Annotated in this window: 46 protein-coding genes; 21 read left to right on the top strand and 25 right to left on the bottom strand. The window is 63.1% G+C overall.

Translation table 11 applies throughout. The features are described 5' to 3' along the window. Positions 1 to 314 precede the first annotated feature (314 nt). Both aceF and aceE read right to left on the bottom strand, forming a co-directional pair. Complete coding sequence (aceF, locus tag PM2_RS18200) at positions 315 to 1,955, bottom strand: dihydrolipoyllysine-residue acetyltransferase (RefSeq protein ID WP_028699073.1); 1,641 nt, start codon at positions 1,953 to 1,955, stop codon at positions 315 to 317. 13 nt (positions 1,956 to 1,968) lie between these two features. Further along, positions 1,969 to 4,614 carry a pyruvate dehydrogenase (acetyl-transferring), homodimeric type gene (gene aceE, locus PM2_RS18195; protein ID WP_016714539.1) on the bottom strand — a complete coding sequence of 882 codons (2,646 nt, stop codon included), beginning with the start codon at positions 4,612 to 4,614 and terminating at the stop codon, positions 1,969 to 1,971. A 383-nt stretch (positions 4,615 to 4,997) separates the two neighbouring features. Between aceE and glnE the strand changes: the two genes are divergently transcribed. The 8 genes from glnE to PM2_RS18155 all read left to right on the top strand — a co-directional run bounded on the left by glnE (position 4,998) and on the right by PM2_RS18155 (position 15,033). After that, a complete protein-coding gene (glnE, locus tag PM2_RS18190; RefSeq protein WP_016714540.1) occupies positions 4,998 to 7,931 on the top strand; it encodes a bifunctional [glutamate--ammonia ligase]-adenylyl-L-tyrosine phosphorylase/[glutamate--ammonia-ligase] adenylyltransferase in 2,934 nt (977 codons plus the stop codon). A 141-nt stretch (positions 7,932 to 8,072) separates the two neighbouring features. Next, positions 8,073 to 9,122: a lipopolysaccharide heptosyltransferase II gene (gene waaF, locus PM2_RS18185; RefSeq protein WP_016714541.1), complete on the top strand. Its 1,050-nt coding sequence runs from the start codon at positions 8,073 to 8,075 to the stop codon at positions 9,120 to 9,122. After that, the gene (gene waaC / locus PM2_RS18180; RefSeq protein WP_016714542.1) at positions 9,123 to 10,181 is read left to right on the top strand and encodes a lipopolysaccharide heptosyltransferase I; all 1,059 of its coding nucleotides are present in this window, start codon (positions 9,123 to 9,125) and stop codon (positions 10,179 to 10,181) included. Further along, positions 10,181 to 11,305, top strand: coding sequence for a glycosyltransferase family 4 protein (locus tag PM2_RS18175; RefSeq protein ID WP_016714543.1), 1,125 nt, complete (start codon positions 10,181 to 10,183; stop codon positions 11,303 to 11,305). The genes waaC and PM2_RS18175 overlap by 1 nt, the downstream gene beginning before the upstream one ends. Beyond that, entirely contained in the window at positions 11,302 to 12,108 is an 807-nt protein-coding gene (gene rfaP, locus PM2_RS18170) for a lipopolysaccharide core heptose(I) kinase RfaP (RefSeq protein ID WP_016714544.1), read from the top strand. The genes PM2_RS18175 and rfaP overlap by 4 nt, the downstream gene beginning before the upstream one ends. Beyond that, entirely contained in the window at positions 12,108 to 12,842 is a 735-nt protein-coding gene (locus PM2_RS18165) for a lipopolysaccharide kinase InaA family protein (protein WP_016714545.1), read from the top strand. Before rfaP ends, PM2_RS18165 begins: the two co-directional genes overlap by 1 nt. Then, entirely contained in the window at positions 12,839 to 13,591 is a 753-nt protein-coding gene (locus PM2_RS18160) for a lipopolysaccharide kinase InaA family protein (protein WP_016714546.1), read from the top strand. The genes PM2_RS18165 and PM2_RS18160 overlap by 4 nt, the downstream gene beginning before the upstream one ends. After that, a complete protein-coding gene (locus PM2_RS18155; RefSeq protein WP_028699072.1) occupies positions 13,591 to 15,033 on the top strand; it encodes a lipopolysaccharide kinase InaA family protein in 1,443 nt (480 codons plus the stop codon). The genes PM2_RS18160 and PM2_RS18155 overlap by 1 nt, the downstream gene beginning before the upstream one ends. On the opposite strand, the gene PM2_RS18150 is transcribed toward PM2_RS18155, so the two are convergent. The 8 genes from PM2_RS18150 to PM2_RS18120 form a co-directional block, all read right to left on the bottom strand. After that, complete coding sequence (locus PM2_RS18150; RefSeq protein WP_028699071.1) at positions 14,994 to 18,023, bottom strand: dermonecrotic toxin domain-containing protein; 3,030 nt, start codon at positions 18,021 to 18,023, stop codon at positions 14,994 to 14,996. The two genes, PM2_RS18155 and PM2_RS18150, sit on opposite strands and share 40 nt — an antisense overlap. Before the next feature lie 71 nt (positions 18,024 to 18,094). Beyond that, positions 18,095 to 18,271, bottom strand: a complete 177-nt coding sequence (locus tag PM2_RS31205; protein ID WP_016714549.1) for a hypothetical protein — start codon at positions 18,269 to 18,271, stop codon at positions 18,095 to 18,097. Next, positions 18,268 to 19,380 (bottom strand): PepSY-associated TM helix domain-containing protein, encoded by a 1,113-nt coding sequence (locus PM2_RS18145; protein WP_028699070.1) that lies wholly within the window; start codon positions 19,378 to 19,380, stop codon positions 18,268 to 18,270. The genes PM2_RS31205 and PM2_RS18145 overlap by 4 nt, the downstream gene beginning before the upstream one ends. Positions 19,381 to 19,435: 55 nt before the next feature. Then, positions 19,436 to 21,871 carry a TonB-dependent siderophore receptor gene (locus PM2_RS18140; RefSeq protein WP_028699069.1) on the bottom strand — a complete coding sequence of 812 codons (2,436 nt, stop codon included), beginning with the start codon at positions 21,869 to 21,871 and terminating at the stop codon, positions 19,436 to 19,438. Between the two features lie 108 nt (positions 21,872 to 21,979). Next, a complete protein-coding gene (locus PM2_RS18135; RefSeq protein ID WP_016714552.1) occupies positions 21,980 to 22,936 on the bottom strand; it encodes a FecR domain-containing protein in 957 nt (318 codons plus the stop codon). Continuing rightward, a complete protein-coding gene (locus PM2_RS18130) occupies positions 22,933 to 23,451 on the bottom strand; it encodes an RNA polymerase sigma factor (RefSeq protein WP_016714553.1) in 519 nt (172 codons plus the stop codon). The genes PM2_RS18135 and PM2_RS18130 overlap by 4 nt, the downstream gene beginning before the upstream one ends. A gap of 202 nt (positions 23,452 to 23,653) precedes the next feature. Continuing rightward, complete coding sequence (locus PM2_RS18125) at positions 23,654 to 24,364, bottom strand: 3'-5' exonuclease (RefSeq protein ID WP_016714554.1); 711 nt, start codon at positions 24,362 to 24,364, stop codon at positions 23,654 to 23,656. After that, positions 24,361 to 26,298 (bottom strand): DUF294 nucleotidyltransferase-like domain-containing protein, encoded by a 1,938-nt coding sequence (locus PM2_RS18120; protein ID WP_028699068.1) that lies wholly within the window; start codon positions 26,296 to 26,298, stop codon positions 24,361 to 24,363. The genes PM2_RS18125 and PM2_RS18120 overlap by 4 nt, the downstream gene beginning before the upstream one ends. Before the next feature lie 116 nt (positions 26,299 to 26,414). On the opposite strand from PM2_RS18120, the gene PM2_RS18115 reads away from it, so the two are divergent. After that, entirely contained in the window at positions 26,415 to 26,954 is a 540-nt protein-coding gene (locus PM2_RS18115; RefSeq protein ID WP_016714556.1) for a response regulator, read from the top strand. 34 nt (positions 26,955 to 26,988) lie between these two features. Here the strand turns inward: PM2_RS18115 and PM2_RS18110 are convergent, their stop codons facing one another. Then, positions 26,989 to 29,166, bottom strand: a complete 2,178-nt coding sequence (locus PM2_RS18110; protein ID WP_016714557.1) for a malate synthase G — start codon at positions 29,164 to 29,166, stop codon at positions 26,989 to 26,991. 449 nt (positions 29,167 to 29,615) lie between these two features. On the opposite strand from PM2_RS18110, the gene PM2_RS18105 reads away from it, so the two are divergent. Then, positions 29,616 to 30,134, top strand: coding sequence for a glycine cleavage system transcriptional repressor (locus PM2_RS18105; protein WP_016714558.1), 519 nt, complete (start codon positions 29,616 to 29,618; stop codon positions 30,132 to 30,134). Positions 30,135 to 30,366: 232 nt separating this feature from the next. On the opposite strand, the gene rarD is transcribed toward PM2_RS18105, so the two are convergent. The 4 genes from rarD to PM2_RS18085 form a co-directional block, all read right to left on the bottom strand. Beyond that, positions 30,367 to 31,254, bottom strand: a complete 888-nt coding sequence (gene rarD, locus PM2_RS18100) for an EamA family transporter RarD (RefSeq protein WP_016714559.1) — start codon at positions 31,252 to 31,254, stop codon at positions 30,367 to 30,369. A gap of 64 nt (positions 31,255 to 31,318) precedes the next feature. Beyond that, entirely contained in the window at positions 31,319 to 32,293 is a 975-nt protein-coding gene (locus PM2_RS18095) for a serine/threonine protein kinase (protein WP_016714560.1), read from the bottom strand. A gap of 102 nt (positions 32,294 to 32,395) precedes the next feature. Then, positions 32,396 to 33,160 carry a TOBE domain-containing protein gene (locus PM2_RS18090; protein ID WP_016714561.1) on the bottom strand — a complete coding sequence of 255 codons (765 nt, stop codon included), beginning with the start codon at positions 33,158 to 33,160 and terminating at the stop codon, positions 32,396 to 32,398. Between the two features lie 59 nt (positions 33,161 to 33,219). Further along, entirely contained in the window at positions 33,220 to 33,951 is a 732-nt protein-coding gene (locus PM2_RS18085; RefSeq protein ID WP_028699067.1) for a ComFC family protein, read from the bottom strand. An 89-nt stretch (positions 33,952 to 34,040) separates the two neighbouring features. Here PM2_RS18085 and bioB point away from each other — a divergent pair, with 89 nt between their 5' ends. The 9 genes from bioB (at position 34,041) to PM2_RS18040 (ending at position 44,381) form a co-directional block, all read left to right on the top strand. After that, positions 34,041 to 35,099, top strand: a complete 1,059-nt coding sequence (bioB, locus tag PM2_RS18080; protein WP_016714563.1) for a biotin synthase BioB — start codon at positions 34,041 to 34,043, stop codon at positions 35,097 to 35,099. Position 35,100: 1 nt separating this feature from the next. Then, positions 35,101 to 36,273 (top strand): 8-amino-7-oxononanoate synthase, encoded by a 1,173-nt coding sequence (gene bioF, locus PM2_RS18075; RefSeq protein ID WP_016714564.1) that lies wholly within the window; start codon positions 35,101 to 35,103, stop codon positions 36,271 to 36,273. Next, on the top strand, positions 36,266 to 36,997 hold the full coding sequence (locus PM2_RS18070) for an alpha/beta fold hydrolase (protein ID WP_016714565.1): 732 nt from the start codon (positions 36,266 to 36,268) through the stop codon (positions 36,995 to 36,997). The genes bioF and PM2_RS18070 overlap by 8 nt, the downstream gene beginning before the upstream one ends. Continuing rightward, a complete protein-coding gene (gene bioC / locus PM2_RS18065; RefSeq protein ID WP_016714566.1) occupies positions 36,990 to 37,808 on the top strand; it encodes a malonyl-ACP O-methyltransferase BioC in 819 nt (272 codons plus the stop codon). Before PM2_RS18070 ends, bioC begins: the two co-directional genes overlap by 8 nt. 10 nt (positions 37,809 to 37,818) lie before the next feature. Then, complete coding sequence (gene bioD / locus PM2_RS18060; protein WP_016714567.1) at positions 37,819 to 38,499, top strand: dethiobiotin synthase; 681 nt, start codon at positions 37,819 to 37,821, stop codon at positions 38,497 to 38,499. Positions 38,500 to 38,645: 146 nt separating this feature from the next. Next, positions 38,646 to 38,942: a hypothetical protein gene (locus tag PM2_RS18055; protein ID WP_016714568.1), complete on the top strand. Its 297-nt coding sequence runs from the start codon at positions 38,646 to 38,648 to the stop codon at positions 38,940 to 38,942. Positions 38,943 to 39,231: 289 nt separating this feature from the next. Then, positions 39,232 to 41,037, top strand: coding sequence for a phenylacyl-CoA dehydrogenase (locus tag PM2_RS18050; RefSeq protein ID WP_016714569.1), 1,806 nt, complete (start codon positions 39,232 to 39,234; stop codon positions 41,035 to 41,037). Between the two features lie 157 nt (positions 41,038 to 41,194). Then, complete coding sequence (locus PM2_RS18045; protein WP_016714570.1) at positions 41,195 to 42,478, top strand: GGDEF domain-containing protein; 1,284 nt, start codon at positions 41,195 to 41,197, stop codon at positions 42,476 to 42,478. A gap of 124 nt (positions 42,479 to 42,602) precedes the next feature. Next, positions 42,603 to 44,381 (top strand): acyl-CoA dehydrogenase C-terminal domain-containing protein, encoded by a 1,779-nt coding sequence (locus PM2_RS18040; protein WP_028699066.1) that lies wholly within the window; start codon positions 42,603 to 42,605, stop codon positions 44,379 to 44,381. Positions 44,382 to 44,661: 280 nt separating this feature from the next. Here PM2_RS18040 and PM2_RS18035 read toward each other — a convergent pair whose 3' ends face one another. Beyond that, entirely contained in the window at positions 44,662 to 45,585 is a 924-nt protein-coding gene (locus PM2_RS18035) for a LysR family transcriptional regulator (RefSeq protein ID WP_028699065.1), read from the bottom strand. Between the two features lie 210 nt (positions 45,586 to 45,795). On the opposite strand from PM2_RS18035, the gene PM2_RS18030 reads away from it, so the two are divergent. Continuing rightward, a complete protein-coding gene (locus PM2_RS18030) occupies positions 45,796 to 47,076 on the top strand; it encodes an aspartate aminotransferase family protein (RefSeq protein ID WP_016714572.1) in 1,281 nt (426 codons plus the stop codon). A 153-nt stretch (positions 47,077 to 47,229) separates the two neighbouring features. Further along, positions 47,230 to 47,388 carry a YqaE/Pmp3 family membrane protein gene (locus PM2_RS30200; RefSeq protein ID WP_009681539.1) on the top strand — a complete coding sequence of 53 codons (159 nt, stop codon included), beginning with the start codon at positions 47,230 to 47,232 and terminating at the stop codon, positions 47,386 to 47,388. Between the two features lie 33 nt (positions 47,389 to 47,421). Here PM2_RS30200 and PM2_RS18020 read toward each other — a convergent pair whose 3' ends face one another. The 9 genes from PM2_RS18020 to PM2_RS17985 form a co-directional block, all read right to left on the bottom strand. Continuing rightward, a complete protein-coding gene (locus PM2_RS18020) occupies positions 47,422 to 49,245 on the bottom strand; it encodes a S9 family peptidase (protein ID WP_028699064.1) in 1,824 nt (607 codons plus the stop codon). Then, positions 49,211 to 50,371 (bottom strand): pyrroloquinoline quinone biosynthesis protein PqqE, encoded by a 1,161-nt coding sequence (gene pqqE / locus PM2_RS18015; RefSeq protein WP_019097152.1) that lies wholly within the window; start codon positions 50,369 to 50,371, stop codon positions 49,211 to 49,213. Before pqqE ends, PM2_RS18020 begins: the two co-directional genes overlap by 35 nt. Beyond that, positions 50,343 to 50,618, bottom strand: a complete 276-nt coding sequence (pqqD, locus tag PM2_RS18010) for a pyrroloquinoline quinone biosynthesis peptide chaperone PqqD (RefSeq protein WP_003255595.1) — start codon at positions 50,616 to 50,618, stop codon at positions 50,343 to 50,345. Before pqqD ends, pqqE begins: the two co-directional genes overlap by 29 nt. Beyond that, positions 50,615 to 51,370, bottom strand: a complete 756-nt coding sequence (gene pqqC / locus PM2_RS18005; protein ID WP_003255592.1) for a pyrroloquinoline-quinone synthase PqqC — start codon at positions 51,368 to 51,370, stop codon at positions 50,615 to 50,617. Before pqqC ends, pqqD begins: the two co-directional genes overlap by 4 nt. A 9-nt stretch (positions 51,371 to 51,379) precedes the next feature. Beyond that, positions 51,380 to 52,291 (bottom strand): pyrroloquinoline quinone biosynthesis protein PqqB, encoded by a 912-nt coding sequence (pqqB, locus tag PM2_RS18000; protein ID WP_028699063.1) that lies wholly within the window; start codon positions 52,289 to 52,291, stop codon positions 51,380 to 51,382. 79 nt (positions 52,292 to 52,370) lie between these two features. Continuing rightward, positions 52,371 to 52,442: a pyrroloquinoline quinone precursor peptide PqqA gene (gene pqqA, locus PM2_RS30195; RefSeq protein WP_003243383.1), complete on the bottom strand. Its 72-nt coding sequence runs from the start codon at positions 52,440 to 52,442 to the stop codon at positions 52,371 to 52,373. A 171-nt stretch (positions 52,443 to 52,613) separates the two neighbouring features. Continuing rightward, on the bottom strand, positions 52,614 to 54,902 hold the full coding sequence (pqqF, locus tag PM2_RS17995; RefSeq protein WP_028699062.1) for a pyrroloquinoline quinone biosynthesis protein PqqF: 2,289 nt from the start codon (positions 54,900 to 54,902) through the stop codon (positions 52,614 to 52,616). Between the two features lie 82 nt (positions 54,903 to 54,984). Continuing rightward, a complete protein-coding gene (locus tag PM2_RS17990; RefSeq protein ID WP_016714577.1) occupies positions 54,985 to 55,779 on the bottom strand; it encodes a carbon-nitrogen hydrolase family protein in 795 nt (264 codons plus the stop codon). A gap of 14 nt (positions 55,780 to 55,793) precedes the next feature. Next, a complete protein-coding gene (locus PM2_RS17985) occupies positions 55,794 to 57,476 on the bottom strand; it encodes a flavin monoamine oxidase family protein (protein WP_016714578.1) in 1,683 nt (560 codons plus the stop codon). Positions 57,477 to 57,671 lie beyond the last annotated feature (195 nt).

Genomic DNA, 57,671 nt, shown 5'->3' with positions numbered 1-57,671 from the left:
GAAGACTCGCTTGAAGAGGGAACGCGGCCTTGCGGCGGCGGCAGATTCGGCAAGGTTGCATCATGTCCCGAGGGCTGGCAAGCGGCCATGCGTGATGCTGTGTACGGGTTATCGGCTGTTGGGCCGGAAATGTTAGTTCGCCTTGAGAATTTTGGCGCCTGGGAAACCGAGCGCCGCGCGGGCGGCGCTCGATCTCCCCGGCGCCACAACCCTATCGGCGGACAAAAAAAGCCCCGCCAATCGACGGGGTTGAGGTACGAGCGTGGCAGCTCGAAAAGGGTACTGCCCCTCGCAAGGAGGGGCAGCGGGCTGCCTTACAGCAGCATGGTGCGGATATCGCCCAGCACGTCGCCCAGGCGCTTGGTGAAGCGCGCGGCGGCTGCGCCGTTGATCACACGGTGATCGTAGGACAGCGACAGTGGCAGCATCAGCTTAGGCTGGAAGGCCTTGCCATCCCACACAGGCTGCATGGTCGCCTTGGAGACGCCCAGGATAGCCACTTCCGGCGCGTTGACGATCGGCGTGAAGCCGGTGCCGCCAATGTGGCCGAGGCTGGAGATGGTGAAGCAGGCGCCTTGCATCTCGTCGGCCGACAGCTTCTTGGTGCGGGCTTTTTCGGCCAGCGCAGCCGCTTCGGCAGCCAGTTGCAGCAGGCTCTTCTGGTCGACGTTCTTGATCACAGGGACCAACAGGCCGTCCGGAGTGTCCACGGCGAAGCCGATGTGCACGTACTTCTTGCGGATGATGGCCTTGCCGCTTGGTGCCAGCGAGCTGTTGAAGTCTGGCAGTTCCTTGAGCAGGAAAGCACAGGCCTTGAGCAGCAGTGGCAGCACGGTCAGCTTCACCCCAGCCTTCTCGGCCACGGCCTTCTGCGCAACGCGGAAGGCTTCCAGCTCGGTGATGTCGGCGGAGTCGAACTGGGTCACGTGCGGCACGTTCAGCCAGCTGCGGTGCAGGTTAGCGGCACCGACCTGCATCAGGCGAGTCAGGGCCACTTCTTCCACTTCACCGAACTTGCTGAAGTCCACGGCAGGGATCGGCGGGATGCCGGCGCCGCCGGTTGCACCGGCAGCGGCCGGAGCTTCCTTGGCCTTCTGCATCATCGCTTTGACGTAAACCTGCACGTCTTCTTTCAGAATGCGGCCGTGCGGACCGGTGGCGGCAACAGCGCCCAGGTCGACACCGAATTCACGGGCCAGCTGACGAACGGCTGGGCCTGCGTGAACCTTGGCGTTGCTGCCAGCGGCCGGTGCGGTAGCAGCCGGTGCTGGGGCAGCAGCCGGGGCGGCAGCGGCGGGTGCGGCTGCCGGAGCAGCCTCAGCCTTGGCTGGCGCCGGGGCAGCAGCAGCGGCCGGAGCGGCAGCCGGGGCTGCGCCAGCGACCTTCAGCTTGAAGATCAGGTCGCCAGTGCCGACTTCGTCTTCCAGCTTGCACAGCACTTCTTCGACCACGCCAGCAGCTGGCGACGGGATTTCCATGGAGGCCTTGTCGGACTCCAGGGTAATCAGCGACTGGTCGGCTTCGACAGTGTCGCCGACCTTGACCAGCACTTCGATGATCTTGGCCTTGCCCGACGAACCAATGTCCGGCACGTGGATGTCCTGCACGCTGGCGGCAGCCGGGGCTGCGGCTGGCGCAGGGGCGGCTTCGGCAGCAGGTGCTGGGGCAGCAGCCGGGGCAGGAGCAGCAGCGGCCGGAGCCTCAGGGGCCGCAGCAGCGGCGCCCTCGGCTTCCAGAACCAGCAGTTCGTCGCCTTCTTTCAGGCGGTCGCCCAGCTTGACCTTCAGTTCCTTGATGACGCCGGCCTTGGGGGCCGGGATTTCCATGGAGGCCTTGTCGGACTCCAGGGTCAGCAGGCTCTGGTCAGCCTCGATACGGTCACCGACCTTGACGAACAGCTCGATGATTTCACCTTCACCGCTGCCGATGTCAGGTACGCGAATGAGTTCGCTCACTTAAAAATACTCCTCAGCAGTCCAGTGGGTTGCGCTTGTCCGGGTCGATACCGAACTTGACGATAGCGTCTGCAACAACCTTGGGTTCGATCTCGCCACGGTCAGCCAGGGCTTCCAGGGCAGCCAGCACCACGAAGTGGCGGTCGACTTCGAAGAAGTGACGCAGCTTCTTGCGGCTGTCGCTGCGACCGTAACCGTCGGTACCCAGGACCTTGAACTCTTTGCTCGGAACCCACTGGCGAATCTGCTCGGCGAACAGTTTCATGTAGTCGGTAGAGGCGATGACCGGGCCTTTGCGACCGTTCAGGCACTGCTCGACATAGGTCTGCTGTGGCTTCTGGCCAGGCTTCAGGCGGTTGGCGCGTTCTACGGCCAGGCCGTCGCGGCGCAGTTCGTTGAAGCTGGTGACGCTCCATACGTCGGCACCGACGTTGAACTCTTCACGCAGGATTTTCGCCGCTTCGCGGACTTCGCGCAGGATGGTGCCGGAGCCCATCAGCTGTACGTGGTGCGCGGCTTCGCGGGTGTCTTCTTCCAGCAGGTACATGCCCTTGATGATGCCTTCCTCGACACCGGCCGGCATGGCTGGCTGCTGGTAGGATTCGTTCATCACGGTGATGTAGTAGAAGATGTCCTGTTGCTCTTCGGTCATCTTCTTCATGCCGTCCTGGATGATCACCGCCAGCTCGTAGCCGTAGGTTGGATCGTAGGTGCGGCAGTTCGGGATGGTGCCCGCCATCATGTGGCTGTGACCGTCTTCGTGCTGCAGGCCTTCACCGTTCAGGGTGGTACGGCCGGCGGTACCGCCGATCAGGAAGCCACGGGTGCGGCTGTCGCCAGCGGCCCAGGCCAGGTCGCCAATGCGCTGGAAGCCGAACATCGAGTAGAAGATGTAGAACGGCAGCATCGGCTGGTTGTGGCAGCTGTACGAGGTACCGGCAGCGATGAACGACGACATGGCGCCGGCTTCGTTGATGCCTTCTTCGAGGATCTGGCCCTTCTTGTCCTCGCGGTAGAACATCACCTGGTCTTTATCGACTGGCTCGTAGAGCTGGCCGACCGACGAGTAGATGCCCAGCTGGCGGAACATGCCTTCCATACCGAAGGTACGGGCTTCGTCCGGGATGATCGGGACGATGCGCTGGCCGATTTCCTTGTCCTTGACCAGCTGCGCCAGAATGCGCACGAAGGCCATGGTGGTGGAGATTTCGCGGTCGCCCGAGCCGTCCAGGATCGCTTTCAGCGTTTCCAGTGGCGGGGTCGGTATGCTGAAGCTCTTGGCACGGCGCTGTGGCACGAAACCGCCCAGGGCAGCACGGCGCTCGGCCAGGTATTTGGCTTCGGCAGAACCTTCTTCCGGCTTGAAGAACGGCAGGTTTTCGAGGTCGGCATCCTTGACCGGGATGTCGAAGCGGTCACGGAAGTGACGCAGGCTGTCGACGTCGACCTTCTTGGTGTTGTGCGCTGTGTTCTTGGCTTCGCCGGCACCGGTACCGTAACCCTTGATGGTCTTGGCGAGGATGACGGTAGGCTGGTCCTTGTGGTTGACCGCCTGATGGTACGCTGCGTAGACCTTGTACGGGTCGTGGCCGCCACGGTTGAGCTTCCAGATCTCTTCGTCGGACAGGTCTTCGACCATGGCCTTGAGCTCTGGGGTGTTGAAGAAGTTCTCACGAACATACGCGCCGTCTTTGGCTTTGTAGTTCTGGTACTCGCCGTCGATGACTTCGTCCATGCGGCGCTGCAGGGCACCGTTGGTGTCCTTGGCGAACAATGGGTCCCAGAAACGGCCCCAGACAACCTTGTTGACGTTCCAGCCACCGCCACGGAACACGCCTTCGAGTTCCTGGATGATCTTGCCGTTGCCGCGAACCGGGCCGTCGAGGCGCTGCAGGTTGCAGTTGATGACGAAAATCAGGTTGTCCAGCTTCTCGCGGCCGGCCAGGGCGATTGCGCCCAGGGATTCCGGCTCGTCGCACTCGCCGTCGCCCATGAAGCACCAGACCTTCTGCTTGCCGGCCGGGATGTAGCCACGGGCTTCCAGGTACTTCATGAAGCGTGCCTGGTAGATGGCCTGGATCGGGCCCAAACCCATCGATACGGTCGGGAACTGCCAGAAGTCAGGCATCAGCCATGGGTGCGGGTACGAAGACAGGCCGTTGCCGTCCACTTCCTGACGGAAGTTGTTCATCTGGTCTTCGCTGATACGGCCTTCCATGAAGGCACGGGCGTAGACGCCTGGGGAGGCGTGGCCCTGGAAGAAGATCAGGTCGCCGCCGTGTTCTTCGGTCGGGGCCTGGAAGAAGTAGTTGAAGCCGATGTCGTACAGGGTGGCACTGGAGGCGAAGCTGGAGATGTGTCCGCCCAGGTCCGAGTCTTTCAGGTTGGTGCGCATGACCATGGCCAGGGCGTTCCAACGCACCATCGAGCGAATGCGGCGTTCCATGAACAGGTCGCCAGGCATGCGTGCTTCGTGGGTGACAGGGATGGTGTTGCGGTATGGCGTGGTGATCGCATACGGCAGCTGGGAGCCACTACGGGTGGCCAGCTCGCCCATACGGGTCATCAGGTAATGAGCGCGGTCTTCGCCTTCTTTGTCGAGGACCGACTCCAGGGCATCCAGCCATTCCTGGGTTTCGATTGGATCGAGGTCTTGCATGGCTTGCTCCAGGGCGGAAAGGCAACCAGAATCGATTGCCTGAAGTTGCGACTGGCCTTATGGGCAGACGTCGTGAATTCTTGGATTACCGGGGTGTCTTCCGGCGCGTTGTAGTTTTACTACATTTGCTTTCGCATTTCATGCTTTTACACGACGCGAGTAGTAGTAAAACTACATTTGTGCGACGTTTGGTCGCACCTTGGCTTGTGAGGAAAAACGTTCATGTTGGTTGGCATTGTGTCGCGAACGGGTGGTTCTTGATGTTTGTTGCCAAGTTTTCGTTTTTTTCAGCTATTTCCAACTTTTGTACGACAGTCCAACCGTGGTCCGGCTTCCCCTTGGCCGCTTTTTCCCCTCTATTTCACGCCGATCAAGGATAGACCATGCGCCTGCCTTTGCCGTCCGATCTGCCCGCCATCCTCCAGCCACTGGTCGCTCGCAACCAGCAATTCCTCAGCGATGCGCTAGCCGCTCACCCTGAGCTCGACCTGAATGCCTGGAGCCCGCTGCACCGGCAGCAATTCGACCAGGTGGCCGCAGCCAGCGATTTTGTCCTGGGCCTGGCCCAGCGCGAGCCGGCCATGCTGTTCGGCCTGCTGACCAGTGGCGAGCTGGAGCGCCGTTATGCACCGGGTGAGCTGCGCGGGCACATCGCGGCGGCCGCCCAGGCGGCGCAAAGCGACGATGAGCTGGCGCGCAACCTGCGCCGTGAGCGCAACCGCCAGCAGCTGCGCATCATCTGGCGAGACATCACCCGCCAGGCGGAACTGGGTGAAACCTGCCGCGACCTGTCGGACCTGGCCGATGCAGCCATCGACGAAGCCTACCAATGGCTGTATCCGCGCCATTGCCAGCAATTCGGCACGCCCATCGGCAACCGCAGCGGCCAGCCGCAGCACATGGTGGTGCTAGGCATGGGCAAACTGGGGGCGGTGGAGCTGAACCTGTCGTCGGACATCGACCTGATCTTCGGCTTCCCCGAAGGCGGCGAAACCGAAGGGGTGAAGCGCTCGCTGGAAAACCAGGAGTTCTTCACCCGCTTGGGCCAGCGGCTGATCAAGGCGTTGGACCCGGTTACCGTCGACGGTTTCGTGTTCCGCGTCGACATGCGCCTGCGCCCCTATGGTTCGGCCGGCGCACTGGTGCTCAGCTTCAATGCCCTGGAGCAGTACTACCAGGACCAGGGGCGCGACTGGGAGCGCTACGCGATGATCAAGGCGCGGGTGGTGGCGGGTGACCAGGCTGCCGGCGCACAACTGCAGGAGATGCTGCGCCCGTTCGTGTACCGCCGTTACCTGGACTTTTCCGCGATCGAAGCGCTGCGCACCATGAAGCAGCTGATTCAGCAGGAAGTGCGGCGCAAGGGCATGGCCGACAACATCAAGCTGGGTGCCGGTGGTATCCGCGAGGTTGAGTTCATCGCCCAGGCTTTCCAGCTGATCCACGGCGGGCGCGACCTGAGCTTGCAGCAACGGCCGTTGCTCAAGGTGCTGGCCACCCTCGAAGGCCAGGGTTACCTGCCGCCGGCGGTGGTCGCCGAGCTGCGCGAAGGTTATGAGTTCTTGCGTTATACCGAGCATGCCATCCAGGCCATCGCCGACCGCCAGACGCAAATGTTGCCAGAGGGCGAGACCGACCAGGCGCGGGTGGCCTACATGCTCGGTTTTGCCGACTGGCAGAGCTTCCACGACCAGTTGACCTATTGGCGTGGCCGTATCGACTGGCACTTCCGCCAGGTGATCGCCGACCCGGATGATGAAGACGGTGAAGGCGAACTGGTGGTGGGTGGCGAATGGTCGCCGCTGTGGGAACAGGCGCAGGATGAAGAAGCCGCTGGCCGGCAGCTGGAAGAGGCTGGCTTCAAAGAGCCTGTCGAAGCCTTGCGGCGTTTGGCGGGGCTGCGCTCAAGCCCGCAGTTGCGGTCGATGCAGCGCATTGGCCGTGAGCGGCTGGATGCCTTTATTCCGCGCCTGCTGGCCCAGGCGGTCGAGCACGATAATCCCGACTTGGTGCTGGAGCGTGTGCTGCCACTGGTCGAAGCCGTGGCGCGGCGTTCGGCTTACCTGGTGCTGCTGACCGAAAACCCGGGTGCCCTGCGCCGTCTGCTGACCTTGTGCGCCGCCAGCCCGTGGATTGCCGAGCAGATTGCGCTGTACCCGTTGCTGCTCGACGAACTGCTTAACGAAGGCCGCCTGTTCAGCCCGCCCCTGGCTCCCGAGCTGGCCAGCGAGTTGCGCGAACGCCTCACGCGCATCCCCGAGGATGACCTGGAGCAGCAGATGGAGGCACTGCGCCACTTCAAGCTGGCCCACAGCCTGCGTGTGGCCGCGTCGGAAATCAGTGGCAACCTGCCGTTGATGAAAGTCAGCGACTACCTGACCTGGCTGGCCGAAGCCATCCTCGACCAGGTACTGGCCCTGGCCTGGCGCCAGACCGTGGCCCGCCATGGCCAGCCCAAGCGCAGCGACGGCAGTCTCTGCGATCCGGGATTCATCATCATTGGTTATGGCAAGGTCGGCGGCCTGGAGCTGGGGCACGGCTCTGACCTGGACCTGGTGTTCATCCACGACGGCGACCCGCAAGAGGAAACCGACGGTGCCAAGCCCATCGACAGTGCGCAGTTCTTCACCCGGCTGGGCCAGCGCATCATCCACCTGCTGACCACCCAGACCAACTCGGGCCAGCTGTATGACGTGGACATGCGCCTGCGTCCGTCCGGCGCCTCCGGCCTGCTGGTGAGTTCGCTGGGCGCCTTCGAGCGCTACCAGCAGAACGAAGCCTGGACCTGGGAGCATCAGGCCTTGGTGCGGGCCCGCGTGCTGGTGGGCTGCAAGCAGGTTGGCGCGGCGTTCGAAGGCGTGCGTGCCAAGGTGCTGGGCCAGGCCCGCGACTTGGAAAAACTGCGCACCGAAGTGAGTGAAATGCGCGCCAAGATGCGTGACAACCTGGGGACCAAGGCCACGGCTGCGGGTACTGCGGCTAACGCGTTCGAGGCCGGTGTGCCCTTCGATATCAAGCAGGATGCCGGCGGTATCGTCGATATCGAATTTATGGTGCAATACGCGGCTTTGGCCTGGTCCCATGACCACCCGGCCATACTCCGATGGACCGATAACATCCGCATTCTGGAAGAACTGGAGCAGGCGAGTTTGATGCCGGCCAGTGACGCGGTGCTGTTGCGTGAAGTGTACAAGGCGTTCCGCTCAGCCTCGCACCGCCAGGCCCTGCAGAAGCAGGCCGGGGTGATCGACGCGGCGCAGTTTGCTGATGAACGCCGTCAAGTGCGGCGGATCTGGGGGGAACTGGGTTTGACCTGACGGCCCACCGTCCCCACAGGGGCTGTGATCAGCCATGGACTTGCCTGAGTGGTACACTGTCCGCCACATAGCCTGAATATAAAGAGGGGAGGCCAGGCTGTACCGCAGTCTGTAGCCTCCCCGAGCGTTTCTGGACTAAGCATGAGAATACTGATCATTGGCCCCAGCTGGGTCGGCGACATGGTGATGGCGCAGACCCTGTTCCAGTGCCTGAAACAGCAGCACCCCGACTGCGTGATCGACGTGTTGGCCCCCGAGTGGAGCCGGCCGATCCTGGAGCGCATGCCCGAGGTGCGCCAGGCCTTGAGCTTCCCGCTCGGTCACGGCGCGCTGGAGCTGGCCACGCGCCGGCGCATCGGCAAGTCCCTGGCCGGCCAGTACGACCAGGCCATCCTGCTGCCCAACTCGCTGAAGTCGGCACTGGTTCCGTTCTTCGCCGGCATCCCCAAACGCACCGGCTGGCGGGGCGAAATGCGCTTTGGCCTGCTGAACGATGTGCGCAAGCTGGACAAGGCCCGCTACCCGCTGATGATCGAGCGCTTCATGGCTTTGGCCTACGCGCCTGGTGCCGAGCTGCCGCAGCCGTACCCGCGCCCCAGCCTGCAGATCGAAGCGCAAAGCCGCGACGCCGCGCTGGCCAAGTTCGGCCTGGAGCTGGACCGCCCGGTACTGGCGCTGTGCCCTGGTGCCGAGTTTGGTGAGGCCAAGCGCTGGCCGTCCGAGCATTACGCTGCCGTGGCCGACGCGATGATCCGTCAGGGCTGGCAGGTGTGGCTGTTCGGCTCGAAGAAAGACCACCCGGTCGGTGAGCAGATCCGTGACCGGTTGATCCCGGGTTTCCGTGAAGAGTCGTCCAACCTGGCAGGCGAAACCTCGCTGGCCGAGGCCATCGACCTGATGTCTTGCGCCCATGCCGTGGTGTCCAACGACTCTGGCCTGATGCACGTGGCCGCCGCGCTGAACCGCCCACTGGTGGCCGTATACGGCTCGACGTCGCCCGGATTCACCCCGCCGCTGGCCGACCAGGTGGAAGTGGTGCGCACCGGCATCGAGTGCAGCCCGTGTTTCGACCGTACCTGCCGCTTCGGTCACTACAACTGCCTGCGTCTGCTGGAGCCGGGCAAAGTCATTGCCGCCCTGCACAGCCTGAGCGGGCCGGACCTGATCGATACCGTGGCCGAGGTCGACTAAGTGCGGGTACTGATCATCAAGACCTCGTCGCTGGGTGATGTGATCCACACCTTGCCGGCGCTTACCGATGCCGCCCATGCCATCCCGGGCATCCGTTTCGACTGGGTGGTGGAAGAAGGCTTTGCCGAAATCCCCAGCTGGCACCCGGCGGTCGACCAGGTTATCCCGGTGGCCATCCGCCGCTGGCGCAAGAACCTCTGGCAAACCCTCAAGAGTGGCGAGTGGAAGGCGTTCAAGCAGCGTGTGCGCGAACGCCAATACGACCTGGTGATCGACGCCCAGGGCCTGGTGAAGTCGGCCTGGCTGACCCGCTACGTGAAGGCCCCCGTCGCCGGCCTGGACCGCTACTCGGCCCGCGAAGGCTGGGCCAGCCGCTTCTATGACCGGCGTCTGTCGGTTGCCACCGGCCAGCATGCGGTGGAGCGGGTGCGCCAGTTGTTCGCCATGGCCCTGGCCTACGACTTGCCGGAAGGCATCGGCAACTACGGCCTGGACCTGGACCGCCTGCAGCTGCCCCCGGCTGCGCCCTATGTAGTGTTCCTGCATGGCACCACCTGGGCAACCAAGCATTGGCCTGAAGCTTATTGGCGCGAACTGGCCGAGCGCATGGGCCGGCGCAAGCTGGAAGTGCGTCTTCCTTGGGGCAACCCGGCCGAGAAGGCGCGCGCCGAGCGCATCGCCCAAGGCTTGAACAACTGCCAGGTGCTCCCCAAATTGAACCTTGCCGGCGTTGCCCGCGTGCTGGCAGCGGCAAAAGCCTGCGTGGCGGTCGATACCGGCCTTGGCCACCTGGCCGCAGCACTCGATGTACCCACCATTTCGCTGTTCGGCCCGACCAACCCAGGCCTGACTGGCGCCTACGGACGGACCCAGATTCACCAGGCCAGTGACTGGCCTTGCGCTCCCTGCCTGCAGAAGAAGTGCACCTACAAACCGAGCGCCGATGACCTGCGCCGGTTCGATCTGAAACGCGAGTGGCCGCTGTGCTTCACTCGCCTGAATCCCGAGCATGTGGCGGGCCGCTTGAGCGCGTTGCTGCTGGCTGAGGATGTCCGTTGATGCAACTGGCTTTCGTGCTTTACAAATATTTCCCCTTCGGCGGGCTGCAGCGCGACTTCATGCGCATTGCCCTGGAATGCCAGAAGCGGGGCCACCAGATCCGTGTATACACGCTGATCTGGGAAGGTGACATTCCGCCGGGCTTTGAAGTGCTGGTGGCGCCGGTGAAGGCGATTTTCAACCACCGCCGTAACGAGAAGCTAAGCGCCTGGATGGCCGCCGACCTAGCCAAGCGCCCGGTCGACCGCCTGATCGGCTTCAACAAGATGCCGGGGTTGGACGTGTACTACGCCGCCGACGGTTGCTTCGAAGACAAGGCGCAGACCCTGCGTGGCGGCCTGTACCGCCGCTGGGGCCGTTACCGGCACTTTGCCGAGTACGAGCGTGCGGTATTCGCCAAGGACGCGCACACCGATGTGCTGATGATTTCCGAAGTGCAGCAGCCGCTGTTCATCAAGCACTACGGCACCCCGGTGGAACGCTTCCATCTGCTGCCGCCGGGCATTTCCCAAGACCGCCGTGCGCCGGCCAATGCCGCTGAAATTCGCGCCGAGTTCCGCAAGGAATTCAACCTGGGCGATGACGACCTGCTGCTGGTGCAGATTGGCTCGGGCTTCAAGACCAAGGGTGTGGACCGCAGCCTCAAAGCGCTGGCCGCGCTGCCTTCGGCCCTGCGCAAACGCACCAGGCTGATGGTGATCGGCCAGGACGACCCCAAGGTGTTCCAGCTGCAAAGCGCCACCCTGGGCCTGGGCGACCAGGTGCAGTTCCTCAAGGGCCGCAGCGACATCCCGCGCTTCCTGCTGGGTGCCGATTTGCTGATTCACCCGGCCTACAACGAGAACACCGGTACGGTGCTGCTCGAAGCGCTGGTGGCCGGCCTGCCGGTGCTGGTGTCCAAGGTGTGCGGTTACGCCCACTACATTGCCGAGGCCGACTGCGGGCTGGTGCTGGACGAGCCGTTCGAACAGGACCAGCTCAATGGCTACCTGCAACGCATGCTCGAAGACTCGCAGGCCCGCGCCAGTTGGTCGCGCAACGGCCTGGCGTTCGCTGAAACCGCTGATCTGTACAGCATGCCGCAGCATGCTGCCGACGTGATCCTGGGGCAGAAAACCGCATGAAGCTGATAGTGGCCGAGCCCTTCAAACGCCTGTGGGCCGGGCGGGATGCCTTCGACGCCGTCGAGGCGCTGCAAGGCGAGGTCTATCGCGAACTGGAAGGGCGCCGCACGCTGCGTACCGAGGTGGAGGGCGAAGGGTTCTTCGTCAAGATCCACCGCGGCATCGGCTGGGGCGAGATCTTCAAGAACCTGTTCACCGCCAAGCTGCCGGTGCTCGGTGCCGGCCAGGAATGGCAGGCCATCCAGCGCCTGCACGAGGTGGGCGTGCCGACCATGACCGCAGTCGCCTATGGCGAGCGCGGCAGCAACCCGGCTACGCAGCACTCGTTCATCATCACCGAGGAACTGGCGCCGACTATCAGCCTGGAAGATTTCAGCATCGATTGGGTCAAGCAGCCGCCCGCGCCACGCCTGAAGCGCGCGCTGATCGCCGAAGTGGCGAAGATGACCGGTGGTATGCACCGCGCTGGGGTCAACCACCGCGACTGCTACATCTGCCACTTCCTGCTGCACACCGACCGCCCGGTGACGGCGGATGACTTCAAACTGTCGGTTATCGACCTGCACCGTGCCCAGACCCGAGCGAAAATCAGCCGCCGCTGGCGCGACAAGGACCTGGCCGCGCTGTACTTCTCGGCGCTGGACATCGGCCTGACCCAGCGCGACAAACTGCGCTTTTTGCGGGGTTACTTCCAGCGCCCGCTGCGGCAAATCCTGAAGGACGAAGCCCGTTTGCTCGCCTGGTTGGACCGCAAGGCGCAGAAACTCTATGACCGCAAGCAACGCTATGGGGATGCACTCTGATGGCGGGTTGGACACTGGCGCCAGGCTATGAACACCTGGCGGCGGACTTCGGCAGCCTCGATGCGGTATTTGCCCTCCAGGGCGAGCGCCTGACCCGCGACCCGCTCAGCGAGGTGGTGCGCATCGAGCGTGACGGGGTCAACTACTACGTCAAACGCTACACTGGGGCCGGCAAGCACATGCGCCGCTACTTGGGCCGGCCACGCATCAAGGCCGAATGGCAGAACCTCAAGCAGTTCGCCAAGTGGGGTATCCCCACTGCCGAAGTGGTGGCGTGGGGGCTTGAGCGCAATGGCCTGGCTTTTGGCCGTGGGGCGATGATCACCCGCGAGCTGCCGCGCACCGAAGACCTGTCGGCGCTGGCTGAACGCAACGATGCACGCTTGGCCGACCGGGCCTGGGTCGATCACCTCAGCCGCCAGCTGGCGCGCCATACCCGGGTGATGCACGAGCACCGCTTTGCCCATAACGACCTGAAGTGGCGCAACCTGCTGGTCGATGACCAAGGCACGCTATTCTTCATCGACTGCCCTACCGGCGACTTCTGGCGCGGCTTCATGTGGCGGCACCGGATGATCAAGGACCTGGCCTGCCTGGACAAAGTGGCCAAATACCACCTGTCGGCCACCCAGCGCCTGCGCTTCTACCTGCAATACCGTGGCCGCGACCGGCTGAATGTGCGTGACAAGAAGCGCATTCGCCAGGTGCTGGGCTTTTTCGAGGGAAGGGAATGACCGATTACCTGGCCAGCGCGGACCTCGCGCTGCTCAAACGCCATGGCCTGGACGACTTCGAGGCGCTGTGGGCGCTGCAACTGGATGCCGTGGACGAACCCAACACGGGCCGTGGCGGCTGGAGCAGCGTGTTCCGCCTGGAACTCGAAGGCAAGGGCTACTACCTCAAGCGCCAGAGCGACTACCTGACCCGCACCCTGCACCGACCGTTCGGCGAGCCGACCTTCGCGCGAGAGTTCCGCAACATCAGCCGCTACCAGAAACTGCACATTCCGGCCTTGCAGGCGGTGTTCTATGGCGAGCGCAAGCAAGGCGGCAAGCACCGGGCCATCCTGATGACCCGTGCCCTGGACGAGTGGGCCGACCTCGACAGCCTGCTGGCCCAATGGCCGCAGCTAGGCGATGGCGAACGCACCGGCATCCTGCAGGCGTGTGGCCAGCTGGCGCGCACCCTGCACAGCGCCGGCCAAGTGCACGGCTGCTTCTACCCCAAGCACATCTTCCTGCGCCAACGCCGCGATGGCTGGGACGCGCAACTGATCGACCTGGAAAAGACCCGGCCTTTGTTGTTCGGCATGCGCGACCGCCTCAAGGACCTGGAGCCGCTGCTGCGCCGCGCCCGGGCCTGGAGCGAGGCCGATGTGCGCACTATGCTGGCGACCTACCTGGCGCAGCCTGCTGACAGCACACTGGTCGACACCTGGCTGCAACGCCTGACGCAACGCCGTCGTGAAAAAGAGGCCCGCTGATGCGTTTGTCTGAACTGAAGGACGCCGGGCGAAGCCCGTCGTTACCCCTGAGTATCACCCTGGCCGACGCAGCCGGCAGCGCCGACCTGCAACTGCTCAGCCTGTTGCGCGTGCTGCCGGGCCAGCGCTATGTGGGCGCTGGCGTCTGGCGCGGTACCCCGGTGCTGGCCAAGTTGCTGGTAGGCGGTAGCGCCGCTCGGCATTTCCAGCGTGAGCTGCAAGGCGTGAAGCTGCTGGCCGAACAGGGGCTGACCACGCCGAAGCTGCTGGCTGACGGCCTCAAGGAAGGCGAGGGTGGCTGGCTGCTGTTCGAATTCCTCGACGGCGCCGAAAGCCTCGCCGATGCCTGGGCTGCGGTGGAAAACCTGCCGGTGCTATCTGACGAGCAACACCTGGTGCTGGGCGAAGCGCTAACGGCTGTCGCGCAGATGCACGCTAAGGGCCTGTGGCAGGAAGACCTGCACCTGGACAACTTGCTGCGCCACGGCGGCAAGCTGTACCTGATCGATGGCGCTGGCATCAAGGCCGAAACGCCTGGCCAGCAGCTGTCGCGCCCACGCGTGCTGGAAAACCTCGGCGTGTTCTTCGCCCAGCTGCCCAAGCGCCTGGAGCCGTTCATCGAAGAACTGCTGGTGCATTACCTGCTGGCCAATGCCGAACATGCACTGCCGATGGAGGCCTTGCAGAAGCAGGTGGACAAGGTGCGCAACTGGCGCCAGAAGGATTACCTGGAAAAGGCCGGCCGCGAGTGCAGCCTGTTCAGCGTCGAGCGCACCCTGTCGGGCTTGCAGGCGATTCGCCGCAGCGAGGTCGATGCCATGCAACCTGTGCTGGCGCAGGCTGATGCGTTGATCGACCAGGGCCACCTGTACAAGACCGGAGGTGCTGCCAGCGTGGCGCGGATCGAGGTCAATGGCCGCCAACTGGTGCTCAAGCGCTACAACATCAAGAACACGGCGCACTGGTTCAAGCGCTTCTGGCGCCCGAGCCGTGCCTGGCATTCGTGGATCGAAGGCCACCGCCTGGAATTTCTCGACATCGCCACACCCAAGCCGCTGGCGGTGCTGGAACAGCGGGTGATGGGCCTGCGCAGCCGCGCCTACCTGGTCACCGAGTATGTCGATGGCCCGGACCTGACGGCCTGCTTCGCACCCTACGTGGAGAGCGGTGAGGCCCCCGAGGAACAGGTGGATGCCCTGGTGCATGTGATGCAGCAGCTGATTCGCGAACGCATCAGCCATGGCGACTTCAAGGGCCATAACCTGTTCTGGCACAACGGCCAGTGGTCATTGATCGACCTGGATGCCATGTGCCAGCACGCCACCCAGCTCAGCTTCGCCCCGGCCTACGCCCGGGACCGGGCGCGGCTGTTACGCAACTGGCCGAGTGGCAGCGCTTTGCATCAGCGGCTGGACCGGCTGCTGCCCAAGCTGGCCGAATAGCCCGAGGGTAACGCCAGCCAGTCGCTGCCGCGGCCGGTCTGGCGAACCCGGATGCGCCATTCACCCTCCTGGTGGCGCAGCACCGCCCAGGCAGGCACGACACCAGACAAGCCAGCGGGCAACACCAGGTGATAGTGGCCAGGCAGCAGGTGGCGGCGTACTGGCAACTGATGGTTATGCAGTTGCAGGTACTGTGTGCTGTCGTGGTTGAACAGGTGTTCGTCCTCACTATCTGCGGTGCCTTGAAGCGGTATTGCCAGTCGGCACTGTTTGAGCAGTTGCGTGATGTCTGGCAAACCGTCATGCCAGCGTACGGGAGAGTCCACTACCCAGTTGCCATCCTGACTGCGCTTGATCGGCAGTTTCAGGTACGCATAAGGCTGGTCGGGATCGGTAGCTCGCCAACGGGTGCCGTCAAAACTGACATTGAAGTAGCGGCCCAGGTTATCCCGCACGAAGTACTGGGTCAGCCCGGGGCTGGCGGACAGTTGTTCATAGACGGCCTCACCCTGTACCGAGTCGATCCGGTAGCGCAACCTGGCACGGTCCGGCGCGGTTTCGTAGTGTTTAGGCAGGGGTATCGGCGGTGGTTTGGGCAGCCCCCGCAAAGCACGGCGCATCAAGCTGGAACCTGCCATATCGTTCAACCCGGCGGTGGCATGGCCGAGAGCAGCCACGGCATGGTGCAAGGCGCCCGCATGGTCGTCGTGGTCGAACGCTTCGAAGCCATCCCATATGGAAATCGCCATACGGCCAAATGCCAAGGCGACCAAAGTCCGTTGCGGCAGTACGAAGGTGACAATGTCCAGCACCAGCCGCAGCACATTGACCGAGAACTCTCCTAGCAGCTCCTGATTGCTGCGGGTGACGGAATCGGTGTGCGCGATCAGGTTTCTGACCTCGGCCCGGTAGAGTGCCTGATACAGATCGCCAGTGATGGTTTGCCGTGTAATGGATGCACCACCTACCCGCCCCTTGAGCAACCGCGCCTTGAGCTTTTTGCTGCTGGCCTGCGGCAGGCGCTGGACCAGGTAGTCCTGCAACCTCAGGTCACCGCGAATAGCCCGGATCAACGCTTTGATGTCGCGGTACTCACGCCAATAGCGCCTGTCCGGGACGTCAGGGCAATGAACGACGATTCGATTCGAGTTCTCTGGCGAGACGAGCAGCAAAACCCCCATCAATGTATCGCCGTGTACGAGCAGTTGCTGAACGATCACCTGTTGCTCGTTGTAATGTGGGCGTGCATGGCTGTCGGGGTTGCGGATGACCGTGCTGGCCCAGCCATACCCCTGCGCGAAAGTGTCGGCGAGAAAATGGCCTACATAGCGCGCTTTTACCGCTTCGGCATTCAGGCGGGCGCGGTAGACCTGTGTGTATGCCGCCTGGCGCCATCGGCCCTCTGGCGAGTCGAGCAATTGCGTGTGCAGGTAAGCCTTGTAACCGCTGCCGGCATTCAGGCGCCGTACGATCTGTTTTACCCGCAATGGCGTGAGCGCGGGCAAGGGTTGATCACCGTGAAGATAGACCCGGGCAGTCAGCCAGTAGTCCACATCGAACCAACTGATGTTCAGCAGCGCCAGTTCGTCGAGGCGGTAGGTGTGATTCACCAGTTCGACGGTACCGCCCACCTGTTGTCGGCTGACCACCGGAATGTAGCCCACTGTGCTGCCCAGCGGGAGAGGGTTCACGATCGGCCCTACCTGGCGGGCAAGGGTGACGCTGATGGTGATATCACGCGGATCGCAGTCCAGGCCCGGGTCACGTTGCAGGTACTCGCGCAGGCGCACGTTTACCCACTGCAGCAGCGAATGCTGCTGGCTGAACTGTTCCAAAGTCAGAATGCCAGGCGCACTGGCCGCTTCGATGGCCATCACCTGTTCTTGCATGGCCTGCATGATGTGAGCGACACCTTGCTGCGATGCGGTGCGCAGCCAATTGGGCATGTGCTTCTCCAGCAGCAGGCCGTAGCGGTTGGCCAGTGGGCCACGGCTACCGACGGCTCTGCGTATGTCGAGTGCTGGGGCAAGCGCGTTGTCCAGCTGCTCGATATCACGCTGCTTGCCTTGCTTCCATGCAAGTTGCCAGGCATGGCTCAAGTGCCTTGATTGGGCGTCACGCAAGGTAGAGGCCAGGTAGTCGGCCACGTCCTCGGTATACCAGTCATAACGTAAACGCGCCGCGCAACGCGCGCTTTGCTGGTCAGCAGGGGTAATCATGAGCTTGAGCAGGTGCTCGCTCTGCTGCGGATCTTCCAGGCGCTCGCATACCTCCTTGTGGAGATCGTTCAGGTTGTCGAAGGCTTCGATGCCGTGAGCGATACTGCACAATAGTGCTCGGCCAACCGGTTCAGGGTGCTCAAGCGTACGTCCTTCAGCCCCCTGCTCGGTAATCACCAGAAAACCCGGCACATGGCTGCGCCAGTTGGGGTCAGTGCTGGTTAGCAACAGGCGGTAGACCTGAGGGCGTGCGGTGACGGGCAAGTGCCGCCGCTGCCAAGGTTGTGGCAGTTCCAGGCATGTCCTGAGCAGTTGGGCATGCGCTGCAGACAGGGTCTGATCGGTAGTGCGCAAGCGAATTTCCGCATCCAGCTGGTCGCGGAACAACACTGCCAGGCTGACAGCGCGCGTCAGCCCTTTGCTGTTGCGCTCCAGCCAGTACGCTGCCTGGCTCGCGTGCAGTTGCTGACGAATGGTTTGGCAGAAGCTGCCGATACGGCTGCTGAAATCGGGAGGTAGGCTAAGTGCCGGGTAGTCGACATGCCTGATGCGGCTACCCGCAGGCAGACGAAAAGTGCCACCGTCGAACAGATGGAATCCCACCAGTTGCAATAGGTGATGCGTACCGAAAAACAGCGTGCGCGCACTGATGGAGAGGCCCGGGAACAGTTGGGCAAGCGTCAGATCAAGGCTGTGCTCGACGCCATGAATGGGGGGTAGCAGTGCATCAAGCTGGTTATCCAGCGTGTGAAAATGCGGCTGGGTGGTCATGGTCCGGCTCCTGTTGCGAAGGCGGACCATGCTGCGCCCGGGCGCCAGGACGGAGGTGTTAGCCGGCTACCTCAGCGGCGCCACAGGCCGTGTATCGAGAACCATGCTGGTAGGCCGAGCCCGAGCCAGGACAGCCCATCCCACCAACCATCACCCAGCAAGGCGGCGAACAGCCCCAGGGCTCCCAGCAAGGCGATCAGTGCCGGCCAGGCAAAAATGCGCGAGGCGGGTTGCGACTTATGGCTCATGCGCGTGCCTCCTTGGGTTTGCGTTGCTTGCCCCACCACAGGTACAGGCCGCTGCCGAGCACGATGATGGTCAGCACATCGAGCACCGCCCAGAGGAGTTGCATCGGGCGCCCGCCGTAATCGCCGAAATGCAGGGGTTGCGACAGGCCCATGGCGTCCATGTACCAGGGGCGCTCGCCGACCGCTGTAACTGCCAAGGTGCGGGCGTCGATCAGTACCGGCGTGAACAGGTGTGAACTCAGGAGTGTGGCACCGTTCATGAACACCGCATAGTGGTGTTCGCTGGAAAAGCGTGTGCCGGGGAAGGCGATGAAGTCCGGGCGCATGCCGGGGGCAGCCTGTTCGGCAATCTCCAGCAGGCGTGTGGCTGGCGCGCGCTGGGTGAGCGGCGGGGCGTCGCGGTAAGGCGCGATCATGGCAGCCAGGCTGTCGTTGCGCCAGGCGGCGATGACAAGGTCGGACAGGGCGCTGATTACGCCGGTCACGCCTACCGTGAGTGCCCAGGCCAGGGTTACCACGCCGATCAGGTTATGCAGGTCGAGCCAGCGCAGGCGACGGGATTTTTCGTGGCGTACCGTGCCGAAGTCCAGGCGGCGCATGAACGGCGCATAGAGCACGGTGCCGGAGACGATTGCGAGGATGAACAGTACGCCCATGAAAGCCAGCAGCAGCTTGCCGGGCAGGCCGGCGAACATGTCCACATGCAGGCGCAGCATCACCATCATGAAACCGCCATTGGCGGCCGGCATGGCCACGGCTTCGCCGGTGCGGGCGTCGAGCATGAAGGTGTGCGACAAGTTGGGGTCGGTGCCAGCAGTGGCGGCGGTGATGGCGACCACGCCATTGGGTTCGTCTTTGTCGTAGCCGAAGTATTGCATGACCTCGCCGGGGCGGTGCTGCTCCGCTTTCAGTACCAGCTGCTGCAGGTCGAGGTGTGGGGTACCTGCGGGCATTTCACGCAATTGCGGGGCGTCGCCAAGCAGATGTTCGAGTTCGTGGTGGAAAATCAGCGGCAGACCGGTGACTGCCAGCAACAGCAGGAACAGGGTGCAGACCAGGCTGCTCCAGGTGTGGATCACGGACCAGCGGCGGATGGTTGGGCTTTTCATCACGGTACCGTTTGTTGTCTGTTGGAACGGGGGCCGCAAAGCGGCCCCCATTCACTCAGAACTTGTAATTGACGCTGGCGACCACGTTGCGTTCGTCGCCGTAGTAGCAGTAGTACCCGTCGCACGTCGACAGGTAGTCCTTGTTGAACAGGTTTTTCGCATCTACGGCCACGGTGACACCTTTGAGTGTGCTGTTCAGGCGGCCCAGGTCGTAATGTACGGAGGCGTCGTACACAGTGTACGAGCCCACATGGCCCCAGTCGGTATTCGTGGTGTTGCCGTAGGTGTCGCCCACATAGCGCACGCCAATGCCTACGCCAAAGCCGTCCAGCGCCCCGCTGTTCCAGGTGTAGTCGGCCCAGGCAGTGGCCTGGTTACGCGGAACCTGCGCCATGCGCTTGCCTTTCTCTTCACGGGTGCCTTTGGTGATTTCGCTGTCGTTGTAGGTGTAGGAGCCCACCAGCTTGAGGTTTTCGCTCACATCCGAAGTAGCCTCAAGCTCAAGGCCTTTCACGCGCACTTCGCCAACCTGGCGGGTGACGCCACCCTCGGTCACCGACATGTTCTGCTGCGTCAGGTCGAATACAGCTGCGGTGAACAGGCTTTTGCTGCCTGGCGGTTGGTATTTGATACCCAGCTCGTACTGCTTGCCTTCGGTCGGCTTGAATGCATCGGTGCTATTGACGGTTGACCCGGTAGCGGCCTGGAACGACTCGGCATAGGAGATGTATGGCGTCAGCCCGTTATCGAACACATAACTGAGCGCTGCGTTACCACTGAACTTCTTGTCGCGCTGGGTATTGGTGGCGTCGCCCTGATTGTGGAAGGTGGTGCCGGTATGCACCCAGTCCTCACGACCACCCAGGGTCAGGCGCCAGTTGTCCAAGGCCATCTGGTCTTGGGCGTACAGGCCGGTCTGCTGGGTTTTCTGATCGTAGTCGTACATGTCGAAGTACTGAACGTTCGAGAAATCCTGGCCGTATATCGGGTTATGGATATTGCTTGATGGCACACCGGCCGAGCCCCAACGCCAGCGAGCGTTGCTGTCCGAGCGCTGATGGTCGAGGCCCAGCAGCAGGGTATGGGAGAGTTGGCCAGTCTGGAAGTCGGCCTGGAAGTTGTTATCCACTGCGAACTGGGAGATATCTTCTTCGACGATACCGGCAGTACGTTGCACGGTGCCATCGGCGCTGACGGCCTCGTCCGGTCCGGCTGGCCCGATCGAGCCGCCGGCGGTAATGCCCTTGAAGTCCAGTTCGTTGCGCGCATAGCGCAGGTTCTGGCGGAACTGCCAGGTGTCATTCAGGCGGGTTTCGAACGCATAGCCGAGGTGGTAGTAGGTGCGGTCGTAGGACTCCCAATCCGGATCACCCAGGTTCTTGTGGTGAGAAATCTTGCCCGCCGGGCTGTCCAGCTTGGTGCCTTGCAGAGGCAAGAACTGGCCAGTAACACCCGTATCATCGCGGGTGTACTGGGAGATGAAGGTCAGCTTGGTGTCGTCGTTGATGTTCCAGGTCAGGCTGGGCGCGATGTTATAGCGCTTGTCCGGTATATGGTCGATCGGCGAGCCGCTGTCACGCACGGTACCGCTCACCCGGTAGAGGAACTGGCCTGCATCGTCGAGCTTGCCGGTGCTGTCAAAATTGATCTGCTTGTGATTGTTGCTGCCAACCTGGGCTTCGATTTCATGGCTGCTTTCCAGTTGCGGCCGACGGCTGGTCATGTCCAGCAACCCGCCTGGCGGGGTCTGGCCGTACACTGATGAAGCCGGGCCGCGCAGCACGGCGATGCGCTCCAGGTTCCAGGGCTCGATTTTGGGGGTGGCATAGTTCCCCTTGGGTAATGGCAGGCCATCTAGGAACTGGGTGGGCACAAAACCACGTACCAGCAACCAGTCGCTGCGCGAGTCGGAGCCGTAGCCGCTGCTCTGCACGCCTGCCGTATAACGCAGGGCATCATTCAGGCTGAGTACTGGCCGATCTTCCATCTGCTGCCGGGTGATCACGGTTACCGAGCGGGGTAGTTCGGCGATGGCAGTGTCTGTCTTGGTGCCTGCTGCCGTGCGGGTTGCGGTGTAACCCTCGACCGCCCCCCAGGCGCTTTCATAATTGGCTGTAGCGTTGATCGCTGTTTCTGGTAACGCCAGTGTCCCTTCCGGCGTAGCCACCAGGCTGTAGCTGCCCACGCTGCTTTGTTGCAGTTGCAGGCCAGTGCCGCGCAAAGCGGCTTGCAGGGCACCTAGGCCGTCGTACTGGCCGGTCACCGGGGCCGAGGAGCGGCCGTTGACCAACGCCGGGTCGATGGCCAGGGCGATACCGGCCTGGCTGGCGATCTTGTTCAGGGTGGTGGCCAGCGGGGCGCTGGGCAGGTCATAGGCGCGCGCAGCGGATTGCTCGGCGGCACACAAGACAGGGCTGGCCAATGGCGCGGCTATGGCGATGGCAAGGGCCATCACGCTAGGGCGCAAGATACGATCAACAGCACGGGACATGCAGTGGCTCCTGGACGGATAAGTGCTAACTGCTTCCTTGCCGAGCGAGATTTGAAAAGTGTCAGGGCTGATCTGAAAATTATTGAGCAGTATTTTTGGCTTTCAGCCTTACTTCGGTACCACGTTCACCCACCACTGGGTATGCCGCTCGATTTTCACCGGCAAAGCCGGCACCAGTGATGCCAGCGCCAGGTCGGTGTCGGTCAGTGGGAAGCTGCCGGTCACGCGCAGGTCGGCGACCTTGGCGTCCACCCCCAGGTGGCCACTGCGGAACTGGCCAAGCGTGGCCAGCAGGTCGCCCAGGCGCACGTTGTCGGCCACCAGCATGCCCCGGGTCCAGGCATCGGCACCGGCGGGCACCGTGCCGATCTGGCCGAGGCCGTTGGCGTTCATCAACACTTGCTGGCCTTCACGCAGCACCTGCTCGTCGCCACTGTTATGCGGCATGGCCGCAACCGAGGCTTGCAGCACTTCCAGGCGCGTACCGTCGGCTTCGCGGCGTACCAGGAAGCGCGTGCCCAGTGGCCGCAGGCGACCATCGTCGGTGCGTACCAGCAGCGGACGCGGGTCCTGGTGGCCGGTTTCGACCGAAATTTCGCCTTGGTGCAGCACGATCACCCGTTGCTCGCCTGCGTAGTCGATATCCACGGCGGTGTGGGTGTTCAGGCTCAGCAATGTGCCGTCTTGCAGGCGCAAGGTACGCAACTCGCCAGTTGCGGTGCGCTGGTCGGCCAGCCAGTAGCTGGGTGCCAGCGACGGGGCGCCGACCCAGGCCAGCAGTGAACCGAGCAGGAACATCCCGGCCAGCCCGCCGCCAACCTTGCCGATTCGGCGCCGCAGGCTGACGCGCGACTGCAGCAGGGCCTGGCGTGCCGGGCCGGCCGCCGCGCTGACGCGTTGGTCCATGGCGCCGAGCTGGCGCCAGGCCCGCGCGTGTTCTTCACTGGCGGCATGCCATCGCGTGAATTCGTTGCGTTCATCCGGTGTGCCGCTGGCGTCGCCGAGGCTGAGTTTCCAGGCGATGGCGGCTTCAAGTACCCGGGACGAAACCGGCGCGTTGCTCACGTCGGCTCCCCGTACAGGGCCACGTAGCACTGGCGCATGCCTTGGGCGATGTACTGGCGCACCCGCGATACCGAAACGCCCAGGCGCTCGGCGATCTCGGCATGGGCCATACCGTCCAGACGGTTGTGCAGGAAGGCCGCGCGGGCCTTGCTCGACAGCTTGCCCAGCAGGCGGTCGATGGCCATGAGGTCTTCGAGGATCAGGTGCTGCACTTCGGGCGAGGGCTGTTCAGCTTCCGGGATCAGCGCCAGCTCGGCCAGGTAGGCCTGTTCCAGCGCCGCACGGCGGAAGTGGTCAAACATCAGCCCCTTGGCCACGGCGGCGATGAAAGCGCGGGGTTCGCGGGGGGTGTCCAGCTGCTCGCGGCCGAGCAGGCGCACGAAGGTGTCCTGGCTCAAGTCTTCGGCACGTTGGCGGCAGGCCATGCTGCGTTGCAGCCAGGCGAGCAGCCAGCCGCGATGGTCGCGGTACAGCGCACCGACCAGATCGGCGTGTGGGCTCTGTGCAGAAGACAAGCAGCGTCCCCCCGGAACGTATGCATTAACTAACGATAATTATTCGCGATTGTTGCAGAGGGGAGGGGGTGGGTGCAATGGACGCTTATCGGATTGCCATCATGGAAAAGGCTAAGGGGGCTGGCTTGAGGTTTTCAGCGCCTGTGAAATCGAGCGCCGCCCGCGCGGCGCTCGATTTCACAGGCGCTGCCTTACTAACGCCCTACAACCCGTGACTTTGCACCTTGCGCCGCCGCCACCCACGCAACCGCTGCTCCAGCTGCAACGGGCTGTCCAGCTGCTGGCGCCGGGCCTGGCTGAACAAAATCAGCGCCAGTTCAGCCGTAACCTGAGCATCGGCACTCGCATGGTGGCGTTCTTCCACCTGCAAGCCAAACCGCACGACCCAGTCATCCAGCCCGGCCTCGCGCAGCACGGTGTCGGGGTTAAGCATCGGCGCCAGTTCGGCCACATCGAGGAACGGTGACTGCAAGCGGTAACCCAGGCTTTCCTTCAGCGCCCGCGCCAGCATGCGTTGGTCGAATGGCGCATGAAACGCCAGTACCGGGCTGCTACCAATGAAATCGAGCAAATCCAGCAAGGCCTCGGCCGGGTCGCAACCGGCGGCCAAGGCACTAGGACCCAGGCCGTGGATCAGCACGCTGGCGTTGGTTTTCTGCAAAGGCCTGTGCAGGGTACGTTCGAACTGTTGCGCAAAGTCGATGGCACCGTCCTCAATAGCCACCGCCCCGATCGACAATACCTGATCACGGTTGGTGTTAAGCCCGCTGGTTTCCAGATCCAGCACTACCCAGCGCTGCTCACGCAAACTGCACACACCCAGCGGCGCGGGCTTGGGCAGCCGGGCCAGGCGCTGACGCATGGCGTCGTCCAGCTCGGGCGCGCTGGGGCGCAGCCAGGCAAACAGGCTCATAGCTGATACCGCAAGGCCAGGCTGCTTTGCAGGCGTTGGGCCTGGCGCAGGGATTCGCGCAGGATGCGCCGGTCCAGGTGGTTGAGGCTGTCCGGGTCGAGCCGGTTGGAGTACGGCAGGTTGTCGCGGGTCTGGCGCTGATGCTGCTGCATGCGGGTCTGCTGGATGAAGTGATAAGCCTCTTCATAGGCAGCGCCGTCCAGTGGCTCGATCACGCCATTGGCCACCAGTTGGCGCAGGCGCTCCAGGGTATTGCAGGCGCCGATGCCATTGGCCAGGGCCAGCAAGCGTGCGCCATCGACGAAGGGCGTCAGGCCCTGGACCTTGAGGTCGAGGGTGGCGGCCTTGTCGTTGCCCTGGCGGGTCAGCACGAATTCGCGCAGGCGGCCCACTGGTGGGCGCTGGCGCAGGGCATTGTCGGCCAGCATGCGCTGGAAGAGGCGGTTGTCGGCTACTTGCTCCAGCAGGCGCTGGCGCAACTGCTCGCAGCCTTGCTCGTCGCCCCACACCACGCGCAGGTCGAAATAGATGCTGGAGCCCAGCAGGTTCTCCGGGCTGGCTTCGCGGACAAAACCGGCAAAGCGCCGTGCCCACTCGCTGCGCGACAGGCACAATTCAGGGTTGCCGGCCATGATGTTGCCCTTGCACAGGGTAAAGCCGCACTGTGCCAGGCACTGGTTGATGTACTGCGCCAGCGGCAGCAGGCGCGCACGGATGCTGTCGGCCTCGGCGCTGTCGGCGGCCTCGAAGAGGATGCCGTTGTCCTGGTCGGTGTGCAGGGTCTGCTCGCGTCGCCCTTCGCTGCCGAAACACAGCCAACTGAATGGCACGCCCGGGTCGCCGCGCTCGGCCAGTGCCAGCTCGATCACCCGGCACACGGTGTGGTCGTTGAGCAAGGTGATGATCTGGGTGATCTGCGTGGACGATGCGCCGTGGGCGAGCATGCGCTCGACCAGCTGGCTGATTTCACCGCGCAGCGATACCAGGGTGTCCAGCCGAGGCGCATGGCGGATGGTACGCGCCAGGTGCACCAGGTCGACCCGTTGCAGTGAGAACAGGTCACGCTCGGAAACCACCCCGCACAGGCGTCGGTTTTCCACCAGGCACACGTGGGCGATATGCCGTTCGGTCATGGCCATGGCCGCGTCGAAGGCGCTGGCCTGGGGGCTGAGGTAGAAAGGCTTGGCGGTCATGTGCCGCTCGATGGGGGCGCCCAGGTCCGCATCCATCGACGCCACCACCTGGCGCAGATCGCGCAGGGTGAAGATGCCGACAGGGTAGCGCTGCTGGTCGATCACCACGATGCTGCCGACCTGCTGTTCGTGCATCAGCCGCACGGCATCGCGCAACGGTGTATCGGCGCTGCACACCACCGGGTGACGCATGGCCAGCTCACCCAGCGGGGTGTTCAGTGAGTACTGGGTCCCGAGGGTTTCCGCCGCGCGCTGGCGTACCTGTTGGTTGACCTGGTCGAGCAGGCTGCTGACCCCACGCAAGGCAAAATCCCGAAACACTTCAGACATCGAGAACACGCGGATGAACGCGGCTTTGTTCAACTGCAGGCAGAAGGTGTCTTCACCGGCGAGGTGCTCGGTGCGGGTCGCCCGTTCGCCCAGCAGTGCGGCCAGCGGGAAGCATTCGCCGCTGGTGATTTCGAAGGTGGTTTCCACGCCAGGTTTGACCAGGTGCTGGCGCTCGCCAACCACTCGTCCCTGCTTGACGATGTAGAAGTGCTCCACCGGCCCGTCGGCAGGTTTGACGATGCTTTCGCCGCTGGCATAGAAGCGCAGCTGGCACTGTTCCACCAGGAAGGCCAGGTGGCTGTGCTCCATCTGGTTGAACGGCGGGAAGCGCTGCAGGAACTGCAGGGTGCCCTGGATGTTCTGCAGCACTGCCGTCCTGCCCGCCTGGCTGTAGGCGTCCTTTTTGCTCATGAAACTGACCGTATCGCTATGCCGAACTATATATATCTATATATAGGTGCCGGCCCTGTTGTTCTCTGCCTCCATGGTCGGCTTGCGGCGGGGTGGTGCCCATTGGACGTAAGTCTATGAGCCCCCCTGTCAAAGACCCGACGAAAGGCGAACCGGGTTATGCAAGTAAAGTGGTCCTACTGCTGAAGCGGAATTTTTTTGACGAGATGACCATGCCTGAGCAAACCGACATCCTGAGCGACGCCGAGCGCGAGGCATTGGCTGGGGTGAGCGCGCCTGTGGCATTGAAGCCGTTGGTACTGATCGTTGATGACAACCCAGTGAACTGCGAGGCACTGGGCTATTTCCTGAAAAGCAGGGGCATCGACAGCATGATCGCCGATGGTGCCAAAGAGGCGCTGTGGAAGTTGCACTGGGAACCCAGAATCTCGCTGATGATCACGGATCTGCGCATGGAACCCTGGGACGGGATGGAATTGATTCGCCAAATACGTAAATCGAAGTGGGCGGCGTTGTCGATCATCGTGGTGTCGGGCGACACCGATGTGAAAGAGGCGGTGGACGTGATGCACCTGGGGGTGGTGGATTTCCTGCTCAAGCCGGTGGACCTGGACAAGCTGCTGGAGCTAGTGAAGAAAGAACTGAAACTAGAGTGATACGGAAAGGGGCCGCCAAGCGGCCCCTTTCGATTTACAGCCCGTTACGCGCCTTGAACTCACGGCGACGACGGTGCAGCACTGGCTCGGTGTAGCCGTTCGGCTGCTTGCCACCTTCCACCACCAGCTCGACAGCGGCCTGGAACGCGACGTTGTCGTCGAAGTTCGGCGCCATCGGGCGGTACAGGGCGTCGCCGGCGTTCTGCTGGTCAACCACCACGGCCATGCGCTTGAGGCTTTCCAGCACTTGCTCCTGGCTGACTACGCCATGGCGCAGCCAGTTGGCCAGCAGCTGGGCCGAAATACGCAGGGTGGCGCGGTCTTCCATCAGGCCGACGTTGTTGATGTCCGGCACCTTCGAGCAACCCACGCCCTGGTCGATCCAGCGCACCACGTAGCCGAGGATGCCCTGGGCGTTGTTGTCCAGCTCGTTGCGGATTTCTTCGGCAGACCAGTTGGTATCGGCAGCCAGCGGGATGGCCAGGATGTCGTCTACCGACGCTGGGGTGCGCGAAGCCAGTTCACGCTGGCGCGCCTGTACGTCCACCTTGTGGTAGTGCAGGGCGTGCAGGGTGGCGGCAGTCGGCGACGGCACCCAGGCGGTGTTGGCACCGGCCAGCGGGTGGGCGATTTTTTGCTCCAGCATGGCAGCCATCAGGTCGGGCATGGCCCACATGCCTTTGCCGATTTGCGCACGGCCTTGCAGGCCGGTGGCCAGGCCAACGTCGACGTTGTTGTTTTCGTAGGCGCCGATCCACTTCTCGTTCTTCATGGCGCCCTTGCGCACCACGGCGCCGGCTTCCATCGAGGTGTGGATTTCATCGCCCGTGCGGTCGAGGAAACCGGTGTTGATGAACGCCACGCGCTCGGCGGCTGCCTTGATGCAGGACTTGAGGTTGACCGTGGTACGGCGCTCTTCGTCCATGATGCCGACCTTGACGGTGTTGCGCGGCATGCCCAGCAGGTCTTCGACCTGGCTGAAGATCTCGGCGGCGAACGCCACTTCTTCCGGCCCGTGCATCTTCGGCTTCACGATGTACACGCTGCCGCTGCGGGTGTTCTTGCGGGTGGTGTTGCCGTTGAGGTTGTGCAGGGCGATCAGGTTGGTGAACAGGCCGTCCTGGATACCTTCAGGAATTTCGTTGCCTTGGGCATCGAGAATCGCCGGGTTGGTCATCAGGTGGCCAACGTTACGCACGAACAGCAGCGAACGGCCATGCAGGGTCACGCTGCCGCCGTTTGGTGCGGCGTACTCGCGGTCCGGGTTCATGGTGCGGGTGAAGGTTTTGCCACCCTTGCTCACGCTTTCGGCCAGGTCGCCTTTCATCAGGCCCAGCCAGTTGCGGTAGACGATCACCTTGTCGTCGGCATCGACGGCGGCAACCGAGTCTTCGCAGTCCATGATGGTGGTCAGTGCCGATTCCATCAGGATGTCTTTCACACCGGCAGCGTCGGTGCTACCAACCGGGGTGCTGGCATCGACCTGGATTTCGAAGTGCAGGCCGTTGTGCTTGAGCAGCACGGCGGTCGGCGCGGCGGCATCGCCGTGGAAGCCGATCAGTTGCGCGTCATCACGCAGGCCGCTGTTGCTGCCGCCTTTGAGGGCCACAACCAGTTTGCCGCCTTCGATGCGGTAGCCGGTGGAGTCGACGTGCGAGCCGGCGGCCAGTGGCGCGGCTTCGTCGAGGAAGGCGCGGGCAAAGGCGATGACCTTGTCGCCACGAACCTTGTTGTAACCCTGGCCTTTTTCGGCGCCGCCTTCATCGCTGATGGCGTCGGTGCCGTACAGCGCATCGTACAGCGAACCCCAACGGGCGTTGGCGGCGTTGAGGGCGAAGCGGGCGTTCATCACCGGAACGACCAGCTGTGGGCCGGCCATGTGGGCGATTTCTTCGTCCACGTTCTGGGTGGTGGCCTGGAAATCGTCGGCTTGTGGCAGCAGGTAGCCGATTTCCTGGAGGAATGCTTTGTAGGCTACGGCGTCGTGGGCCTGGCCTTTGCGTGCCTGGTGCCAGGCGTCGATCTTGGCTTGCAGCTCGTCGCGCTTGGCGAGCAGGGCTTTGTTCTTTGGAGCGAGGTCATTGATGATCTTCTCTGCACCCGCCCAGAACTGCTCGGCGACGATGCCGGTCCCGGGGATGGCTTCGTTGTTCACGAAGTCGTACAGGACCTTGGCGACCTGAAGGCCACCGACTTGAACGTATCCAGTCATTGCTTGCCTCACTCTGCTCAGCTATTTCGCTCTTCTGTATTAAGCCTGTAGCGCTTCTCTAAACACGGCACCAGTGCATGCCCCCGGGTTGCGCCGGACGCGGCTGGGTGCGGCCTTCCAGACTAGCTGGCGGGCAGTGTGCGTATTTTCACAGGCGCCTTGGCAGACATCCAAACGACGTTTTGTAGTCCGCGCCACGGGATACTACATGAAGCAGTAGGCGGGGCAAAATCAGACTAAAAGCGCCGTTATGCGACCCGTTGGTCGCGTATGGTCACGCTGGGAGTGGGTATGTTCGCAAAAAACAGGTGGATTGTTCCAGATAAATCTTGAAACAGTACACGATTGGTTGTGCGGATTGCCCTGCGGCAGGTTGCCGCGCCTTGCCTATACTGAGTCGATCCCCCGATTTTCTGCCGCCCGGCGCGGTCCGACACGAGGAAGGGCTTGTGGATCATCTTGTACTGACGGTAATTGCCCCTGACAAGGCCGGCCAGGTCGAACGTATTGCCCAATGCATCGCCGACCACAGTGGCAACTGGCTGGAAAGCCGCATGTCGCGTATGGCCGGGCAGTTTGCCGGCATCCTGCGGGTGGCGGTGCCGGCTGAAAACTACGATGAGCTGGTGGCGTCGCTGCAGGGGTTGGCCAGTTATGGCATTCGGGTGCTGATTGCCGAGAGCGGGATTGAGCCCTCTTGCACATGGAGACCGATTGCCATGGAGCTGGTGGGTAACGACCGGCCAGGGATCGTGCGCGACATTACTCGTTTGCTGGCCGAGTTGCAGGTGAACGTCGAGCGGTTTTCCACAGAGGTGGGGCCTGCACCGATGAGCAGCGAGCCGCTGTTTCATGCCGATGCGCTGCTGGCGCTGCCGTTGACCTTGCCGCTGGATGTGCTGCAGCAAAAGCTGGAGAGCCTGGCGGATGACTTGATGGTGGAGTTGCACTTGCGGGCCGAGGATTGATTCGAGACTGGCCCTTGCGGTTATCCCGATATCACGGGGAAGGCCCTGTGGATAACCTGGGGGGTTCCCCTCTCCAGCCCAGGCGGCGCGTGCCTTACCCAGCTTTGCTCAAAAAACACCCAAAAATCAGCACCTTGTGCACAAAGCACGGGGACCAGGGTGTGGATAACCTTTGGAGATGTCTCTGCAGGCCACGCATCACCTGGCTTGCAGAGATTTGATCGTTTTTTGATCAGCTGCGCTTGCGCAAACTCAGCCAGGCATCGACGCTGTAAATGGCCAAACCCGCCCAGATGAACATGAACGCCACCAGGTTGCTCGACGACAGGTGCTCATCAAACAGCAGCACTGCTTGCAGCAACACCAGTGTGGGTGCCAGGTATTGCAGGAAGCCCAGCGTGGTATACGGCAGGTGCCGCGCCGCAGCGTTGAAGCACACCAACGGTATCAGCGTCACCGGCCCGGCAGCCATCAGCCACAGCGCCTCGCTGCTGGTATAAAACGCCGCTTGGGCACTCATCGCCGCCGGGTGCAGCAGCAGCCAGCCAAGGGCCAGTGGCACCAGCATCCAGGTTTCCACTACCAGGCCCGGCAATGCCGCCACTGGCGCTTGTTTGCGAATCAGCCCATAGAAGCCGAAGCTCAGCGCCAGTACCAGTGACACCCAGGGCAGGCTACCCACTTGCCACACCTGCTGCGCCACGCCCACAGCGGCCATGCCCACCGCCAGCCACTGCAGGCGGCGCAGGCGTTCGCCAAGAATCAGCATGCCCAACAACACATTGATCAGCGGGTTGATGTAGTAGCCCAGGCTGGCTTCGAGCATGCGGCCGTTGTTCACCGACCACACGTACGTCAGCCAGTTACCGGCGATCAGCGCACCGCTCAGGGCCAGGATGCCCAGCCGGCGCGGGTTGTCACGCAGTTCGCGCCACCAGCCGGGGTGCTTCCACACCAGTAGCAGCAGCGAGCCGAACAATGCCGACCAGAGTACCCGGTGGACAATGATCTCCACCGCCGGGACGCTCTGGATCGCCTTGAAGTACAGGGGGAACAGGCCCCAGATGATGTAGGCACTGAGGCCCAGTAGGTACCCGCGACGCGGGTTTGCGGCGTGCATGCAGAATCCTTGCTTAGGTAGCTAAATAAAGCGACGCCTATTGTAGACAGAGGCGGGCGTGCTTCTAGAACAATTTCAGCGGTGCTTCATCCAGTGCCGCCATTTGTTCGCGCAGGGCGAGAATCTGGTCGCCCCAGTAGCGGGGCTGGCCGAACCACGGGAAGCTAGGCGGGAACGCCGGGTCGTCCCAACGCCGTGCCAGCCAGGCGCTGTAGTGCAGCTGGCGCAGGGCGCGCAGGGGTTCGATCAGGGCCAGTTCGCGCGGGTCGAAGTCGTGGAACTCGTTGTAGCCGTCGATCAGCTCGGCCAACTGCCCCAGGCGCTCTTCGCGGCTGCCGGCCAGCATCATCCACAGGTCCTGCACGGCCGGGCCCATGCGGCAGTCGTCCAGGTCGACCACGTGGTACACCTCGTCGCGGTGCATCAGGTTGCCGGGGTGAAGGTCGCCGTGCAGGCGGATGAGTTGGTGGGGCGTGCGGGCGTAGATCTCCTCAACCCGCTTGAGCACGTCGCGGGCCACGGATTCGAACGCTGGCAGCAACTCGCGCGGGACAAAATCGCCTGCCAGCAAGGTGTTGAGCGAGGCGTGGCCAAAGTTGTCCACTGCCAATGCCTCACGGTGTTCGAACGGTTTGCTGGCGCCTACGGCGTGCAGGCGGCCGAGCAGTTGGCCCAGGCGATACAGCTGGTCGAGGTTGCCCGGCTCCGGGGCGTGACCACCGCGGCGGGGGAACAGGGTGAAACGGAAACCCTGGTGTTCGAACAAAGTGCGGCCATCGTGCTGCAGGGGGGCAACCACCGGCACTTCGCAGTCAGCCAGTTCGGCAGTGAAACTGTGTTCTTCGAGGATGGCCGCATCGCTCCAGCGGCCCGGGCGGTAGAACTTGGCGATCAGCGGCTGCGCGTCCTCGATGCCCACCTGATAGACGCGGTTTTCGTAGCTGTTCAGTGCCAGCACCCGTGCATCGCTGAGAAAGCCGATGCTTTCCACGGCGTCCAGGACCAGGTCGGGGGTGAGGGTGTCGAAGGGGTGGGACATGGAGGCTCCGGGGGATAAGCGGCATAGGTCCCATGGTACAGCGTTATACCTGTGGCGGCCTCTTCGCGGTTGAACCCGCGAACCGCGCACAGCGCGGCCAGGCTACGCAGGAACTCCGATCAACACATAAGAGGGATGAAACTGCACCCGCACCGCACTGCCATCCACCACCTGCTGCCCCGCCAGCCAATCCGCTTGCGCAATGGCACACAATGTCTGCCCATTACCCAGCGCCAGTCTGACTTCACTGGGCCCATCAACATCTGTCAGCACTTCCTCAACCGTCGCCCGCAGGCAATTGCTCCCTGCCTCAGCCTCTTCCCCTTCCGCCAGTAACCGTACCCACCCCGCCTTGAGCAACGCCACCACCATCGTCCCCAACGTCAGCTCCAGCCGCGCGGTACTGTCGTGCGTGATCAGCGCATCAATTTCCAGCCCACCGCCCAATGCCAGGCTGACACGGTCATACCGGCCTTCACGGCGCAGGCCGCTGACCTGGCCTTGCAGCTGGTTACGCGCACTGGTGCGCAGCATCAGGCGCCCGAGCAGGTCGAGGTCGCTGGACTCTTCGGCGGCTTCAAGGATTTGCGCCTGCAAGGCCTGCAGCCGCTGATACAGGCGCAGCACCCGCTCGCCCTCCGGCGACAAACGCGCACCGCCACCGCCACGGCCACCGGTGCTGCGCTCCACCAAGGGCTGGCTGGCCAGGTTGTTGAGCTCATCAATGGCATCCCAGGCTGCCTTGTAGCTGATGCTCGCAGCCTTGGCGGCGCGGGTGATCGAGCCTTGCTCGGCAATGTGCTGCAGCAGCGCAATGCGCTGGGGGCGGCGGGCGATGTGCTGGGTAAGCAAAGTAGGCAGCGGCATGAGCATTGAGTCGTTGTAGATGAAGGGCCTGAAGGTAGATTGTGTAGGACTGTGCAGTGTCATGCATACCCCGGCTTGGGCGTGCGCGCCAGGCAATACACATCCACACGCTGCGCGCCGGCTTTGCGCAGCACTTCGGCAATGGTCTGCACGGTGGCACTGGTGGTTACCACATCATCGACAATGGCGACATGCTTGCCTGTCAAATCGCCCGTGACCGCAAACGCCTGACGTAAATTGCGCTGCCGTGCCTTGGCGTCCAGCTGTTGTTGTGCAGGCGTCTCGCGCATGCGCACCAATAACCGCTCGTCGCAAACCAGCCCAAGTTGCGAAGACAACCAACGCCCAAGCATCCCCGCCTGGTTGAACCCTCGTTCGCGCAGTCGACGCCTGGCCAAGGGAACGGGCAACAGCAGGTCAGGGCGGGCTAACCCTTCGGCAAAGCGGTGCAGCAGCCCATGCCCCAGCAATTCAGCCATCAACCGCCCCAAGGGCCACTGCCGGTTGTGCTTGAAGCGGCTGACCAGCGTATCAACCGGAAAGCCGAATTGCCAAAGCGCAAACACCTGTTCGAAGGCCGGCAGGTGGCGACAGCACTGGGCGCAGGTCAGGCCCGCCATGGGCAGCGGCAGGGCGCAGCGCAGACAATGATCGCCTAGCCAAGGTAATTCCTGCTCGCAGGCAATACACAGGGGGTAGGCCTGCTCGGCAGGTTCATCACACAATAAACACGATTGATTAATAAATGAGCACTTGTAAACCAGTGTTTTCCAGTATGGTTGACAGTTCATAGGCCTTCCATGAGTATGCGAGCTATCCGTGATGCGCTGGCGGGCTTTCCTGTCCCGGCGCCAGCTACAGCCTAAACAAGGAAACGCCGATGAGCGCCAGCACAACTGCAACAACACGTCACGACTGGTCCCTGGCCGAGGTCAAGGCGCTGTTCCAGCAACCGTTCAATGACCTGCTGTTCCAGGCGCAGACCGTGCACCGGGCGCATTTCGACCCGAACCGCGTGCAGGTTTCGACCCTGCTGTCGATCAAGACCGGCGCCTGCCCGGAAGACTGCAAATATTGTCCGCAGTCCGGCCACTACAACACCGGGCTGGAAAAACAGAAGCTGATGGAAGTGCAGAAGGTGCTGGAAGAGGCCGCGCGCGCCAAAGCCATCGGCTCCACCCGTTTCTGCATGGGCGCGGCGTGGAAGCACCCGTCGGCCAAAGACATGCCCTATGTGCTGGAGATGGTCAAAGGCGTGAAGGCCATGGGCCTGGAAACCTGCATGACCCTCGGCAAACTCGACCAAGAGCAAACCGTGGCCTTGGCCCAGGCGGGCCTGGACTACTACAACCACAACCTCGACACCTCGCCGGAGTTCTACGGCAGCATCATCACCACCCGCACCTACAGCGAGCGCCTGCAAACCCTGGCCTACGTGCGTGATGCCGGCATGAAGATCTGCTCTGGCGGCATCCTGGGCATGGGGGAGTCGCTGGACGACCGCGCGGGCCTGCTGATCCAGTTGGCCAACCTGCCCGAGCACCCGGAGTCGGTGCCGATCAACATGCTGGTCAAGGTGGCCGGCACGCCGCTGGCCGAGGAAGAGGATGTGGACCCGTTCGACTTCATCCGCATGCTGGCCGTGGCCCGCTTGCTGATGCCCAAGTCGCACGTGCGCCTGTCCGCCGGCCGCGAGCAAATGAACGAGCAGATGCAGGCCTTGGCCTTCATGGCTGGCGCCAACTCGATCTTCTACGGCGAAAAACTGCTGACCACCGCCAACCCGCAGGCCGACAAGGACATGCAGCTGTTCGCGCGCCTGGGTATCAAGCCCGAAGCGCGTGAAGAGCACGCCGACGAAGTGCACCAGGCGGCCATCGAGCAGGCGTTGGTCGAACAGCGCAGCAGCGAGATGTTCTACAACGCTGCATCGGCCTGACATGGCCTTCGACCTGGCGGCGCGCCTGGCCGAACGGCGCGCCGCAGACCTGTATCGGCAGCGGCCACTGCTGGAAAGCCCGCAGGGGCCGGAAGTGGTGGTCGACGGGCAGCGCTTGCTGGCCTTCTGCAGCAATGACTACCTGGGCCTGGCCAACCACCCTGAAGTGATCGCCGCCTGGCAGACCGGCGCCGAGCGCTGGGGTGTGGGCGGTGGCGCTTCGCACCTGGTGGTCGGCCACAGCACGCCGCACCATCAGGTTGAAGAGGCGTTGGCCGAACTGACCGGGCGCCCGCGTGCGCTGCTGTTCTCCACCGGCTACATGGCCAACCTGGGTGCTATCACCGCATTGGTGGGGCAGGGCGATACCGTGCTGCAGGACCGCTTGAATCACGCGTCCTTGTTGGATGGCGGGTTGCTCAGTGGCGCCCGCTTCAACCGCTACCTGCACAACGAACCGGCCAGCCTGGCCAGCCGCCTGGACAAGGCCGTCGGCAATACCCTGGTGGTGACCGATGGCGTGTTCAGCATGGACGGCGACCTGGCCGACTTGCCGGCACTGGCCGATGTCGCCCGGGCGCGTGGTGCCTGGCTCATGGTCGACGATGCCCATGGTCTGGGTATCTTGGGTACGCAGGGTGGCGGTATCGTCGAGCACTTTGGCCTGGGCGTGGAGGACGTGCCGGTACTGATAGGCACGCTGGGTAAGGCCTGCGGTACTGCCGGTGCCTTTGTTGCCGGCAGCGAAGAGCTGATCGAGGCGCTGGTGCAATTCGCCCGCCCCTACATCTACACCACCAGCCAGCCACCGGCACTTGCCTGTGCCACGCTCAAGAGCCTGGAGTTGCTGCGCCGCGAGACTTGGCGGCGTGAGCATCTGACTGCGTTGATTCGCCAGTTCCGCGAAGGCGCGCAGCAGATCGGGCTGCAACTGATGGACAGCCCAACGCCGATCCAGCCCATCGTCATCGGCGACAGCGCACAGGCCCTGCGCCTGTCGCGCATGCTGCGCGAGCGCGGCTTGCTGGTGACGGCCATCCGCCCACCCACCGTGCCGGCAGGCAGTGCGCGCCTGCGGGTGACCCTGAGCGCCGCGCACAGCGAAGCGCAGGTGCAGCTATTGTTGAATGCATTGGCCGAGTGTTATCCACAGTTGGAGAACGCTGATGCGTAATCGCCTTGTACTGCTGCCCGGCTGGAGCCTGGGCACTGCTTCCCTGCATCCGCTGGCAGCCAGCCTGCGCGCCCAGGACGCCCGCCTGCAGGTGGAGTTGATGCCCTTGCCGGAATTGGCCGACAGCGATGTTCAGGCCTGGGTCGACCACCTGGATCGCAAGCTGCCGAACGACGTGTGGCTGGGCGGCTGGTCGCTGGGCGGCATGCTGGCCAGCGCCTTGGCACACAAGCGCGGTGACCACTGCTGTGGCCTACTGACCTTGGCCAGCAACCCCAGCTTCGTGGCCCGCCCGGACTGGCCCCATGGCATGGCCGAAGACACCTTCGGCACCTTCCTCGATGGCTGCCGCAGCCATACCCAGGTCACGCTCAAGCGCTTCCGCACGCTGTGCAGCGATGGCGCCCAGCAACCGCGCACGTTGCTGCGGCAACTGGGTGTCGGCGTGCCGGATACCGACCCGCTGTACCTGGCCACAGGCCTTGAAGTGCTGGCCAAGCTTGATACCCGTGAAGCCCTGCAGGCCTATGCCGGCCCGCAGTTGCACCTGTTTGCCGGTAGCGATGCACTGGTGCCGGCAGAGGCGGCAAAAGCGTTGAGCGAGTTGTTGCCCGATGTGGAAGTGGGCCTGGTCGAAGACAGTTCCCACGCATTCCTGCTGGAGTACCCGCAGGAGCTGGCGGCGGGCATCAAGAGTTTCCTGCATGAGAGTGGCGATGACTGACCTTTCCCGTCCGACTTTACCCGGCGCGCTGCCCGATAAACGCCAGGTGGCCGCTTCGTTCTCCCGGGCTGCCGCCAGCTACGACAGCGTGGCGGCCTTGCAGCGCGCTGTAGGTTTAAGCCTGCTTGAGCAGTTGCCGACTGGCCTGCAGCCGTCGCGCTGGCTGGACCTGGGCAGCGGCACGGGCCATTTCAGCCGTATCCTGGCGCAGCGTTTTACCCTGGCCAGCGGCGTGGCGGTGGATATCGCCGAAGGCATGCTGCGCCATGCCCGTCATGAACAGGGTGGGGCGCAGTATCACGTGGCAGGTGATGCCGAGCGTTTGCCGCTGCGTGACGGCAGTGTCGACCTGGTGTTTTCCAGCCTGGCCGTGCAGTGGTGCGACCAGTTCGCCAGCGTGCTGGCAGAGGCGTCGCGTGTGTTGCGTCCTGGTGGTGTGTTGGCCTTCAGTAGCCTGTGCGTGGGCACCCTCGACGAACTGCGAGCCAGTTGGCAGGCAGTGGATGGCCTGGTGCATGTGAACCGCTTCCGCCGTTTTGAGGATTATCAACGCCTGTGTGCTGGCAGCGGGTTGGAACCGCTTGAATTGCAGCGTTGCCCGCACGTGCTGCACTACCCGGATGTACGAAGCCTGACCCATGAACTCAAGGCGTTGGGGGCACACAACCTGAACCCCGGGCGACCTTCCGGGCTTACCGGTCGGGCGCGCATGCAGGGCCTGTTGCACGCCTATGAGGCATTTCGCCAGCCTGCGGGGCTGCCAGCCACCTATCAAGTGGTCTATGGTGTGTTGCGCAAGCCACACGCGTAAGGGGAGCACGATGAGCCAGGCCTATTTCATCGCCGGTACCGATACCGATGTCGGCAAGACCACCATCGCCGCCGGGCTGTTGCATGCGGCGCGGTTGCAGGGCATGAGCACGCTGGGCGCCAAGCCGGTGGCCTCGGGCTGCACGATGACGCCGAAAGGGTTGCGCAATAGTGATGCCCTGGCGCTGATCGATGAAAGTACGATCAAGTTGCCGTATGAGCAGGTCAACCCGTTCGCCTTCGAGCCGGCGATTGCCCCGCATGTCGCGGCGCGCGAGGCGGGGGTGACGCTGGCCGTGCCGGCGCTGTTGGCAGCGATGCGCAATGTGCTGCAACAAAATGCCGATTTCACGTTGGTTGAAGGTGCGGGTGGCTGGCGTGTGCCGTTGTCGGGGTTGGAGAACCTTTCGGACCTTGCCGTTGCCCTTAAATTGCCAGTGATACTGGTTGTGGGCGTTCGCTTGGGTTGTATCAGCCATGCCTTGCTTAGCGCCGAGGCGATCGAGCGTGACGGGCTGCAGTTGGCCGGGTGGGTGGCGAACATCATCGAGCCGCGTACTTCGCGGCTGGAAGAAAACCTCGCCAGCCTTGCCGAGCGCCTGCCGGCGCCTTGCCTTGGGCGGGTACCTAAACTGAAGCAGGCCAGTGCCGATATGGTGGCTGAACACCTGCAACTGGATCTTCTGGATTAGTGGTTTCCTGGCCTGGCCGTTTCGCGGGCAGGAATACCCAAGGCCTATCAGATGGCATCGGGCCATTAGGGATTTAAACGGGCCTTTTTACGGCAGGCCTGCTTTAATTGAACCTGTTCGTCATCCAGCGTCAATGGAGTCCTGACATGGAAATCACCGGTAGCTCCGCCTACTACGCGGGCCTGAGCGCAATCCAGACCGGCCAGAACCGCGTCGATCAGGCCGCCGGCCAGATCGCCAACACCACCGCCGAACGTACCGCCACCAGCCAGTCCAGCGATTTTCAGGCTGAGCGTTTGCGCGCGGTCGACCGCAGCCAGCAGATGGACCTGGCCACCAGCACCGTGCAGATGGCCCTGGGCAAAATCGAAGTCGAGCTTGGCGCAAAGGTGGCCAAGGCATCCGACGAAATGCTCGGCCGGATTATCGACACTTACGCCTGATTCTCGGCGCACTCGTCAGCATTATCACCAACCCCTGTGGGAGCGGGTTTACCCGCGAATGCGTCAGCCCAGACAAGATCATTTTCTGGGCGGGCCTATTCGCGGGTAAACCCGCTCCCACAAGGGCTTTTGTCGTGTCGTGGCATATTTGCCATTTTTCGTGGCGTAAATGGCACCATAGTCCATCCTTGACAGAACGCGGTGCTAAACGTAAGTTTCAAACAACTGTTTGATAAGACGGCCGCCAAGAGCTGGTCACCCCACAGAACTGACTCAGAGGTTCATCGCAATGCCTGATTACAAAGCCCCCTTGCGTGATATCCGCTTCGTTCGCGACGAGCTGCTTGGCTATGAGGCGCACTATCAGAGCCTGCCGGGCTGCCAGGACGCCACGCCTGACATGGTCGACGCGATCCTCGAAGAAGGCGCGAAGTTCTGTGAGCAGGTGCTGTCGCCGCTGAACCGTGTGGGTGACCAGGAAGGCTGCACCTGGAGCGAATCGGGCGTTAAAACCCCGACAGGCTTCAAGGCAGCCTACCAACAGTTCGTCGAAGGCGGCTGGCCGAGCCTGGCCCATGACGTCGAGCACGGCGGCCAGGGCCTGCCAGAGTCGCTGGGCCTGGCCCTGAGTGAAATGGTCGGTGGTTCGAACTGGTCGTGGGGCATGTACCCAGGCCTGTCCCATGGTGCGATGAACACCATCTCTGCGCACGGCACCCCCGAGCAGCAGCACACTTACCTGACCAAGCTGGTGTCCGGCGAGTGGACCGGCACCATGTGCCTGACCGAGCCACACTGCGGCACCGACCTGGGCATGCTGCGCACCAAGGCCGAGCCACAGGCTGACGGCAGCTACAAGGTGTCGGGTACCAAGATCTTCATTTCGGCCGGTGAACATGACATGGCCGACAATATCGTCCATATCGTCCTGGCCCGCCTGCCGGACGCACCGGCTGGTACCAAGGGTATTTCGCTGTTCATCGTGCCGAAGTTCCTGCCTAACGCCGAGGGCGGTGTGGGTGAGCGCAACGGCGTGAGCTGCGGCTCCATCGAACACAAAATGGGCATCCACGGTAACGCTACCTGCGTGATGAACTTCGATGCGGCCACCGGTTACCTGATCGGCCCGGCCAACAAAGGCCTGAACTGCATGTTCACCTTCATGAACACCGCTCGCCTGGGGACCGCGCTGCAAGGCCTGGCCCACGCCGAAGTGGCGTTCCAGGGTGGCCTGAAGTACGCCCGTGAGCGCCTGCAGATGCGTTCCCTGACTGGCCCGAAAGCGCCTGACAAGGCTGCTGACCCGATCATCGTCCATCCGGACGTGCGCCGCATGCTGCTGACCATGAAGGCCTTCGCCGAAGGCAACCGCGCGATGGTGTACTTCACGGCCAAGCAGGTGGACATCGTCAAGTACAGCCAGGACGAAGAAGAGCGCAAGAAGGCCGATGCCCTGCTGGCGTTCCTGACCCCGATTGCCAAGGCGTTCATGACCGAAGTCGGCTTCGAGGCCGCCAACCATGGCGTGCAGATCTACGGCGGCCACGGCTTCATCGCCGAGTGGGGCATGGAGCAGAACGTACGCGACAGCCGTATCTCCATGCTGTACGAAGGCACCACCGGCATTCAGGCGCTGGACCTGCTCGGCCGTAAAGTGCTGATGACCCAGGGCGAAGCACTGAAGGGCTTCACCAAGATCGTGCACAAGTTCTGCCAGGCGCAGGAAGGTAACGAAGCGGTCAAGGAGTTCGTCGAGCCGCTGGCGGCAATCAACAAAGAGTGGGGCGAGCTGACCATGAAAGTGGGCATGGCCGCCATGAAGGACCGCGAAGAGGTGGGTGCGGCCTCGGTCGATTACCTGATGTATTCCGGCTATGCCTGCCTGGCCTACTTCTGGGCCGACATCGCCCGCCTGGCGGCCGAAAAACTGGCAGCCGGCACCAGCGAAGAGGCGTTCTACACCGCCAAGCTGCAAACGGCGCGTTTCTACTTCCAGCGCATCCTGCCGCGCACCCGTACCCATGTGGCGACCATGCTGTCGGGTGCCAACAACCTGATGGCGATGGACGAAGAAAACTTCGGCCTGTCGTACTGATCCTACCGCTGTACACGGAACCCGCCTGCCCTCACCGGCAGGCGGGTTTTTCGCATCTGGGGCCAATTGACCCAACGGCAAATTCAACTGTTCATGTGCACTGCCGATGAACTAAGGGCACAATGCCACTATTGATCTGCCGGGTTGGAGATTACCCTTGTTTCGTCTTAATGCTGTTCGCGCAAGCCACTTCCTGCCTTCGCTGTTCTTGTTGCTGGCAGGGCTCGCCGCAGCCTATGTGAGAGACCTCAGCGTCTTTTTCACATCGCTGTTCAATGTCTTGCCTACTTTGGTTCTGCTGCTGGGCGGCGCCTACTGCGCCGTGTACCGCCGGCAACGTGAGCTGTTCCTGATGCTTACGGTGTACATCGCCTACTTTCTGCTCGACACCCAGACCGACTTCTACCGTGACCATGGCCGCGTGCGCGAGGACGCGGCGGTGATCTTCCACCTGGTGTGCCTGTTGCTGCCCGCGCTGTTCGGCTTGTATGGCGCCTGGCAGGAACGTACCCACTTGCTGCAGGACCTGGTTGCCCGCGGCGCTGTGCTGTTTGCCGTGGGCAGCGTGGCGGTGGCCCTCGAACAAAGCTACCCCGAAGCCCTGTTGAGCTGGTTGGCGGAAATCCGCTGGCCAGCCTTGCATGGCCAGTGGATGAGCCTGATCCAGATGGTTTACCCACTGTTCCTCGTTGTGTTCATCCTGCTGGTAGTGCAATACCTGCGTGCCCCCAGGCCGCTGCATGCTGCGCAGTTGACCGGCCTGCTGGGCATTTTCTGGATGCTGCCGCAAACGTTCATCCTGCCGTTCACCCTTAACATCATGTGCAGCCAAGTGATGTTGATGATCGCCGCAGCGGTAGCGCACGAGGCCTACCAGATGGCCTTCCGCGACGAGCTGACCGGTCTGCCGGGGCGCCGTGCGCTGAACGAGCGCATGCAGCGCCTGGGGCGCAACTATGTGATCGCCATGACCGACGTGGACCACTTCAAGAAATTCAACGATACCCATGGCCACGACGTGGGTGACCAGGTGTTGCGCCTGGTGGCCAGCCGTTTGTCCAAGGTGACCGGCGGCGGCCGGGCCTACCGATATGGCGGCGAGGAGTTCGCTCTGGTGTTCGCGGGCAAGACAGCCGAGGAGTGCGTGCCCCACGTGGAAGCGGTGCGTGAGGTAATCGCCAACTATGTGATGCACCTGCGCGATCAGCACAACCGCCCGCAGGACGATACGGCCGGGCGCCAGCGCCGGGCGGGCAGCAGTGGCGGCACGGTGTCGGTCACCATCAGTATCGGCGTGGCCGAGCGCCAGGCCGATCATCGCAACCCCGAGGCGGTGCTGAAATCCGCCGACCAGGCGCTTTATAGCGCCAAAGGCGCGGGGCGTAATTGTGTCATGGTGCATGGGCAACAATCGCAGCGCGGAGCTGTACGCACGGCGTGACCATGCAATACTGTATGGTCAGTTGATGACCCTATGTCTCGTAAAAGTTGTTCGGTTACACTGCCAGTAACCCCTGTGTCGCGGTTCCCCGAGACCGCCCCGACCCGACTAGTGAGAGGTTGTCATGGCTGACTATAAAGCGCCCCTGCGCGACATGCGCTTCGTACTGAATGAAGTCTTCAACGTGGCTGAGCAGTGGGCGCAGTTGCCCGGGCTGGCTGACGTTGTCGATGCCGACACCGCTCTGGCCGTGCTGGAGGAAGCCGGCAAGGTCACCGCCAAGTCCATCGCGCCGCTCAGCCGCGCCGCAGATGAAGAAGGTTGCCACTGGGACAACGGCGCAGTGCGCACCCCCGCCGGTTTCATCGAGGCCTACAACACCTACGCCGAAGGCGGTTGGGTCGGCGTGGGCGGCGACCCGCTGTTCGGCGGCATGGGCATGCCCAAGGCCATCTCGGCCCAGGTCGAGGAAATGGTCAACGCCTCCAGCCTGGCCTTTGGCTTGTACCCGATGCTGACCGCCGGTGCCTGCCTTTCGATCAATGCCCACGCCAGTGAAGCGCTGAAGGAAAAGTACCTGCCGAACATGTATGCCGGCGTATGGGCCGGTTCCATGTGCCTGACCGAGCCGCACGCCGGTACCGACCTGGGCATCATCCGTACCAAGGCCGAGCCTCAGGCCGATGGTAGCTACAAGGTCAGCGGTACCAAGATCTTCATCACCGGTGGCGAGCACGACCTGACCGAGAACATCATCCACCTGGTGCTGGCCAAGCTGCCGGACGCACCGGCGGGGCCGAAGGGCATTTCGCTGTTCCTGGTGCCCAAGTTGCTGGTCAACGAAGATGGCAGCCTCGGTGCACGCAACCCGGCCACTTGCGGTTCGATCGAACACAAGATGGGCATCCAGGCCTCGGCTACCTGTGTGATGAACTTCGACGAAGCAGTCGGCTATATCGTCGGTGAGCCGAACAAGGGCCTGGCGGCCATGTTCACCATGATGAACTACGAGCGCCTGGGTGTTGGTATCCAGGGCCTGGCCTCGGCCGAGCGCTCCTACCAGAACGCCGTGGAATACGCCCGCGACCGCCTGCAGAGCCGTGCCCCGACTGGCCCGCAGGCCAAGGACAAGGCCGCCGACCCGATCATCGTCCACCCGGACGTGCGCCGCATGCTGCTGACCATGAAAGCGCTGATCGAGGGCGGCCGCGCCTTCTCCACCTACGTAGCCATGCAACTGGACAGTGCCAAGTACAGCGAAGATGCCAGTGTGCGCAAACGCAGCGAAGAGCTGGTGGCGCTGCTCACGCCGGTGGCCAAGGCCTTCCTCACCGACCTGGGGCTGGAGTGCGCGGTGCATGGCCAGCAGGTGTTCGGCGGGCATGGCTACATTCGCGAATGGGGGCAGGAGCAGTTGGTGCGTGATGTGCGCATCACACAGATCTACGAAGGCACCAACGGCATCCAGGCCCTCGACCTGATGGGGCGCAAGGTGGTGGCCAGCGGTGGCGCGTACTACCGGTTGTTCTCCGACGAGATCCGCCAGTTCACTGCCAGCGCAGGTGGCGAGCTGGACGAATTTGCCAAGCCGTTGGCGGCCAGCCTCGACCAGCTCGACGGGCTGACTGAGTGGGTGCTGGAAAAGGCCAAGGGCAACCCGAATGAAATCGGCGCGGCTTCGGTCGAGTACCTGCATGCGTTTGGTTATGTGGCCTACGGCTATATGTGGGCACTGATGGCACGGGCGGCCAAGGCGGGTGAGGGCGACGAGGCGTTCTACTTGGGCAAGCTGGGTACGGCGCGGTTCTACTTTGCGCGGTTGCTGCCACGGGTGGATTCGCTGGTGGCGTCGGTGAAGGCGGGCAGTGAATCGCTGTACCTGCTGGATGCCGAGCAGTTCTGACGTATTTAGGGGCCGCTCGGCGGCCCCGATTTTCGGTATGTCTGGGAATGAATCCCCTTTGTAAGCTTTTTCCTACACGACGTGGTGACTTTTCGCCACTGTTCTCAGATTGGATCCACGGTTAATCTTTAACACATGGACGTTGCGCAGGAAGCGCAAAGGACAGATCAAGGAAGACGACGAAGGACCACCTGCCAGGATGGCGGGGCGATACGGATGTCACAGGGAAACAGTCTGGAAAACCCCGCTTCGGCGGGGTTTTCTTTGTGTGCGTGTTTTTTCAGGCCAGCACATCCAGCGGTGATGCGCCCAACAGGCGGGCATCCGTCTCTTCTTCCAGCAGCGTGCGCAGTAGCTCCACAGAGGCCTGCTGGTGCTGGGCATCGCGGAACACCAGGCCAACCTTCAGCGGCACCCGTGGCTCGCTCAATGGCTTCCACAACAGCCCCTGATCATCTTCGGCGGCCTCCTTGGCCCGCCCGGGCAGGATGGTTGCCAGCGCCGTGTGCGCCAGGCTGTCGAGAATCCCCGCCATGTTGTTCATCTCTGCCTGAACCTGCGGTCGACGGCCCTGGCTGGCCAGTTGCGCCTGCCAGATCTGACGGATCTGGAATTCTTCGCCCAGCATCAGCATGGGCAATTCGGCAGCCTGGCGGATAGACACCTTCTTGAAGTCCTTTAGCGGGTGAGTATCGGGGATGACCAGTTGCAGCTCGTCTTCATACAGCAGCAGGCCATGTAACCCGGGCTGGCGCGGTGGCAGGTAGCTGATGCCGATGTCCAGGCTGCCATTGAGCAGGCGCCGTTCGATCTCCAGCCCCGACAACTCGTAGATCTGCACGACAAGGTGCGGCTGTGCCTTGCGTAGCCGTTCGAGCAGCTGTGGCACCAGGCTCGGTCGTACGGTCTGCAGCACGCCGATGGCCAGGGTGCGTAACGACTGGCCCTTGAAGTTGCGCATGGCTTCGTGGGCGCGCTGTAGGCCGTCAAGCAAGGGCAAGGCATGGTTGTACAGGGTATGGGCAGCCAAGGTGGGCAACAGGCGCTTGTTGCTGCGCTCGAACAGGCTCAAATCAAGGCTGTGCTCCAGTTGCCGGATCTGCTGGGAGAGAGCCGGCTGGGACAGCGACAGGCGTTCTGCAGCGCGGCCCACGTGGCCTTCTTCATACACCGCGACGAAATAACGCAGTTGGCGGAAATCCATAAGTAACACTTATCGAAATTGCTGGAAAAACGAAATGGTCGAAAACCCTCGCGAAGCCTAGTCTATCGCCGTATTCCAGCGGGTTACAGCGATGAATCGTTCGATTGTTACCCCGGATGAAAAACACTTTTGATAGGCAAGGCAAAATATCGAGTGGCGGCACCAAGACCGCACCGTTGCCGCCCCTTACCGTGATTGGTTGGAGCCCTGATGAACCTGTTCAACCTGCGCCGCTCGGCCCCTGTCGCTGCCGCCGAGCCCAAGCGTGCGCCGGTGATCGTGCCGCAAGCCGATGAGCTGTCGCGTGATCGCCTGATGCCCAGCGCCGAGCGCGCAGCGCAGGTGTTCGTGCGCGGTCAAGGCTCCTGGTTGTGGGACAGTGAAGGGCATGCCTACCTGGACTTCACCCAAGGCGGCGCGGTCAACAGCCTGGGCCACAGCCCGAGTGTGCTGGTGAAAGCGCTGGGTAACCAGGCCCAGGCGTTGATCAACCCGGGCTCGGGCTTCCATAGTCGTGGCTTGCTGGGGTTGGTGAACCGCTTGTGTCAGAGCACTGGCAGCGACCAGGCCTACCTGCTCAACAGTGGTGCCGAGGCCTGCGAAGGCGCGATCAAGCTGGCGCGCAAGTGGGGCCAGCTGCACCGCAACGGCGCCTATCACATCATCACGGCCAGCCAGGCCTGTCACGGCCGCAGCCTGGGTGCGCTGTCGGCGTCCGACCCGCTGCCATGCAACCGCTGCGAGCCTGGGCTGCCGGGGTTCAGCAAGGTGCCGTTCAATGACCTGGCGGCACTGCACGCCGAGGTGGATTCACGCACCGTGGCGATCATGCTGGAGCCGATCCAGGGCGAGGCGGGCGTGATTCCGGCAACCCAGGAATACCTCAAGGGTGTGGAAACGCTCTGCCGCGAACTGGGCATCCTGCTGATCCTCGATGAGGTGCAGACCGGTATTGGCCGCTGTGGTGCGCTGCTGGCCGAGGAAACCTACGGCGTGCGTGCCGACATCATTACCCTGGGCAAGGGCTTGGGCGGTGGGGTGCCACTGGCCGCCTTGCTGGCTCGGGGCACGGCGTGCTGCGCCGAGCCTGGCGAACTGGAAGGCAGCCACCACGGCAATGCGCTGATGTGCGCCGCCGGCCTGGCAGTGCTGGACACCGTGCTGGAGCCTGGCTTTTTCACGCATGTGCAGGACAACGGCCGTCACCTGCGTGAAGGCCTGAGCCGGCTGGCCGGGCGCTATGGCCAGGGCGAAGTGCGTGGGCAAGGCCTGCTGTGGGCGCTGCAACTCAAAGAAAACCTGGCCCGTGAACTGGTGGCTGCCGCGCTGCACGAAGGCCTGCTGCTCAACGCGCCACAAGCGGATGTGGTGCGCTTTTCACCTGCGCTGACCGTGAGCAAGGGCAACATCGACGAAATGCTGCTGCGCCTGGCACGCGCTTTTGCCCGCCTTCATGCCCAGCAGCAGGCCCGCCGCGAAGTGCCGGCCTGACTGTGTAGCAACACTGAGAATTCAACGAACCGTCTGGCGTTCCTGCGCATCGCCCCTGGCCTGTTTCATTCGGCCCGGGGCGTTTTTTTTTGCCTGTGGAACCTCTGCGTAGAGCGGCTAGTCTGTGAGATAACCCCTTCAGGAGAGACTCGCATGGACTTTATTCGCATCATCATCGCCATCATCCTGCCGCCGCTGGGCGTGTTCTTGCAGGTGGGGTTTGGCGGGGCGTTCTGGCTGAATATTCTGCTGACCTTGCTGGGCTACATTCCGGGGATCGTGCATGCGGTGTACATCATCGCCAAACGGTGAGGTTTTCCGGGGCCGCCAAGCGGCCCCGGAAGTTCAACCTTTCAACACCCGGCAATAGAACTTCCACTCTTCTTCCAACGCATGCGCCAGGTTCTCTGCCTTGCGGAACCCATGCCGTTCCCCCGCATAGAAGTGCCCCTCAGCCTCGATCCCGTTAGCCTGCAACGCCGCCAGCATCGACCGCGTCTGTTCCGGCACCACCACCGCGTCCAGCTCACCCTGGAAGAAAATCACCGGCACCTTGATCTGCCCCGCATGCAGCAGCGGCGTGCGCTGGCGGTAGCGCTCGGCATCCTGTTGCGGATCGCCGATCAGCCAGTCCAGATAATCGCCCTCAAACTTGTGCGTGGCCCGGCCCAGGGCAACCGGGTCGCTGACCCCGTACAGGCTGGCACCGGCGCGGAACACGTCGTGGAAGGCCAAGGCACAGAGAGTGGTGTAGCCACCTGCGCTGCCGCCACGGATGAACGCCTTACGTTTGTCGACCAGGCCCTGAGCCGCCAGGTACTCGACCGCCGCACAGGCATCGGCCACATCGCTTTCGCCCCAGCGCAGGTGCAATGCCTGGCGGTATTCCCGGCCATAGCCGGTGCTGCCCCGGTAGTTCAGGTCGGCCACGGCAAAGCCGCGCTGGGTCCAGTACTGGATGCGAGGCTCGAGCACCGGATAACAGGCCGAGGTCGGCCCGCCGTGGATGAACACCACCAGCGGCGTGGCGCCTTGCGAGTGCGCTGCCGGGTAGAAGAATCCGTGGGCCCGCTCGCCGTCACTGCCATAGTGAATCGACTGCGGAAGGCTGATTTGCCCTGCCGGCAGTATCTCGGCCCCCCCGGCAAGCACACGTACTTCGTGGTTACTGCGGTCGATGGCAATCACTGCAGGCGGGCTGATGGGCGAGGCGGCAATGGCATAAAGGTGATCGCTGTCCATGGCCAGGCTGCGAAAGCGCGTGTAGCCACTGGCGAAACGCTCCATGCGTCCATCGGTGTTACGCAGCCCCAGTTGCCCGAAGCCGTCTTTGAACCAACTCGCCAGATAGCTTTGCGGCCCCAGTGCCAACCAGGTACAGGTACCCAATTGCCAGGGCGCAGCAGCATGGTCCGCAGTCTCGGCAGGCAACGCCTGCCAGTGGCCATCGACCTCGCCCCAGGGCTGCCAGAAGCCATTGCGGTCGGACAGGCCGTAGAGCCGGCCTTCGGCATCGAAACGCGGTTGTTGCAGCGATTCATCATCGCTTGCCACGCATTGCACGGGGCCCCAGTGGCCACTGCTGTCGCGTGCGCGGCACATCAATCGGGTGATAGTCCAGGGCTGTGCCGGCCGGTCCCATTCGATCCATGCCAGGCGCATGCCATCTGCACTCACTGTGGGTGAGGCGTAAAAATCGGCGCCCTCGGCGAGCACCACCCGGTCGCTCTCACTCAACGCGACAAGCCGATGCTCCACCTGCTCGGCATGGCGTTCCTCGACGGCCAGCACCTGGCCATCGTGCCACTGCACATCGCCGTAGCGGCAGCTGGCATCCTGGGTCAGCGCACGCGGTTGCGAATCGTCCAGCGGCTGGGTGTAGACCTGCTGGTCCTTTTCGTTGACGAACACCAGCCCGTCGCCACCCAGGCAGAAGCTACCACCGCCGTACTCGTAGACCCGGCTGCGCACGCTGAAGCCATCCGGCGTCAGGCAGCGGGCCTGGTGGTACAGCCAGTGCCAGATACGGCAAGCACCATCGGCCGGGCGAAACTCGATCCAGAACAGCCCGTCGGCACTGGCTTTGAGTTCGGCGAAGTCGGTGCCGGCGGCAACGGCCTGGGCCGCGCTGAATTCAGCCACGGGCGATGACACGGGAGTTTCGTTCATTGCGGAAGGTCATTTGTTCAATGGCGAGCTGGGCGCTTTCCGCCTCCTCGCGGGCCTTGAGGATGATGCGGTGGTCGGCCGACTTGGCACACACCGGGTCGGCGTTGCTGGCATCGCCGGTCAGCATGAAGGCCTGGCAGCGACAGCCGCCGAAGTCCTTTTCTTTTTCGTCACAGGAGCGGCACGGTTCGCGCATCCACTCGTAACCACGGAAGCGGTTGAAGCCAAACGACTCATACCAGATATGGTGCAGGTCGTGGTCGCGTACATTGGGGAACTGCACCGGCAGCTGGCGGGCGCCGTGGCAGGGCAGCGCGGTGCCGTCCGGGGTAATGGTGAGGAACAGGTTGCCCCAGCCATTCATACAGGCCTTGGGACGCTCTTCGTAGTAGTCCGGGGTGACGAAGATCAGCTTGCACGGGTTGCCCTCGGCCTTGAGCTTGTCCCGGTATTCGTTGGTGATGCGCTCGGCCCGCTCAAGCTGCGCACGGGTCGGCAGCAGGCCCAGGCGGTTGAGGTGCGCCCAACCGTAGAACTGGCAGGTGGCAAGCTCGACGAAGTCTGCTTCCAGGGCGATGCACAGCTCGATGATGCGGTCGATCTTGTCGATGTTGTGCCGATGGGTAACGAAGTTGAGCACCATCGGGTAGCCGTGGGCCTTCACGGCGCGGGCCATCTCCAGCTTTTGCGCAAAGGCCTTCTTCGAACCGGCCAGCAGGTTGTTCACCTGCTCGTCGCTGGCCTGGAAGCTGATCTGGATATGGTCCAGGCCGGCCTTCTTGAAGTCAGCGATACGCGCTTCGGTCAGGCCAATGCCCGAAGTGATCAGGTTGGTGTAGTAACCCAGCCGGCGGGCTTCGCCGATCAGTTCGGCCAGGTCCTGGCGCACCAGCGGTTCACCGCCGGAAAAGCCGATTTGCGCCGCGCCCATCTCCCGCGCCTCGGCCATGACCTTGAACCACTGCTCGGTGCTCAGCTCCTGGCCCTGGGCGGCAAAGTCCAGCGGGTTGGAGCAGTAAGGGCATTGTAGCGGGCAGCGGTAGGTGAGCTCGGCCAGCAGCCACAGCGGCAGGCCGACCTGGGGCGTGGGCGGCAACTCAGGCGAGGACGATCCAGTGTTCGGCACGGGCCACCTCCATGAACTGCTCGATGTCGTCGGCCACTTCCGGGACATCGGGGAATTGCTGTTCGAGTTCGCTGATGATGGCGGCCACGTCACGTTGGCCGTCGATCAAGCCGCCAATCAGGCTGGCGCTGTCGTTGAGCTTGATCATGCCTTCGGGGTACAGCAGCACATGGCCTTTCTGCGCCGGTTCGTACTGGAAGCGGTAGCCGGGGCGCCAGTTCGGCACCTGATTGCGGTCGAAACTCATAGGGTGATCCCCTTGTGCCACACCCGTTCCTGGGTGACGGAATGATAGGGCGGGCGGTTCAGCTCGTAGGCCATGCTCATGGCGTCGAGCATGCTCCAGAGGATATCCAGCTTGAACTGCAGGATCTCCAGCATACGCTCCTGGCCCGCGCGGGTGGTGTAGTGCTGCAGGGTAATCGCCAGGCCGTGCTCTACGTCACGACGAGCCTGGCCCAGGCGGGTGCGGAAGTATTCGTAGCCGGCCGGGTCGATCCACGGGTAGTGCTGTGGCCAGCTGTCCAGGCGCGACTGGTGGATTTGCGGGGCGAACAACTCGGTCAGCGAGCTGCTGGCCGCTTCCTGCCAGCTGGCGCGGCGGGCGAAGTTGACATAGGCATCGACGGCAAAACGTACGCCGGGCAGTACCAGCTCTTGCGAACGCAGCTGGTCCGGGTCCAGGCCGACAGCCTGGCCCAGGCGCAACCAGGCTTCGATGCCGCCGTCCTCGCCGGGCGCGCCGTCGTGGTCGAGCAGGCGCTGGATCCACTCGCGACGTACTTCGCGGTCCGGGCAGTTGGCCAGGATCGCGGCATCCTTCATCGGGATGTTGACCTGGTAATAGAAGCGGTTGGCTACCCAACCCTGGATCTGCTCACGGGTGGCGCGGCCCTGGTACATCGCCACGTGGTACGGGTGATGAATGTGGTAATAGGCGCCCTTGGCGCGCAGGGCCTGCTCGAATTCGGCAGGGGACATTGGCAATGCGTCGCTCATCAGGGCTCCTTACAACTCAATGCTCATTCCGTCGAAGGCAACTTCCACACCGCGGCGCTGGACTTCGGCGCGCTCCGGGGAGTCTTCATCGAGGATCGGGTTTGTGTTGTTGATGTGGATAAGCACTTTGCGCTGACGCGGGAAAGCGTCCAGCACTTCGAGCATGCCGCCCGGACCGTTCTGCGCCAGGTGGCCCATTTCGCGGCCCGTGCGAGTACCCACGCCACGGCGTTTCATTTCGTCGTCTTCCCACAGCGTGCCGTCGACCAGCAGGCAGTCGGCGCCATGCATCATCGCCAGCAGCTTGTCGTCCACCTGGCCCAGGCCTGGGGCGTAGAACAGCTTGCCGCCGGTGCGGGTGTCTTCGACCAGCAGGCCCAGGTTGTCGCCCGGGTGCGGGTCGAAGCGGTGCGGCGAATAAGGCGGTGCGGCGCTGCGCAGGGGGAATGGGGTGAACTTGAGGTTTGGGCAGGCCTCGATAACGAAGCTACCTTCCAGCTCGATGCGGTTCCACTGCAGGCCACCGTTCCAGTGGCTGAGCATGTTGAACAACGGGAAGCCGGTGGTGAGGTCCTGGTGGACCATGTCGGTGCACCACACCTGGTGCGGGCAGCCTTCACGCAGGCTGAGCAGGCCGGTGGTGTGGTCGATCTGGCTGTCCAGCAGCACGATGGCGTTGATGCCGGTGTCGCGCAGGGCCCGGGCTGGCTGCATCGGCGCGAAGGCCTGGAGCTGGGCGCGGATGTCGGGCGAGGCATTGCACAGCACCCAGTGTACGCCGTCGTCGGACAGGGCGATGGACGACTGGGTGCGCGCGGTGGCCCGCAGGGTGCCGTCACGAAAACCCTTGCAGTTGATGCAGTTGCAGTTCCACTGCGGGAACCCGCCACCGGCGGCGGAGCCGAGAACCTGGATGTACATGGCCACTCTCTATGCAGAAAACCGGATCGGAAAAACGAAAACGCCCCGGCAGGCCGAGGCGTGGAACCCTAAGCCGGGCTTAGCGGTTAGCGAAGTACATGGTGACTTCGAAGCCGATACGCAGATCAGTGTATGCAGGTTTGGTCCACATGGGATTACTCCTTCCGGATGGGTTTGGGGTTGCTCAGTTACTACTTGGGTACCACCGTGCAAAGGCGGTTCCCGGAACTGGGATTGCGCTATCTTACAAGAAAAATTTGTACTGGAAGGTTAATTATTCGAAAAGTGCCGTTGCATTTTGCGTAACAATCACGGGCCTGGATCACTTCCACGTAGGGGTTGGCGCGGCAGCGTTGGCCAAACACAACCAGGAGGCGTCCGCATCGAGCAGGTTACCCAGCAGGTGGTCCAGATCCGTCTGCCGCGTGTTCAGAATAGCCCTGCGCAACGTATCCAGCCTGCCGGGTTGTGTAGCCAGGTGTGTCTGCCACGCCCATTCGGCGACATCGGCGTTGGCCATGGCCGGTTCATCGAATTGACTGGCCAGGGCTTGTTGGGTGCCTGGGTCAAGGGTGACACCCTTGTTGAGTAGCGTGAGCAGGTGGTCGAGGATCTGTGCCTGCTGGGTATGAGGCGATTGCACCCCGAACAGCAGGCCGCCGACCCCCTCTATCTGACGAAAGGTACTGAATACCGCATAGCCGAGTTGCAGCTCCACCCGTAGCCGCTGGTAAACCGGCCCTTGCAGCAGTTGCGCGAGCAGGCGGCCGCTGGCTTCGCTGGCGGCAGGTAGCGGGCAGAACAGCAGCATGGCGTGTTCGCTGCCCGGTACTTCGGCATGCTGCCAACGGCGGTTGGCCCAAGTGGGCAACGGGCTTGGCAGCGAGCCGTGCCCCGGGCAGTGCTGCAGCGCAGTGCTCAGGGCGTTCAGGGCTGAATCGTCGAAGCCTGCGGCCAGGCCGTGCCAGCGTGTGTGCTGCCACAGCTTGTCGAGTTGCTGCTGCTCCAGCGTGCAGGCAGGGCCAGTTGGGGGCGGGGTGCCGAGCACCGCGTCGGGCAGTTGCTTGAGCAAGGCCCTGATGGGGATCAGTGCAACTGGTGGCGTTGTGCAAGGCAACCAGCATCTGGCCGGGGGGGTGACGATCAACGCCAAGGCCTGCGTCACTGCCCGCAGCACCGCTGCCGGTAGCCCGGCGCAGCGCAACTGCCAGTATTCCCCGGCAGCCGTGAATTGCAGTTGTACCGAGGCGCGTTCACAACGCTCCTGCAGTGGCGCCAGGGCCTGTTCGAGCACACCCTGCAAACGTTGGCGCAACGGTGAGGGTACGTGCCAGCGCAGGTAGAGCGCTGCGTATTGGCGGGCACCAGGGAGATGCTCACTGACCCTCAGCGCTGCCGGTAGCGGTATGGCATTGGCCTGGGGCAGATCAGCCATCAGCAAGGGGTCGACCAAGGGCATGTGCCATTGGCCATACACGTTGCATGGCAGGCCTTGCAGCACGGCTTGAAGGGCCTGCAAACCGTGCGCATCCAACTGGGCAAACGGCTGCCCCGTGCTGTCACGCCGGGCCAGTTCAAGTGCACTGGCGCTGCGTTCGCGGCTGTGCTGCAACAGGCCGAATTCGCGGTTCAACAGCTCAAGGTCGGCCTGGCGGATGAAGCTGAACCAGCCGTGTAACAGGGCGCTGGCTTCGTCTGGGCAGGCGTCGGCGCTGAGCTTGAGGTCGAGGTGCCACAGCAGCTGGCCGGCAAAGGCATACAATGTTTCGGCCTTGAAACGTTGCAGCCAGCCACGCTCGCGAAGTGCACCCAGCCAGGTACCCGGGCGGCTGTCGCCGAGGCAGGCGATCAGCAGCTCCAGCGCTTGCTCGGCAGCTGCCGGGAGGTTCTCGTGAGTGAAGGCCAGTGGTGTAGTCGTTGCCGACAATGGCGGCGGTTCGATTTGCGGCACATGCTTGCCTGTGGCGAACAGCGTCGCATGCTGCCGGCCAAATTGCTCCAGCTCATCCAGTGGCTGCGGCCCGCAAAGGCTCAAGACGATCTGGCCGCCCTGGTAGAAGCGTTGGTGGAAGCCCGTAAGTGCTTGCTGAAAGGCAGGGGCCTGCAGGGCCAGGGTATACCGGTTGCCGGCATGAAATGCGCCCAGCGGATGGCCTTGCGACACCGACTGCAACAAGGCGAATTGCTGCTGGGCCTGCGGGTTGCGTGACCAGGCAATGAACTCGGCGTGGATCACTTCACGCTCGCGGCGTTGGCGCTCGATGCCCAGATCCGGTTCGGCCAGCATCTGGCACAGGCGCTCAAGGCCCCCGGCCAACGCATTGGGCGGGACTTCGAAGAAAAAGTCGGTGGTGCGTTCCCGGGTGCTGGCGTTGACCTGGCCGCCCAGGGTCTGCACGTAACGCATCAGGCCGTCGTCCAGCGCAAAGCGTGGGGTGCCGAGGAAGAACAGGTGTTCGAGGAAGTGGGCCAGGCCCGGCCATTTGCCCGGTGCGTCGTGGCTGCCCGCATGCACCCGCAGTGCGGCGGCCGAACGTTTCAGGCGCGGGGCGTGGCGCAGGGTGAGCTGCAGGCCGTTGGCGAGGGTGAGGTGGCGGATGGCGTCAGGCATGGGGGCTCCGGTTGCTGCTGTCCATGCTAACCCATTTGTTTGCAGGCCCGGCCCTTTCGCGGGCTTGCCCGCGAAAGGGCCATCAGCCTTTACGCATGTGCAGTTCCTGACGCAAATCGTTCAGGTACGGGAATGCCTCCCGCCCCTGCACAACCTGCTCATGTTCCAGCTCGGCCAGCAACAGGCATTCATCCCGCCCGCCCATGGCCAGCAAACTACCATCCGGGCCGATGATGCTGCTTTGCCCGCAATACTGGATCTCGTCTTCCGCGCCGCAATAATTGGCATACACCAGGTAGCACTGGTTCTCCTGCGCCCGTGCCCTTACGGTCACCTGGCAGATGAAGTCATACGGCGCCATGTTCGCCGTCGGCACCAGGATCAGCTCGGCACCCGCCAGCGCCAGGCGTCGGGCGTTTTCCGGGAACTCGATGTCGTAGCAGATCAGCAGGCCGACTTTCCAGCCTTCAAGCTCTACCACCGGAAAGTGGTCCGGGCCTGCGCTGAACATCGAACGGTCCAGTTCGCCAAACAGGTGGGTCTTGCGGTAGTTGCACAGGCTGCGGCCATGGGCATCGATCAACTGCACGCTGTTGTAGATCGCGCCATCGTCCGCCCGCTCCGGATAGCCATAGACAAGGGCAATGCGGTGCGCCTGGGCGATTTCCGCTACCTCCATGGCCGCCGGGCCATCGTCAGCTTCGGCCAGGCGCTCGACCCGGGGCAGGCCGATGTTGTAGCCGGTCAGGAACATCTCCGGGCACACCAGGAGCTGTGCGCCGCGCTCGGCTGCCAACTGCGCCTGATGGCGCAGCCGTTGCAAGTTGCCGGGCACATCCAGTGGCTTGGGTGCGCCCTGGAACAAAGCGATGCGCATGACGCCTCCTTGATTCAGTCTGCCAGGGCGATAGGGCCGATTTCATCGAACACATCGCCTGGGCCTGGGTTGTCCGGGTGGGTGTGGCCACCGAAGTGGTTCATGATACCCCACACCGCATTCAGCGATGTTTGCACTGCGCCCTCCACCCAGGCGGGTGTCCACGATACATCGTCACCGGCGATGAACATGCCGCGCTGCTCGGCGGGCATGTCCTGCTGCATGAAGTGTGCGTACATGCGCTGGTTGTAGCGGTAATGACCCGGCAGTGCGCCCTTGAAGGCGCCCAGGAAGTGCGGATCAGCCTCCCACGAAATGGTGATCGGATCGCCGATGATGTGCCCGGCGATATCGGTTTTCGGGTAGATCTTCTTCAGCGCATCCAGGGCCAGCTGCACGCGCTTTTCCACCGGATGCGGCAGCATTTTCAGCGCATCGCTCATCCACGCATAGGACAGGCAGATCACCCCCGGCTTGTCGTCGCCGTTGTCGAACAGGTAGGTACCGCGGGTGAGGCGGTCAGTGAGGGTCATGCTCATCAGGTCACGACCGGTTTCCGGGTCCTTGTCCTTCCAGAATGGCCGGTCGACCATGACGAACGTCTTCGATGACTGCATGTAGCGGGTGCGGTCCAGGGCCATCCACATCTTTTGCGAGAACAGCGATTCCTCGCAGTCGATCTGGGTGGTCAGCAGCCAGGTCTGGCAGGTGGCGAGCACGGCGCCGTAGTGGCGGGTGTCGCCCCAGTTGTCGGTAACCGCCAGGCGGCCGTCAGCAGCGCGGGCGATGCGCTTGACCCCGGTACGCGGTGCACCGCCATGCAGGCCGCTCAGGCTTGTGCCCTCCGGCCAGTGGGCACAGCGCTCCGGCACATGGCGCCAGATCCCTTGCGGCACCTGCTCCACACCGCCGACGACCAGGTGTTGGTGGTCGTCGCAGTTGGTCATCACCACGCGGAAAATTTCCAGCATCGAGTTAGGGAAGTCCGAGTCCCAGCCACCGGTGCCGAAGCCAACCTGGCCGAACACTTCGCGGTGCTGGAAGCTCAGTTTGGCGAACGAACGTGAGGTGGCGACGAAGTCGTAGAACGTGCGGTCGTCCCACAGTGGGACCAGCTTGTTCCACAGCGCTTTAAGGCGCGGTACATCCCGATCGCGGATGGCTTGCTGGATGTCGGCGAACTGGGCACCGCTTTCCAGCGCATCGGCCCAGGCGTCGGCCACTTCGTGGAACAGCTTGGGCAAGTCGGTGGTTTTTTCGGCGTAGTAGGTCTGGCCTTCAAGGTCGATCACGGTGCTGCCCGAGGCCGGGGTCAGCGGGTTGGGGAAAGGCTTGGTTTCCAGGCCCAGCTTGTCCACGTAGTGGTAGAAGGCAGTGGACGACACCGGGAAGCGCATGCCGCCCAGCTCGGCGATGATCCCGTCGGTGCCATTGAAGGCTTGCGAACGCAGCCGGCCGCCCAGCTTGGAGGCCTCGTACACCACCGGCTTTAGGCCTAGCTTCATCAGCTCGTAGGCCGCCACCAGGCCGGCAATACCGGCACCCACGATGGCCACTTCTTCACCCTGGCGCTCAGCCGGAATACTGCCCAGGCCTGCGGGGTGCTCCAGCCAGTCATCGAAAGCGAAGGGGAAGTCCGGGCCGAAGATGGTGATGGGCTTTTTGCCGTCGGCGGGGTGGCGGTTTTTCTTGTTCATGAAGTGACCTTGCCAGAGGGGCTGCGCGGGTGGCGGAGCCTGAGTATAGGAGATGGCTGGAGGTCATTTTAAGGAGTGGGGGAATCGTAATTAAGGTGCATATTGGTGTCTTAATGTATTACTTTTCGTCGAAAAAATAAGTTTAAAGTTATTTATGACGAAGTGTTTGTAGTGCGATTTGCTGTGCCTATCAGA

This window comes from Pseudomonas monteilii NBRC 103158 = DSM 14164 (assembly GCF_000730605.1).
In the GTDB taxonomy this organism is placed as follows: domain Bacteria; phylum Pseudomonadota; class Gammaproteobacteria; order Pseudomonadales; family Pseudomonadaceae; genus Aquipseudomonas; species Aquipseudomonas monteilii.
The sequence above is the reverse complement of the archived record's forward strand: the minus strand, read 5'-3'. Positions and strand labels throughout refer to the sequence as shown.

Coding starts and splice junctions, on each gene's coding strand:
- aceE (WP_016714539.1), bottom strand. CDS start 4,614: ATGCAAGACCTCGATCCAATCGAAACCCAGGAATGGCTGGATGCCCTG.
- glnE (WP_016714540.1), top strand. CDS start 4,998: ATGCGCCTGCCTTTGCCGTCCGATCTGCCCGCCATCCTCCAGCCACTG.
- waaF (WP_016714541.1), top strand. CDS start 8,073: ATGAGAATACTGATCATTGGCCCCAGCTGGGTCGGCGACATGGTGATG.
- PM2_RS18175 (WP_016714543.1), top strand. CDS start 10,181: ATGCAACTGGCTTTCGTGCTTTACAAATATTTCCCCTTCGGCGGGCTG.
- rfaP (WP_016714544.1), top strand. CDS start 11,302: ATGAAGCTGATAGTGGCCGAGCCCTTCAAACGCCTGTGGGCCGGGCGG.
- PM2_RS18165 (WP_016714545.1), top strand. CDS start 12,108: ATGGCGGGTTGGACACTGGCGCCAGGCTATGAACACCTGGCGGCGGAC.
- PM2_RS18160 (WP_016714546.1), top strand. CDS start 12,839: ATGACCGATTACCTGGCCAGCGCGGACCTCGCGCTGCTCAAACGCCAT.
- PM2_RS18155 (WP_028699072.1), top strand. CDS start 13,591: ATGCGTTTGTCTGAACTGAAGGACGCCGGGCGAAGCCCGTCGTTACCC.
- PM2_RS18150 (WP_028699071.1), bottom strand. CDS start 18,023: ATGACCACCCAGCCGCATTTTCACACGCTGGATAACCAGCTTGATGCA.
- PM2_RS31205 (WP_016714549.1), bottom strand. CDS start 18,271: ATGAGCCATAAGTCGCAACCCGCCTCGCGCATTTTTGCCTGGCCGGCA.
- PM2_RS18145 (WP_028699070.1), bottom strand. CDS start 19,380: ATGAAAAGCCCAACCATCCGCCGCTGGTCCGTGATCCACACCTGGAGC.
- PM2_RS18140 (WP_028699069.1), bottom strand. CDS start 21,871: ATGTCCCGTGCTGTTGATCGTATCTTGCGCCCTAGCGTGATGGCCCTT.
- PM2_RS18125 (WP_016714554.1), bottom strand. CDS start 24,364: ATGAGCCTGTTTGCCTGGCTGCGCCCCAGCGCGCCCGAGCTGGACGAC.
- PM2_RS18120 (WP_028699068.1), bottom strand. CDS start 26,298: ATGAGCAAAAAGGACGCCTACAGCCAGGCGGGCAGGACGGCAGTGCTG.
- PM2_RS18115 (WP_016714556.1), top strand. CDS start 26,415: ATGAGCCCCCCTGTCAAAGACCCGACGAAAGGCGAACCGGGTTATGCA.
- PM2_RS18110 (WP_016714557.1), bottom strand. CDS start 29,166: ATGACTGGATACGTTCAAGTCGGTGGCCTTCAGGTCGCCAAGGTCCTG.
- rarD (WP_016714559.1), bottom strand. CDS start 31,254: ATGCACGCCGCAAACCCGCGTCGCGGGTACCTACTGGGCCTCAGTGCC.
- PM2_RS18095 (WP_016714560.1), bottom strand. CDS start 32,293: ATGTCCCACCCCTTCGACACCCTCACCCCCGACCTGGTCCTGGACGCC.
- PM2_RS18090 (WP_016714561.1), bottom strand. CDS start 33,160: ATGCCGCTGCCTACTTTGCTTACCCAGCACATCGCCCGCCGCCCCCAG.
- PM2_RS18085 (WP_028699067.1), bottom strand. CDS start 33,951: ATGAACTGTCAACCATACTGGAAAACACTGGTTTACAAGTGCTCATTT.
- bioB (WP_016714563.1), top strand. CDS start 34,041: ATGAGCGCCAGCACAACTGCAACAACACGTCACGACTGGTCCCTGGCC.
- bioF (WP_016714564.1), top strand. CDS start 35,101: ATGGCCTTCGACCTGGCGGCGCGCCTGGCCGAACGGCGCGCCGCAGAC.
- PM2_RS18070 (WP_016714565.1), top strand. CDS start 36,266: ATGCGTAATCGCCTTGTACTGCTGCCCGGCTGGAGCCTGGGCACTGCT.
- bioC (WP_016714566.1), top strand. CDS start 36,990: ATGACTGACCTTTCCCGTCCGACTTTACCCGGCGCGCTGCCCGATAAA.
- bioD (WP_016714567.1), top strand. CDS start 37,819: ATGAGCCAGGCCTATTTCATCGCCGGTACCGATACCGATGTCGGCAAG.
- PM2_RS18055 (WP_016714568.1), top strand. CDS start 38,646: ATGGAAATCACCGGTAGCTCCGCCTACTACGCGGGCCTGAGCGCAATC.
- PM2_RS18050 (WP_016714569.1), top strand. CDS start 39,232: ATGCCTGATTACAAAGCCCCCTTGCGTGATATCCGCTTCGTTCGCGAC.
- PM2_RS18040 (WP_028699066.1), top strand. CDS start 42,603: ATGGCTGACTATAAAGCGCCCCTGCGCGACATGCGCTTCGTACTGAAT.
- PM2_RS18035 (WP_028699065.1), bottom strand. CDS start 45,585: ATGGATTTCCGCCAACTGCGTTATTTCGTCGCGGTGTATGAAGAAGGC.
- PM2_RS18030 (WP_016714572.1), top strand. CDS start 45,796: ATGAACCTGTTCAACCTGCGCCGCTCGGCCCCTGTCGCTGCCGCCGAG.
- PM2_RS30200 (WP_009681539.1), top strand. CDS start 47,230: ATGGACTTTATTCGCATCATCATCGCCATCATCCTGCCGCCGCTGGGC.
- PM2_RS18020 (WP_028699064.1), bottom strand. CDS start 49,245: ATGAACGAAACTCCCGTGTCATCGCCCGTGGCTGAATTCAGCGCGGCC.
- pqqD (WP_003255595.1), bottom strand. CDS start 50,618: ATGAGTTTCGACCGCAATCAGGTGCCGAACTGGCGCCCCGGCTACCGC.
- pqqC (WP_003255592.1), bottom strand. CDS start 51,370: ATGAGCGACGCATTGCCAATGTCCCCTGCCGAATTCGAGCAGGCCCTG.
- pqqB (WP_028699063.1), bottom strand. CDS start 52,291: ATGTACATCCAGGTTCTCGGCTCCGCCGCCGGTGGCGGGTTCCCGCAG.
- pqqF (WP_028699062.1), bottom strand. CDS start 54,902: ATGCCTGACGCCATCCGCCACCTCACCCTCGCCAACGGCCTGCAGCTC.
- PM2_RS17990 (WP_016714577.1), bottom strand. CDS start 55,779: ATGCGCATCGCTTTGTTCCAGGGCGCACCCAAGCCACTGGATGTGCCC.
- PM2_RS17985 (WP_016714578.1), bottom strand. CDS start 57,476: ATGAACAAGAAAAACCGCCACCCCGCCGACGGCAAAAAGCCCATCACC.